The organism is Pseudomonas sp. GW821-FHT07G10, from assembly GCF_059418545.1.
Window position 1 is genome coordinate 1 of sequence record NZ_JBWKQB010000014.1, and the last position, 57,671, is coordinate 57,671.

Genomic DNA, 57,671 nt, shown 5'->3' on the forward strand with positions numbered 1-57,671 from the left:
CCAATGCCCGTAATCCAAAGAGCTACAAGGGCAAGCACTACGGTTTTTTGAAGACTTTCCATGTGCGCGTCATCATGCTGACCTGACGCATCCCCCTTCAGGAGTTGCTTGACCATTGCAATATCGCTGGTCAAAACCAGCCCGATTGCCACACAGCAGGCAATAAGGTGGACATATACAACGCCCAAACGCAGAAACTCCACGGTCGACGAAGAAAGCATACTAAGTTCCATGGTTACCTCTTTGTTATAGCGGTGGATCAACCTGGCTCTCAGCACGGCATAATTGGAGTTTGCCGTTGATGATTGCAGTTAAGATCCAGCAATTAATATTAATTAATCTTGCGGTATTACGCTGCCAGGACAATAGCGATTTTCGCGAATGAACTTTTAATCATTCGATCATGTCCATTTTCAGGTAACAAAAAACATCATCCGCACTTAGTGAATATGAGATTTAACTTCCGCTTCTGGGGGGGCAGGCGAGGCCCAGAACCCTATCGGTGAGCGGATCAGGCAATGCTGGTGGGGTCGGCGGGGCTTGCACCCCATTCGAGGAAACGGATCTTGTGAACCTCGCCCTCGCTGTCTTCGTAGACCAGGGTCACCGGTACCACGCCGGTCTTGTCGGATGTATCGGTGCGCTGCAGTACCCGTTTCACATCGATGTCCATCCCGTAATGGTATTCGACGGCTGAGACATGCGCGCCGGGTTCTTGCAGGCTGTTCTGGTCGAAGACACTTGGTGCGAGACTGGAAATCACGGCACTGACAATTGTGGTCATGCTCATAAGGTTGTACCTCCACTTAAGTTCGCTTGACAAGGACCTAATGTGACACGTGGTGAAAGGGAAGTTCACTTCACCGCGACGAACGCACCGATCTGAGTCGCCTGTAGTGGCTTCAGGCTCCCGGCAATTCCCCGTGCTTGACGCCTCTCGACCATTCGTCCATTAAACGCCGTATTTGTTGGGCCAAACGCCTTTTTGGATGAGGTCATAACATGTCATGACAGATTTTCGCGCAAGGTTTCACGCGGTGGCTGTGACGGTACATGGACCGAAAACGCCTGCTATCGGGCCAGGGGAGAAATATCGGGTATTGGCCGATTTGCAGCCTCTCGCGAAGGGCTGCAGCCGTGTGGTTGCAGGCTTGTTCACCTACAGTCTGGCAGGCCACGTTTTCAGTCTGGGTTATCAACATCTGAGTGGCTCAAGCGACTTTCCGTTTGGCAATCAGGGGGACGGAGCAAGTCACGGACCGGCAAACTGGAGCACGTTTCCAGAAGGCGGGAGAGCGAGCCTGGGTGGCTCGGCATGTCTTCGATTTCGCCGCATTGGGTGTACCGGGCTTGACGACTCAACTGGCCTGTCAGCGCGCTGCCCATATCAAAACGGCACAGGGTGAGCAGCATGAAAGGGAACGCGATTTTCGCTCTGATGCTGACTGTCAAACTTGCTCTAAAGCGTTTTCACACAGCCTGGACCCATAGCCGACATTCGCGCGACCGTCCGTACTCACCTGGCTTACGGGGTTGCTGCATGGTGAATCCACTGCCCATACAGCAACTTTTCCAGGAAGAGGCATTACGCCGACCAGTTTCCGGTTACCAGGGCGATGTTCAGGTTTGCACTGCGCTGACTTCGCCGGTGGTCGTGGAGTTATTCCGGACCGCCTGATACAGCAGGCTGGACACCATGAACCCGAGAATGGCCAACAGACTCATCAAGCTGAAGACGTAGTTGTAGCCTTGCTGGCCGGGGAAATGGTCGAGGATTGCGCCATAGATGACGTAAGCGAACATGCCCGGTGCGTAGCCGATCAGGCAACCGATACCGAAGGCTGAACCGGTGATGTGCTGGGGGATGCCGACTTCACCCATGGGCGCCCAGAACACGCCGCGCATGGAGAACACGATGAGTGCAAAGGACAGGGTGGCGGCCATGCCCGCGTAGATGAAACTCGGGTTTTTCGGGATGAGCATGACGATGCCCATGAGTGGCAGCAAGGCCAGGAATGCCCATTTCAGATAGCGGCTGGTGCTCTTGAACTGCTTGTCGGCAATGAAGCCACCGGCAGGGCCGCCCAGAATCTTGAGGAAGTACTGGTTGATGATGCCGTAAGCGCCCACCAGTGCCACGGGCAGTTCGTACATGTCCTTGAGGTAGGGAATGAAGTAGGTCAGGCCGCAGTACACGATGTAGACCATGAACACGTTGAGGCTGACCAGCCAGATACCCGGCACCTTGATGGCCTCGAGCAGGTTCGACAAACCGTTCTTCGGCTTGGCAGTCGACTGCGCGGTGCCGCCCTTGAGCAGAAACCAGGTCAGGGTTCCGGCAAGAATGTCGATGACCGAATAAAACAGGATCGCCGATTTCAGGCCGGCCTCACCGGAGCCCATGGCGACGAAGACACCCAAAGCAGAAAAGGCGACCAGCGTATCAATAACACCACGCCCGCCTTCCAGAAGACCGAACAACCGCCCCTGTTCCTGGTCGTCACCCAGATTGCGGATGGCCTTGAGCAGCGAGGGCCAGAAGATGCAATCGGCACAGACGGCCAACAGGCTGAACACGATCAGTAGATTGCTGAAGGGCGGGAAGGTCGCCAGGTAGAGCCCGAGACTGCCGGTGCCGAGCAGACCGATGGGAATCAGCTTGCGTGTGTCGAAGCGGTCTGCGAGCAGACCGCCTACGACAAACAGCGCGGTGGCGATAATGGCGTTGGCGCTCAGCAGCAGGCCGATTTCAGTATGGGTCAATCCCATGAATTCTTGCATGGGCACATAGAAGGCGTCCTTGAGGCTCGACAGTTTGTAAATGGTGCCCCCACCGAGGATGAGAATCAGGAATCTGAGCCATTTGGCCTTGTCACGAGTTGTCATTATTGTTCTCCAGGCGTAATCGGGTAAGCAGTACCGGTTGTCACGTCACGTCACGTTCAGGCGTTTGCGCGGTTGTCCAGGGTCAACTCGGCCAGGGTTCGGAGCTCGGCCAGCAGGCTTCGTACATAGGCGACCTGGTTGTTTGCCCAACGGTGTTCATCGGCCAACATTCGCTCAAGCGAATAGCCGCCAGGCAGCGCCGTTGCACTCATTTCCCGGTACGCAATGAACGGGTCGGCGGCCTCAAGGGTCTGGCGGAACGCCGGGGCGACGTAGTGGTTTTCCTGCTCAAGGATGAACGCGATCACTTGCGGGGTTGATTCGCCGAGCATCAACAGTTCGAACACCATGCGTGCGTTGGGCAGATCGTCTTCGTCACAGCCCTGCAGCACGCCGTAATGGCCGAATCCGTTTTGCTCGGGGACGATACGCACACCCTTGAGGTGGGTCTGGCGTATGTGCGGCGCCAGGGTACGGAGCGCCTGCAGGGGCTGTTCGCAGGCATTGATCATGTTGCCAAAGTCGAACAAGGCATGCAGTCGGGGGTGGTTGAGCCGATTCAGCAGTTGCGCGATCTCGGTGCTCTTGAGTTCCTCATGCTGCTCGAAGTCGAAGAACAGGTCATGTTCGTCTGCCTGCTGCGCGAGGTAATGCAGGTCTGACTCGATCACCTCCATGACCTGCGACAGCGTCCCCTCGTAGCGTGAGTAAACGCGGATGTTGCGGGTTCCCAGGACCCTGGCAATGGCGATCACCTGATCGACATCTTTTTTCAGCGTGCTGCTGATTTCCAGGTGCACATCCAGTCCGAGCGCATTGGCCTTGTCAGCAAACGCCTGTAGTTGCGTAGGTGTCATTTGACTCAGGCTGTTTTCCTCGCCGTCGAGCAAGTGCAGGCTCAGACCCTGCAGCTCGTGGCGATAGGCGAAGTCCAGCAGGTCGCCAGGTGTGACACGGCCATGGGTGAGGTTGGTCAGCAAGGGGTAGGCATGAGCAAACAAGCGCAGTTGCCCAAGTCGGTCGAGCAGCCGGCGGGCCAGTGCTTGAGTCAGTGCGGGAGGAGCTCCGGCCTCGACAGCCTTGTGGCTGAGCAAGGCATTGAATCGTTCCTGGATCTTATTGTTCATTCGAGTTATTCCTGGTTCAGACGCCGGGTCTACCGGCGCAGCCTTTATCGCGCCAGTCAGGAACTCTCGATAGATCCATTATCAGTTAAATCATAAGACCACTTGCCTTGCTTCAAGTGGCCTGCTGCAGGTACCCCATTTTGCTCAAGGCCTGGGCAAGTGCTTCGACGCGCTCCTCGGCCTGGTCCTCAGGTGTGCCGGCAAAACCGATCAGTAGAGCAGGTGGCAGGACATGCTCAAGGCAGTAGTCGCTCAGGGCATAGGTGTGAATATTATGCCTGGCCAGTTCCTTGGCGATGGCGTCGTCATCAAGCTTGGGTGGCAGCCAGGCGATCAGGTGCATGCCGGCTTCCACCGGGGTGATCTTGAAGAAACCGCCCAGCCGTTCCTGCAGTTGTTCGACCAGTGCTTGCTGGCGAGTCTGGTACAGCGCACGCATGCGACGAATATGGCCCGGAAAGTGGCCTTCGCCCATGAAGTCTGCTGTCACGGCCTGCAGCAGTGTGGGCGGGCTGCGATCCATGACCGCCCGCAGGGTGCAGAAGGGTTCGATCAAGGCGTGCGGCAGTATCACGTAACCCAGTCGTAGCGAGGGGAAGAGCACTTTGCTGAACGTTCCGACGTGGATCACCCGGGCCCATTGGTCCATGGCATAGAGTGCAGGCAGGGGGCGGCCGTTGTAGCGAAATTCACTGTCGCAGTCGTCCTCGATGATCCAGCTTTGGTTACGCGCGGCCCAGTCGATGAGTTCCTGGCGCCGCGCATAACTCATGGTGACGCCCAAGGGGTGCTGACGAGCAGGCGTGGTAAACACCAGGCGGGCGTCAGGGCACTGAGCCAGGCCTTGCTGGATATCGATCCCCTGTTCGTCGATACGCAACGGGACCACCAGACCACCCTGGGCCTGGAGCGCGATTCGCGCCGCGATATGCCCCGGATCCTCCATCCACACGCTGTCCTGTGGATTGAGCAACAGCATGCCCAGCAGGTTAAAGGCTTGCTGGGCGCCGGAAACGATGACCACCTGCTCGGCACTGCAGTCGATGCCACGGGCATCAAAGACGTATTCGGCAATCGCCTTGCGCAGGGCCAGCAATCCTTGCAGTTCGCCATAGCCGAGCATGGCCTTGGTCGGCTTGTGCAGATGGCGGTTCATCAGGCGCTTCCAGATATGCTGCGGGAACGCGTCGTAAGTGCTGTGGCTGGGCAGGAACGAGGTAGGGCTTGCGGGGTCCCAGTCGGCATAGCAAACCCCTCGGAAATGATTGCTGCGCAGCGACAGCATGGATTGGCTCAGATTGGACAGGCGAGGTGGCTGGCGCTGCCGCTCATCGTCGGCAATACCACGGCTTTCCCACTCATTGCCGACATAGGTACCGGCCCCGGTTCGCGAGGCCAGAAAGCCTTCGGCAATCAGCTGATCAAAGGCATTGAGAATAGTGATCCGCGACAGCGCAAGCTCTTTGCTCAAGGTCCGGGTCGACGGCAGGCGCACGCCCCCTTGAATTCTTCCACTGAGAATCTGTTTGCGAATCTGCAAATAGAGTTGGCGGTACAGGGGAATGGAGCTGGCACGGTCCAGCTCAATACCCGACAGCAGCAAACCTGCGGGGGATTTCATTACATGCTCGTCTGGATGGAGTGTGGTTTGACCTGGAACACCGTCAGGTACCGAGGTGCGCAAGGGTATCGAGCGGTACTGGATAAGTCATCCACCTCAGGCGTTGATACAGCGCACGCCACCCGGGTAGCTGTCACGAAATGAAAAGCCATTGTCGTCTGATGAGAAGCGGCTTGCCGGACTGCGTCCTACAGTCCAATCAGCGCAAATCGACGCTGCACGCCAATCTTGCAGACTGGAGAATAAGAAAACATGGCCAAAGCCATACGCTTCTACGAAACAGGTGGTCCCGAAGTCCTCCGTTATGAGGAGGTCGAAGTTGGCGAACCCGGTCCAGGCCAGGCTCGTCTTCGTCATGTGGCGGTCGGCCTGAACTATGCCGACACCTACTTTCGCAATGGCACCTACCCGATCCCGATGCCCAACGGCATGGGGGTTGAAGCCTGCGGTGTGGTCCAGGCCATCGGCGAGGGGGTTACCAGCGTACGCGTGGGTGATCGCGTTACCTACACCGGTTTTCTCAATACATTAGGTGCCTACAGCACCGAGCGTCTGATCCCGGCCGCGCCGTTGATCAAGCTTCCGGAAACCATCAGTTTCGAGACCGCCGCGGCCATGACCATGCGCGGCCTGACGTCGGCGTACCTGATGCGGCGCATTTACGATTTCAAGGCTGGCGACAGCATTCTGCTGCACGCCGCCGCCGGTGGTGTGGGCCTGATCGTTTCGCAGTGGGCCAGGCTGCTCGGCCTGACCGTCATCGGCACCGTGTCCACCGAGGTCAAGGGCGAAATCGCCCGGGCCCATGGCTGCGACCATGTCATCAACTACAGCCATGAAGACGTCGCCCAGCGCGTTCGCGAATTGACTGACGGCGTCGGTGTCAACGTGGTGTTCGACAGCGTCGGCAAGAATACCTTCACAGGCTCCCTGGACTCGCTCAAGCGCCGCGGCCTGATGGTTTGCGTCGGCACCGCATCCGGCCCGATCCCGGCCTTCGATCCGGTACAGCTGGCGATCAAGGGCTCGTTGTTCATGACCCGCCCGGCCCTGGCCGACTACATCGCCGACCCGGCGGAAAAAGCCGCCCTGGCGGGCGAGTTGTTCGACCACGTCGGCAGCGGTCGAATCAAGATCGAGATTAACCAGCACTATGCGTTGCAGGATGCCGCGCAGGCTCATCGCGACCTGGAGTCACGCAAGACCACGGGCTCATCGATTTTCGTCATTTAAGGGAGCCGCCTGCCATGAAAGTCGAACAATTGACCTGCAGCATTGGCGCGGAACTGGTCGGCGTCAACCTTGCCGATGCGGTCCATGACGACGGTCTTTTTGCCGAGATTCGTGCTCAGCTGCTCAAGCATCGGGTGGTGTTCCTGCGTAACCAGGACATCAGTCGCGCCGAGCACGTGGCGTTCGCCCGTCGTTTTGGCGAGCTGGAGGATCATCCGGTGGCCGGCAGCGACCCGGATCATCCGGGGCTGGTGCGCATCTACAAGAGCCCGGACCAGTCGATGGACCGCTACGAGAACGCCTGGCACACCGATGCTACCTGGCGGGAGGCCCCGCCGATGGGCTGCGTGCTGCGCTGCGTTGAATGTCCACCAGTGGGGGGCGACACCATGTGGGCAAACATGGTGGAAGCCTATGCGCGCTTGCCTGATGAGGTGAAGGCGAAGATCTCCGATCTGCGAGCCCGCCACAGCATCGAGTCGAGCTTCGGTGCCGCCATGCCGATCGATAAGCGTCTGGCGCTTAAGGCGATGTACCCGGATGCCGAGCACCCGGTAGTGCGCACCCACCCGGAAACCTTGGAAAAGGTGCTGTTCGTCAATGCCTTTACCACCCACTTCAGCAACTACCACACCCCCGGGCGGGTACGCTTCGGCCAGGACGCCAACCCTGGTGCGGGTGAGCTGCTGCGCTACCTGATCAGCCAGGCGTACATCCCGGAATATCAGGTGCGTTGGCGCTGGACGCCCAACAGTATCGCGATCTGGGACAACCGCAGTACCCAGCATTACGCCGTGATGGATTACCCGCCGTGCCATCGCAAGATGGAACGTGCCGGCATCATCGGCGACAAGACTTACTGATCAGTCGTTTCTGCATTCGCACTCGTACACACGTCCCCCGGCAACGTCCGGAGTGGGCGGACAATGATAATAAAAGGAGTAACTCATGCAATTTTTTGACGATTCCCTGCACCCGGAAAACATGGAAAAGGTGGTGATCACCGTCGCTCCGTACGGGCCTGAGTGGATGCCGGAAGACTTCCCCGAAGACATCCCCCTGACCATGGATGAGCAGGTGCAGAAGGCGGTCGATTGTTATGAGGCAGGTGCCACCGTATTGCACCTGCACGTGCGCGAGCTGGACGGCAAGGGCTCCAAGCGCCTGTCCAAGTTCAACGAATTGATCGCCGGTGTGCGCGAAGCCGTGCCGGACATGATCATCCAGGTCGGTGGTTCGATTTCCTTCGCGCCCGAAAGCGATGGCGAAGCCGCCAAGTGGCTGTCTGACGATACTCGCCACATGCTGGCTGAACTGACGCCAAAACCGGATCAGGTCACGGTGGCCATCAACACCACCCAGATGAACATCATGGAGCTGCTCTATCCGGAATACCTGGAGGGCACGTCCCTGGCTAACCCGGCCTATCAGGCCGCCTACAGCGAGATGACCGTGCCGGCAGGTCCTGCCTGGGTCGCGGAGCACCTGCGTCGCCTGATGGCTGCCGGCGTCCAGCCGCATTTCCAGCTGACCGGGATGCATGCCCTGGAGACACTTGAGCGCCTGGTGCGCAAGGGCGTCTACATGGGGCCGTTGAACCTGACCTGGATTGGCATCGGCGGTGGTTTCGATGGCCCTAATCCGTTCAACTTCTTCAACTTCGTCCACCGCGCGCCGGATGGCTGCACCGTGACCGCCGAATCGCTGTTGAAGAACGTGCTGCCGTTCAATGTCATGGCGCTGTCCATGGGGATGCATCCACGGGTGGGCATTGAAGACACGATTATCAATCACAAAGGCGAGCGTTTCAGCTCTGTGCAGCAGATCGAGCAAACCGTGCGCGTAGCCCATGAGCTGGGTCGCGCAATCGCCACCGGCAAAGAAGCGCGTGAGATCTACCGCATCGGTGTGCAGTACCAGAGTATCGAAGAAACCCTGTTGGCCAACGGTATGGCCCCCAACCGCAAGGCTGGCCAGAAGGGTGTGCCGCAACGCGGCTAACGGCAGCGGAGCGAGAGGTCGACGGCCTCTCGCTCGCTGCATTGCAACAAGCTCGATAACAACAAATAAAACAAAGTTTCGAGGAGGCTGCATGGCCTATCACCCAAGCGTCGCAGACGATGACGACTCAAGTACTGTCGGTGTTGCGCGCAAATATGCCTGGATCGTCTTTGCACTGACGTTCGGCTTGTTGATTTCCGATTACATGTCGCGCCAGGTGCTGAACGCGGTGTTCCCGATGCTCAAGGGCGAGTGGGCCCTGAGCGACGGCCAGCTCGGCCTGCTCAGTGGCATTGTCGCCTTGATGGTCGGCTTGCTGACATTTCCCCTGTCGTTGATGGCTGATCGCTTCGGTCGGGTAAAGAGCCTGGCGCTGATGGCTCTACTGTGGAGTCTGGCCACTCTAGGCTGCGCGTTGGCGCAGGACTACCAGCAGATGTTCATTGCCCGCTTCATGGTGGGTGTCGGCGAGGCGGCCTATGGCAGCGTCGGCATCGCGGTGGTGATTTCGGTCTTTCCCAAACACCTGCGCGCAACGCTTGCCAGTGCCTTCATGGCGGGCGGCATGTTCGGATCGGTATTAGGCATGGCCTTGGGCGGTGTATTAGCTGCCAGGTTGGGCTGGCGCTGGTCGTTCGCCGGCATGGCGCTGTTTGGCCTGCTGCTGGCTGTGCTTTACCCGATCATCGTCAAGGAAGCGCGCATCGCCCCGCAACGCGCTGCCCAAGTCGCGAACAAGGCAGCAGCAGCGGTCAAGCGTCCGCTAAGCACGCTGTGTTCCAGCCGTTCGGTGATCGCGGCCTATATCGGCAGCGGCTTGCAACTGTTTGTCGGTGGCACCGTGATTGTGTGGATGCCCAGTTACCTCAATCGTTATTACGACATGGGAACGGACAAGGCGGGCGGTGTCGCGGCAATCATCGTGCTGTGCAGCGGGGCAGGGATGATTCTGTGCGGCATGCTCAGCGACCGACTGTGTCGCCACTCGCCGGAGCGAAAGGTCGCCCTGGCCATCGCGTTTTGCCTGGGCAGTTGCCTGCTGCTGTCGGCGGCGTTCGCCTTGCCGGCGGGGCCTGCGCAACTGCTGCTGATCTGCCTGGGAATGCTGATTGCCGCCGGCACCACCGGACCTGCCGGGGCGATGGTTGCCAACCTGACCCATTATTCTGTCCACGGCACGGCCTTTGCCACGCTGACCCTGGCCAACAACATGCTCGGATTGGCCCCGGGGCCGTTCATCACCGGCAAGGTGTCCGATGTAATCGGCTTGCAGGCCACCTTCCAATTGGTGCCATTGATCAGCATCGCGGCAGCGGCCGTGTTCTTTTATGCCAAGTGTCATTACCACAAGGATGTTGCCCGGCTTAAGGGCGAGCGTGTCAACGATTCAGTTAGCCAAGCGGTGTTAGAGGTGAAGTTGTGAGTGGTCGTTTACGTATTGATGTGTTCTTCGATTTCATCTGCCCCTGGTGCCTGATCGGCAAGCGCCAACTGGAGCGCGCGCAGGATCTTTTGCGCATCCAGCAACCGGGTGTGGACATCACCACGGTGTGGCACGGGGTGCAGCTGTTGCCACAACTGCCGGTACAGGGTGAGCCCTTTGTCGAGTTTTATCGCAAACGCCTGGGCAGTGCCGAAGCGGTAAGCATGCGCCAGGCCCAGGTGCAGCAGGCCGCGATGGCGGTGGGGGTGCCCATCGACCTGAGCCGCATCGCCACCATGCCCAATACCGCTGATGCCCATCGTTTGCTGGAACGTGCCACTGTGCTGGGCAGTACGGCACAGCGTGATGTCTTGCTTGAACGTCTGTTCGCCGCCTACTTCCAGTACGGCGAGGACTTGGGCTGCCGTGAGACCTTGATCGCCATCGCCCAGGCGTGCGGTTTCGACGCGGGCGACCTGGCTGACTGCCTGCAAGGCGATGCCGCTCGCTTTGTCGGCGATGGCCATGAGGCAGGGGCGGCCAGCGGTGTGCCCTGTTTTCAGTTCGACCGTCGTCTGACGGTGGTAGGCGCGCAGCCTGCCGAGGCGCTGCTTGGCGCCATGTGCGAAGCCTTGCTCGATAATAATCGCGTGCGGCTACCGGCATGAGTCGGCGTGTCCCCGTGCCTGCCGGAAAACTCCCGCAGGCGGATGGCCGCGCGCTGGTTGAATTCGAGGGAAAAAGCCTGGTGTTGTTCAACGTCGAGGGTGAACTGTTTGCCATCGACGACAGTTGCCCGCATCAGGGCGCCTCGCTGTGTGGCGGGCGCCTTGAGGGGAGGGTGATCCAGTGCTGCGCCCATGGCCTGCGCTTCGATCTGCGCAGCGGCTACTTGCTCAATTCAACCCAGCTCAAAGTCGCCAACTACCCAGTCGAGATCATCGACGGCCAGGCATTCATCGTCATCGTTTCTGAGGAGTCCGCGTCATGAGCGCCATCGCTCTCACCCATATCCATAGCCGAACGCGCGAACTGGCGCCGGGTTTTGTCGTCAGTCTGATCGTGGCGGCGGCCGCGTCCTTTTTGTCCGAGCATTACGGTGCGCCGGTGATGCTGTTCGCCCTGCTGCTTGGCATGGCGCTGAACTTCCTTGCCGGTGATGGCGCGTGCAAGGCTGGCATCGAGTTCACGGCACGCAGCGTGCTGCGCATCGGCGTGGCCCTGCTGGGCATGCGCATCACCCTCGAACAGATTGCCGCGCTGGGCTGGAAGCCTGTGGCCCTGGTGGTGATTCTGGTGGTGGTGACGATTGGCGTCTCGGTGGTTGCGGCCAAGGCGCTGGGTTTTCAGCGCTTGTTTGGCATGCTTACCGGTGGGGCAACCGCGATTTGTGGTGCGTCGGCGGCGTTGGCGCTGGCGGCGGCGTTGCCCAATCATCCGCAGAAAGAGCGTGCCACGCTGTTCACGGTCATCGGGGTGTCGGCACTGTCCACCACGGCGATGATCCTGTATCCGATGATTGCCAATTGGCTGTCGTTGTCCCCGCAAGTGGCCGGCGTGTTCCTGGGCGCCACCATTCACGATGTCGCCCAGGTGGTCGGTGCCGGTTACAGCATGTCGACCGAGACCGGTGATACGGCCACGGTGGTCAAGTTGATGCGGGTTGCCATGCTGCTGCCGGTGATCGTTTGTGCGGCGATGGTCACGCGTATGCAGGGTGCCGATCCGACCGGCAAGCGACCACCGCTGCTACCGTGGTTCGCCGTCGGTTTTCTGCTGCTGGCCTGTATCAACAGCACTGGCTGGGTAGCCCCGGTGGTGCAGGGTTCGGTCAACGAGCTATCGCGCTGGTGCCTGGTAGTTTCCATCAGCGCCCTGGGTATGAAGACCCAGCTCAAGGAGCTGGCCGCTGTCGGCATCAAGCCCATCCTGCTGATGGTGGGGGAGACGGTGTTCCTTGTCGTGCTGGTGCTGCTGTTGCTGCACTGGGGGTTCTAAGCGCGTTAAGCAATTTCAGGTCCAGCCTATTCCCCGTAGCAGCTGGCGTAGCCTGCGTTCGGCCGCGCAGCGGTCGTGAATTCAAACGATAGGGTGCTTCAGGAAAACCGCGCACTCAGTTTTTACGACTGCTACGCAGCCGAACGCAGGCTACGCCAGCTGCTACGGAGGGCTGCACTGCATTGGTTCCTCGGTGCAGTGAGGCTCTGGGCCGGTATCACAAACACGGGTTTTTTCGCGGCGACTGTACCAGCAGTCGCCGTTTTTTTTGTTGAAGTCCCAGCCTCCATCTCCGTCGGTTCAGGAGTCAGGGTGCTGTGGGGCCGGGAAGGGTGGTCGGGTCAATCTGTGCTCTGGCAGCGGCGTGTTTTTGCGCGCTGCGCCAGGCTGCTGGCGGCATGCCGAACTGGGTGATGAACCAGCGTGTGAAGGAACTCGCCATGGAGTAGCCGAGCATGTCGGCAATGCGCCCTAGCGAGTAATTCGGGTTTTCCAGGTAGCGCAGCACCAGATCGCGACGCACGTCGTTGATCAGGTCGTTGAAGGCGCAGCCGTCGCCTTTGAGGCGGCGCTGCAGGGTCCGAACGTTCATGCCCTGGGTCTGGGCGATTTGCTCGATGGTGGCGCGCCCCATCGGCAACAGCAGGTAGATGGCTTTGCGCACCTCGAACAGCATCGATGGTCCTTCGTGGCTGAGCAGCGAGTCGAGGTAACTCTGGGCGTAGCGCGCCATGGCCGGATCGGCGTGGGGATTGGTCATGTCGAGGCTGGCGTCGGAGCAGACAATGCCATTGAACTCGCTGCCGAATTCCAGGTTACAGCCGAACAGGCGGCGATGCAGGTGCAGGTTGTCCGGGGGCTGGTGCGTGAAGTTGACGCTGTAGGGGTGCCAGTGTGTACCGAGCAAGGCGGCGCACAGGCGGAACATCACCCCGATTGCCAGCTCAGTGGCTTGTCGGCAGGGCATCGGTGATTCGGTGACCACCTCCTCGCGAATGATCACCATCTTGCCGGCCTCTTCAATGAAGATGGCCAGCGAATCGTTCATCAGATGACGGTAATGCACCACGACCTGCAAGGCATCACGCAGCGTGCGCTGGTGGCTGAGCAGCAGGCTGACGACACCGAAGTCCGAGAGCTGGCGCGATTCGGCCATGCTCAGGCCGAAACTCTGGCATCCGCTGGCGGCGGCCGAATCCTCCAGCAGGCGAACGGCTGCATCGATCGGAATACGTTGTTCGGGGGCTTGTAGCTGGGACCTGCTCAGGCCGACGCTCGCCAGCAAATCGTGCGGATTGAACCCAAGGTACTGGGTGACTTCCAGGTAGTTGGTCAAGACGGCGGCGCGAACAAGCTTAGTCATGCAGAGGTCTTTCCTGGAGTAGTTCCGGTGGAAATGAGCGTGGCTGACTATATCCAGCAAGTCATGAAATGAAAAGTTATGCCCTGAGCGATTTGGTTCACCCATTCCTGTATCGGCTCATGACTGCCTCATGGGGTCAATCCACCCTCAAGCATTGAATACCGTGACCTGGAGCAACCTCGAGGGTTTTTTCGACCCGCGCAAGAGTCACTTCAACGCCTCGAAATCTGTCATCAAAAGAAAAGCGACTGACGTCAAATGAAAAGCGCGTCGAGTGAGGGCTCTTTAATGTCAGCACTACAAAAAGCTTCTGGCGAATGAGCCAGTCGAGTCATCGAGAAAGCGAAGGTGTTGACGTGGACAAACTGCAAACTGCCGCAACCGTTCTGATCGTACCGGGCTTGCGCGAGCACGTTGCCGAGCATTGGCAAACGTTGCTTGAGGCCAGATTGAGCAAGGTGCGCAGTGTTCCGCCACTTGAAGCCGACAAGCTGGACTGCGCGGCCCGGGTCCGGGCGATCCAGCATGAGCTGGAGCAGATCGAAGGGCCGGTGATTCTGGTGGCCCACAGTGCCGGCGTGTTGATGGTCGCGCACTGGGCTGCGCGGCACAGTCGTCCGATCAAGGGCGCTCTGCTGGCCGCTCCACCGGATCTCGATGCCAGCTGGCCGCAAGGCTACCCATCCGCTGAAACTCTTCGTACCAATGGTTGGGATCCTCTACCCCAAGGCCCGCTGCCGTTCCGCAGCCTGGTGGCCGGCAGCACCAACGATCACCTTGCCAGCCTGGAGGCCGTGACCCGAATGGCCCGCAACTGGGGCAGTGAACTGGTCAACCTCGGCGCTGTAGGCCATCTCAACCCGGCCGCCGGCTACGGCGAATGGCCGCAGGCTGAAGCCTTTATCCGCACATTGGATCGCTAGGCGCGACGAGCCTGGCTCACCTCACCCTGGAGGAAAGGAAGTAAGCACCTGAGTAACGGTGCCTGAAAGACACTCGCATCGCCGCCTTACCCGGATGTGAGCCGTTGTTAGAACAAAAAAAACAAAAAAAACGGAGACAACGTAATGCACAACCCAACAAGTCACAGCTACTTTCAGCGCAGCCTGCTCGCCACGGCTATGCTGCTGGCCTGCATGCCGGCCGCCCATGCCTTTGAGTTCAACACTGGCAGTGAAGACTGGGCCGTGCGCTTCGATAACACCCTCAAGACCAGTTATGGCCAACGGGTGGAAGGTCAGAACTCGAAGATCGCCAACACCTCCAACCTCAACGACGGCGACAAGAACTTTCGTGTCGGTCGAGCGGTGACTGAGCGGGTCGATCTGCTGACCGAGCTGGATGTTGTCTACCAAAGGACAATGGGCTTTCGTGTCAGCGGCGCGAGTTGGTATGACCATGCCTATGACAACGCAGGTTCCAATTCCAACGCTTTTCCAGGACAAGCGGGCAACGCGGGTAACCTGGTTTCAGCGAATCCTGCTGGCAATTCGCTGAACGGCCACGTTGCACAGACTCATGGGCTGAGCGGTTATACCGATCGTTATTACAACGGCCCCTCCGGCGAAATCCTCGATGCCTTTGTGTTCTACAGCACCGAGATCGGCGAGGAGTCGATGTTCAGCGTCAAGCTCGGCAAGCACAACGTGTACTGGGGCGAGACCCTGTTCAACGCGGCCAACGGTATCAACTACGGTCAGGCAGGCCTGGACCTTGCCAAGCTGTATAACGTGCCGGGCACCGAAACCAAGGAACTGTTCCTGCCGCGCAACCAGATTTCCATGTCGTTCACGGTCAATCCAGAGCTGACGCTGGGCGCTCAGTACTTCCTGGAGTATCAGAACTCCCGTCTGCCCGAGGGGGGGACCTACATGGGGGCCTATGACATGCTGAACGATGGAGGGAAAGTCTTCTGGTTGCCACTGCCGACGGTTGGGAATGGTGCCTTTTTCGGCGCGCCGCGTGGCCATGATATCAAACCGCGCAATTCCGGCGACTTCGGGCTGATGGCCAAGTGGAGTCCGGAATGGCTGGATGGCACCCTGGGCTTCTACTACCGCAACACCTCGGACACCTTGCCGGCAGTGCTGATCAATGCGCCCAACCTGAATAAGCCTGGCCTGGCGGGTCTCCAGGGCACTGAATACTTCAGCGCCTACGCCGATGACATCGATATCTATGGCATCAGTCTGTCGAAGAGTGTGGGTCCGGTCAGCGTCGGTCTCGATCTGAACTATCGCGAGAACATGCCGCTGGTGAGCAATTTCAGCACCATCAACGGGCCATTGAATGCTGAGGCTGGTCAGGGCCAGATCAACGGCGCCAACCTGATCGGTGCCGTGCCGGGCAAAGGTGATACCGGGCTGGCCCGTGGCAAGACTTTCCACGTGGTACTCAATGGCCTGGTGACTTTTGGCAGGACTCCGTTGTGGGATGCTTCCTCCTTGGCCGTGGAAGGTGCCATGACCCATCTGGTCAGCGTCAATCAGGCCGGCAAACAGACCTTCAAGGGCGATTCCAGCTACAGGGGCGTCGACAAGGTCGACACCAATGCGTACACCATCGCTGCCAACTTCACTCCGACCTGGTTCCAGGTGTTCCCGGGTGTCGATCTGTCCATGCCAGTGGCCTACAACGTCGGCCTCAAGGGCAACTCTGCCATCCAGCTGGGTGGCAACGAGGGCGCCGGTAGCTACTCCGTAGGCATCGCTGCCGACGTCTATCAGAAGTACAAGTTCGACCTGAAGTACGTGGACGCTTTTGGTCCCTTCGATACCTGCAATAGCGGTACTGACAACAACACCCCCGGTGCTAATGGCCTGTACCAGTGCATCCCCGGTCAGATCACTTCGCAGGCAGGCCTGGCGCCGCTGCTGAAGGACCGCGGGATGGTCACGGCCTCGTTCAAAACCACCTTCTGATTGACGCTCGGATTACAAAAACAAGTGGAGAGAATTCAGATGAGATTCCCAAGTAGCGTGCTGGCAGCCTCCCTGGTGGCCGTCATTGCCGGTCAGGCCCAGGCGGGTGTATCGGTTCAGGAAGCGGCCAGGCTGGGCACCAGCCTTACCGGTGTAGGCGCCGAGATGGCGGGCAATGCCGATGGTTCAATCCCGGCCTACAAAGGCGGGCTGACCACCCCGCCAGCCAGTTTCAAACCCGGCGACAGCATGCGTCCGAACCCCTTTGTCGACGAGAAGCCGGTACTGGTTATCGATGGCAAGAACGTCGACCAGTACAAGGGTCTGTTGACGGCCACCACGGTGGAGCTGGCCAAGCGCTTCCCCAGTTACCGCATCGATGTTTATCCGACCCACCGTACTGTGGCTCTGCCCCAGGCGGTGCTGGACAACAGCCTGAAAAACGCCACCGGTGCCAAGTCCCTCGACGGCGGCCTGTCCATCGATAACGTACTGCCCGGCGTGCCGTTCCCGATTCCGCAGTCGGGCAGTGAGGCCATGTGGAACCACCTGCTGCGTTACCTGGGGGTCAATCTGAGCACCAAGTATGACTCCTGGAACGTTGATGCTTCGGGTGTGCCGACACTGTCCACCACTGCTCTGGCGTTCATGAACTATCCGATCTACGAAAACATGTCGAAGCCGATCAGCAGCACTGACATCTTCTACCAGATGAAGCTGTATTACACCGGTCCCGCGCGTCGTGCGGGAGAGGCGATCATGCTCAAGGATTCTGCCAACCCGTTGGCCCAGCCACGCAAGGCCTGGCAATACCTGCCTGGCCAGCGTCGGGTGAAGCTGGCGCCGGACCTGGCCTATGACACGCCTAACCCTGGTACTGCCGGTACCAATACCTACGACGATACATTCGTCTTCAATGGCGCGTTGGACCGCTTCGACTGGAAGCTGGTGGGCAAGCAGGAAATGATCGTGCCCTACAACACCTACAAGCTGACCTACGCTCAGGACTCAAAAGTGCTGACGACCCCCAACCATATCGCTCCCGACTATGTGCGCTGGGAGAAGCACCGTGTCTGGGTGGTGGAGGGCACTGTCAAGGCCGGTGCGCGACACATTTACCACAAGCGCCGTTTCTACCTGGATGAAGACAGCTGGATCGCTTTGGCCTCTGACCAGTATGACTCGAGCGGCAAGCTCTACCGTGGCGGCTTCGCCTTCCTCAGTCAGAGTTACGACAAACAGGTCCCCGATACCTCGGCTTTCATGATCTACGACCTGGTGGGCGGCACCTACAACATCAACGGCATCGCGGGCCCGTACGGCGGCATCAAGTACATCGACCCACTGTCGAAGGCGCAGTGGTCGCCGGAGGCCCTGGCGGGGTCCGGTATCCGCTAAGCGGCAGGTGACAAAAGTCCGGGGCGACCGGTTGTCGTCCCCCGGCAGAGTGACTGGAAGATCGACGGCGTGAGTGCCGTTCATCCTGGGTTACCGACTCCGACGCCGGGTTGCACCTCATGTGCTTCGCGGTGTCGTTTTACTGGAAGGTGCGGTATGGGTTCCTTGAAAAAGTTTGAGCTGGCGCTGCTGTGCTCGATGCTGGCGCTGTTGCAGGGTGTCGCTCACGCGGCCAGTTATGTGGATGTGCTGGATCTGCCGGCCAAGCCAAGTGCTTTGGCCGTGCGTAGCCCCTTGATCGGCATCGCTCGCGCCGGTGAGCGCCTGGTCACCGTTGGCCAGCGTGGCCATATTCTTTATTCCGATGACGCAGGCAAGCACTGGCTGCAGGCCAGCGTCCCGCTCAGCAGTGATCTCAATGCGGTGTTTTTCCCCTCCGCCGAGCAGGGCTGGGCGGTCGGCAACGATGGCGTGGTGCTGCACAGCAGCGATGCCGGCGTCACCTGGCGCAAGCAGCTCGACGGGCGCCAGATTGGTGCCTTGCTGGTCAGGCATTATGCGGCGCTGGCCAGTGCCGAGCCGGCCAACGAGCAATGGTCTTTGCTGCTCGCTGAAGGTCAGCGTCTGGTCGAGCAGGGCGCCGACAAGCCGTTCCTCGATGTGTGGTTCGCCAACGACAAGCTTGGCTATGTGGTCGGTGTGTTCAACCTGATCCTGCGTACCGAGGATGGTGGCCAGAGCTGGACACCTTTTCAGGATCGCACTGACAACCCGCAGGGCTTTCACCTCAACGCCATCGCCTCGACCGGCGATGCGCTGTACATCGCCGGCGAACAGGGCCTGTTGCTCAAGTGGGATGAGGCCCGGCAGCGTTTCGCGGCCTTGCATACGCCCTATCAGGGCAGCTACTTCGGCGTCGTCGGCAAGCCTGGTGAAGTGATCGCCTACGGCCTGCGCGGCAATGTGTTGCGCAGCACCGATGGCGGCGAGCACTGGAGTCAACTGACTAGCGGCCTGCAGGTCAGCATCACTGCAGCCATCGTGAATGCCCAGGGCCAGTACGAGCTATTCACCCAGGCCGGACACACGCTGATTAGCCAGGCCGGCGGTACACGGCTGCAGTTGCTGGCGCAGCCGGACCTGTCGCCCGTGGCCGGTGCCACCCTGGCCGCCGATGGTTCGCTGGTGGTGGTGGGTAGCCGTGGCGCACAGGCATTGTCCGTCAAATAAGACCTCGAAAATTTAGAGCGAGAACCCAGACATGGGCAATATCAAGCAAGACAGCATGCCGGTGATCCGCGATCTGCGTGACTTCGATCGGTGTTCCGGCAACCGGCTGGAGCGGCTGGTGTTCAACTACCGCCCGCTGTTCATGCTGCTCATGACACTGGCCACCCTGGTGCTGGGCTACATGGCGGTGACCCGTCTGGAGCTGCGCCCCAGCTTCGAGAAGATGATTCCCCAGAGCCAGCCATACATCCAGAATTTCCTGGAGAATCGGCAGTCGTTGCGCGGCCTGGGCAACTCGGTGCGGGTGGTGGTGGAGAACACCCAGGGCGATATTTTCGATCCCGGCTACCTGGAGGTACTCAAGCAGGTCAACGACCAGCTATTCCTCACCGAAGGCGTCGACCGCGCCTGGATGAAGTCGCTGTGGAGTCCTGGAGTGCGCTGGACCGAAGTCACCGAGGAGGGCTTCCAGGGCGGCCCGGTGATGCCCGGTACCTATCAGGGTTTGCCCGCGGACATCGAGCAGCTGCGCCAGAACATCAGCCGCGCCGGAATCGTGGGCAGCCTGGTGGCCAGTGACTTCAAGTCGAGCATGCTCATCGTACCGCTGCTGGACAAGGCCGGGGCCGGTGGTCAGCGCATCAACTACCACGAATTCTCGCAGATGCTTGAAGAGCAGCTGCGCGACAAGATCGAGTTCGCCGGTGACAGCGCCGCCCGCAAAGCCGGGGCAGAGGGCAAGGGCCAGTACAAGGTGCGGGTGATCGGTTTCGCCAAACTGATGGGCGACCTGATTGACGGTTTGATTCAGGTGATGATGTTCTTCGGCCTGGCCGTGGTCACCTCGCTGGTCATCATTTTTTTCTACACTCGCTGTGTGCGCAGCACGCTGCTGGTGGTGGGCTGTTCGCTGATCGCGGTGATCTGGCAACTGGGCATCGTCGCCTGGTTGGGCTATGCCATCGATCCCTATTCCGTCCTGGTACCTTTCCTGATCTTCGCCATCGGTGTGTCCCATGCGGCGCAGAAGATGAACGGCATCATGCAGGATATCGCCCGTGGCACCCACAAGCTGATCGCTGCACGCTACACCTTTCGCCGTCTGTTCATTGCCGGCGTCACCGCGCTGCTGGCCGACGCAGTCGGGTTCGCCGTGCTGATGCTGATCGACATACCGGTGATCCAGGACCTGGCCATCACCGCCAGTATCGGTGTTGCGGTACTGATCTTCACCTCGCTGTTGCTGATGCCGGTAGCACTGTCTTATGCAGGCGTCGGTTCCAGGGCTGCCGAGCGCTCACTGAAAATCGACACACGTGCGGACGGGCACAAGGGCTTTGGCAAACTGTGGGACTTGCTCGACCGCTTCACCACGGCCAAGTGGGCCACAGGTGCGGTATTGGTCGCGGTACTGATGGGTATCTGCGGCTTTGCGATCAGCCTGCAACTGAAGATTGGTGATCTTGAAAGTGGTGCTCCCGAGTTGCGTGCCGACTCTCGTTACAACCGCGACAACGCCTACATCACCAGTCACTACGCGTTATCCAGCGACCTGTTCGCGGTGATGATCAAGACGCCGCCCGAAGGCTGTCTGAACTACCAGACGCTGATCCTCGCCGACCGCCTGGCCTGGGAACTGCAGCAGTCTGCGGGGGTGCAGGCGACGGCCTCGCTGGTCAATGCCGTGCGCCAGATTACAGCTGGGTCTTATGAGGGCAATCCCAAGCTCAACAGTATCCAGCGCAACCAGGACGTCTTGAACTATGCCGCGCAGCAAGCCTCGGTCAACTCCCCGGAGTTGTTCAATACCGACTGCTCGTTGATGCCGGTGATTGCCTTTCTCAAGGACCACAAGGCCGAGACCCTGGATGCCGTGGTGGGGATTGCCGACACCTTTGCCCGGGAAAACAGCAGTGATGATCGCCAGATCCTGTTGGCCGCCGGGACCGCCGGCATCGAAGCGGCAACCAACATCGTGGTGCGCGAGGCCAATCGCACCATGCTGCTCTACGTCTATGCAGCGGTGACACTGTTCTGCCTGATGACCTTCCGCAGCTGGCGCGCCACGTTGGTTGCGCTGTTGCCGTTGGTGCTGACCTCGATCCTCTGCGAGGCATTGATGGTGGTCATGGGCATTGGCGTGAAAGTGGCGACCCTGCCGGTGATCGCGCTGGGCGTAGGGATCGGTGTGGACTACGCGTTGTACCTGCTCAGCGTGCAGTTGCATTACCAGCGCCAGGGTCTGCCGCTGGCTCAGGCCTACCGCAACGCCGTGTCGTTTACCGGCCGGGTAGTGGGCCTGGTGGGCATCACCCTGGCGGCCGGCGTGGTGTGCTGGGTCTGGTCGCCGATCAAATTCCAGGCGGACATGGGCATCCTGCTGACCTTCATGTTCCTGTGGAACATGCTCGGCGCCCTGATTCTGATTCCTGCCCTGTCGTATTTCCTGCTGCGGGGGGCGTCGCTGGAGCGTCGTCCTGTTCCGGATGCCCCCCAGGGGCACGCCGGTGAAACCGCCCCAATCCAACGTCCGGGCATGCGTCACGCCCAGACCATTGCGGAGTAAGCCAACGATGTCCGATTACAAAGCCCCCTTGCGCGACATGCGCTTCGTACTCAATGAGGTCTTTGAGGTGTCCAGGCTATGGGCCCAACTACCTGGCCTGGCCGAGGTGATCGATGAAGAGACGGCCGCCGCGATCCTTGAAGAGGCCGGCAAGATCAGTGCCGAAGTGGTCGCGCCGCTGAACCGCAGCAGCGACGAACAAGGTTGCACATGGAGCAACGGCACAGTCAAAGCCCCGGAAGGTTTTGTCACGGCTTACCAATCGTTCGCCGAAGGCGGTTGGGTGGGTGTCGGCGGCGACCCGCAGTTCGGTGGCATGGGTATGCCCAAGGCCATTTCGGCCCAGGTTGAGGAAATGGTCAACTCTGCCAGCCTGTCGTTCGGTCTGTACCCGATGCTGACCGCCGGGGCCTGCCTGTCGATCAATGCCCATGCCAGCCAGGCGCTCAAGGAACGTTATCTGCCGAACATGTACGCCGGTGTCTGGACCGGTTCGATGTGCCTGACCGAGGCTCATGCGGGTACCGATCTGGGCCTGATTCGCACCAGGGCCGAGCCTTCGGCCGACGGTAGCTACACGATCAGCGGCAGCAAGATTTTCATTACCGGTGGTGAGCACGACCTGACCGAAAACATCATTCACCTGGTGCTGGCCAGACTGCCGGATGCGCCAGCCGGCCCCAAGGGCATTTCACTGTTTCTGGTGCCCAAGGTGCTGGTCAATGCCGATGGCTCGCTGGGTGAGCGCAACGCGCTGTCCTGCGGTTCAATCGAGCACAAGATGGGCATCAAGGCATCCGCCACCTGCGTGATGAACTTTGACGGGGCGACCGGCTGGATCGTAGATGCGCCGAACAAGGGCCTGGCTGCGATGTTTACCATGATGAATTACGAACGTCTGGGCGTGGGTATCCAGGGGTTGGCGTTGGGTGAGCGTTCGTACCAGAACGCGGTCGAATACGCCCGTGACCGTCTGCAAAGCCGTTCGCCGACGGGCGAGCAGAACAAGGACAAGGCTGCCGATCCGATTATCGTGCACCCGGATGTCCGGCGGATGCTGTTGACCATGAAGGCCTTGAACGAAGGCGGGCGAGCGTTCTCCAGCTATGTGGCCCTGCAACTGGATACCGCCAGGTACAGCGATGACGCGGCAACCCGCACCCGCGCCCAGGAGCTGGTGTCGCTGCTGACCCCAGTGGCCAAGGCGTTCCTCACCGACATGGGGCTGGAAACCACGGTGCACGGCCAGCAGATCTTCGGCGGCCACGGTTACATCCGCGAATGGGGCCAGGAGCAATTGGTTCGCGATGTGCGCATCACCCAGATCTACGAAGGCACCAACGGTATCCAGTCACTGGACCTGGCCGGGCGCAAAATAGTCGGAAGTGGCGGGGCGCTCCAGCGTTTGTTCGCCGCCGAAATTCGCAATTTCACCGCCAACGCCCGCGCTGACCTCGGCGAATTCTGCAAGCCATTGAACGCCGCCGTGGACACCCTCGACGATCTGACCGCATGGTTGCTGGATCGGGCCACGAACAATCCCAACGAAATTGGCGCTGCCTCGGTCGAGTACCTGCAGGTATTCGGCTACACCGCCTATGCCTACATGTGGGCACTGATGGCCAAGGCGGCCATGGGCAAACAGGCCGAGGATGACTTCTACGCCAGCAAGCTGGGCACCGCGCGCTTCTACTTCGCCCGCCTGCTGCCGCGCATCCACTCGTTGAGTGCTTCGGCCAAGGCCGGCAGCGAATGCCTCTACGAGCTGGAAGCAGCGCAGTTCTGATCGAAAGGACAAGGAACCCTGACCATGATGGCGACAAAAATAATTCCTCCCGCCCACGGCGCGTATACCTATCCCTTGCTGATCAAGCAATTGTTGCTGTCAGGGGTGCGCTACGAGCCGGGCCGGGAGATCGTGTATGCCGACAAGCTGCGCTACAGCTACCAGACGCTCAACCAGCGGATACGCAGACTGGCCAACGCCTTGACGGCGGCCGGCGTCAAGGCCGGGGATACCGTGGCACTGCTCGACTGGGACAGTCATCGCTACCTGGAATGTTTCTTTGCCGTACCGATGATCGGCGCGGTGCTGCATACCGTGAATATTCGTCTCTCTGCGGATCAGGTGCTCTACACCATGAACCACGCCGAGGATGATCTGGTGCTGGTGCATGATGATTTCCTGACCTTGATCGAGCAGATTCAGGGGCAGTTCAGTACCGTCAAAGGCTACCTGCAGCTCACTGACGACAAGGCCGCCGACACGTCTTTGCCGGTGTTGGGGGAGTATGAGCAGTTGCTGGCCCAGGCGGCAGACCAGTACGAGTTTCCTGACTTTGATGAAAACTCGGTGGCGACCCTTTTCTACACCACAGGGACTACCGGCGACCCTAAAGGGGTGTATTTCACTCACCGCCAGTTGGTGCTGCACACACTGAATGCCGTGGGCACGCTGGGTGTCTATCAAGGTCTGCCGCTGCTGCGCTCCGACGATGTATACATGCCCATCACACCGATGTTTCACGTGCATGCCTGGGGGGTGCCCTATGTTGCCACCCTGATGGGGCTCAAGCAGGTGTACCCCGGTCGTTATGAGCCCAACCGTCTGGTCAGGCTGTACCGAGAGGAGAACGTTACGTTCTCCCATTGCGTGCCGACCATATTGCAAATGATCCTGGGTTGCGAGGAGGCGGCGCAGATCCGTTTCGATGGCTGGAAAATGCTCCTGGGGGGCAGCGCCCTGACGCTGGGTATTGCCAGCGAAGCGAGCGCCAAAGGTATTCAGGTACACAGTGGTTACGGCATGTCGGAAACCTGTCCGTTGCTTTGCACGACGTACCTGCGTGATGAGGAGCTGGAATTATCCACACAAACCCAGTTGGCCATTCGCATCAAGACCGGGATGCCCGTGCCGATGGTCGATCTGAAAATCATTGATGCCAGTGGCAATGACGTTCCTCATGACGGTGAGTCCCTGGGCGAGATCGTGGTACGTGCACCCTGGCTGACTCAAGGTTATTTGAAGGAGCCCGAAAAGGGCGCCGAGTTGTGGCATAACGGCTGGATGCACACCGGTGACATGGCCTCTATCGACGCCTTGGGAGGGGTGGAAATCAAAGACCGGATCAAGGATGTCATCAAGACCGGAGGGGAGTGGATCAGCTCCCTGGAACTGGAGAGCCTGATCAGCGAGCACTCGGCCGTCATGTCGGTCGCGGTCGTGGGCATTGCCGATGAGCAATGGGGCGAACGGCCCATGGCGCTTGTGGTGTGCGAGCCTGGGCAGTATCTCGACCGCAAGATGCTGGAGGCTCACCTGCAACAGTTTGTCGAGCGTGGCCGCATCAACAAATGGGCGATCCCCAAGCAGTTCAAGTTCGTCGCCGAGATCCCTAAAACCAGCGTCGGGAAGATCAATAAGAAGCTCATCCGGGAACGCGAATTGAGCTGAAGGGCGCGGCGGATATTTTCAGGCAGGGGCTGGTGACCAACTCATCGTGACCCGGATTAAGGTGCTGGCGACCAGGCTCAGAAGCCGGATCACGGGCAATTTGCGGGTAGCCAGGCGCCTTGATCAATTGCTGGGTGTGGTTTTCCTGGGGTTGGCCTGTCGCCTGGCATTAGTCACTGGAAGGTAAAAGGTTCAACGCCTGAGCTGGCAACGCCCCGCCGGTCTTGATGGTCTTGGTCACGATGTAGGTGAAGTAGCGCTCGATGCCCAGGTCTTCCAGCAGCAACTGATCGATAAAGCGCTGGTACTGATCAATGTCCGGCGCCCGGATCATTGCGATGTAATCCACGCCGCCGCCGGTGGCATAACAGAACTCCACTTCGGCAGCGTCGGTCATGCGCTGTTCGAAGCGGCGCATGTCCTGTGCCGTGTGACGTGCCAGGGTGATTTCCACCAGTAACTGTTGGCTCTTGAACACCTGGTTCCAGTCGATCAAGGCGCGGTAACCCTTCACCAGGCCCGCGCTTTCCAACTTGCGCACACGTTCCCAGGCCGGCGTCACCGACAGGTTGATCGCCTCGGCCAGGTTCGACTTGGTGATGCGTCCGTCCTCGGAGAGGATGCGCAGGATTTTCAGGTCATAACGATCAAGCTTGTGCATCGTGAACGAACTCCGCAGGCGCATGGGTCATGTAGGAGCGAGCTTGCTCGCGATGGACGTTAACGATTACGCGTGCATTCTGACGAAACGCATCAGATTCACGACCATCGCGAGCAAGCTCGCTCCTACAGAAGCATCAGCCCAGCACCTCATTGGCCACTTGGTCAATCGCGCTTTTGGTGATGTCGACGATCAGGTCCGCTTCTTCCTCGGTCAGGATCAGCGGTGGCGCGAAGCCCAGGATGTCACCATGGGGCATGGCCCGGGCGATCATGCCGCGTTCGAGGCAGGCGGCCGAGACTTTCGGGCCGACTTTCAAGGCAGCGTCAAACGGCGTGCGTTGCTCACGGTCGGCCATGAACTCGACGGCGGCGAGCATGCCGTCGCCGCGCACTTCGCCCACCAGCGGGTGGCCTTCCAGGGTTTCGCGCAAGCGGCGGTTCAGGTAGCCACCGACCTGCTCGGCATTGGCCGTGAGGTTCTCCCGTTCCAGTATGTCGAGGTTGGCCAGGGCGGCCGCGGCGCAGATCGGGTGCCCGGAGTAGGTCCAGCCATGGCCCATGGCGCCTTCATTGGTTGAAGCCTTTTCAATCACGCTCCAGACCTTCTCGCCGATGATCACCGCCGACAGCGGTGCATAGGCGCTGGTCAGGCCCTTGGCGGTGGTGATCAGGTCCGGATGCATGCCATAGCGCTGGCTGCCCATCTTCGAGCCCAGGCGGCCGAAGGCGCAGACCACTTCGTCGGCGATCAACAACACGTCGTATTTGTTCAGCACCGCTTGAATCGCCGCCCAGTAACCGGCGGGAGGGACCACGATGCCGCCGGTACCCATGACCGGTTCGCCAATGAACGCGGCGACGGTATCGGGGCCTTCGGCGAGGATCATTTTCTCCAGCTCGTCGGCGCAATAGCGGACGAATGCAGACTCGTCCATACCGGCCGGGGCTTTGCGGTACCAATGGGGGCAAACGGTGTGTTTGACGCACGGTGAAGGCAGGTCGAAATGCTGATGGAACGCCGCCAGCCCGGTCAGGCTGCCGGTCATGATGCCCGAGCCGTGGTAGCCGCGATCACGGGAGATGATTTTCTTCTTCTGCGGCCGCCCCAGCACGTTGTTGTAGTAGCGCACCAGTTTGATCTGGGTTTCGTTGGCGTCGGAACCGGACAGGCCGTAATAGACCTTTTTCATCCCTTCAGGCGCCCAGTCCATGATGCGGCTCGACAGCTCGATGATCGCCTCGCTCGAATGGCCGACGTAGGTGTGGTAGTAGGCCAGTTCCTTGGCCTGCTGGTAGATGGCGTCGGCGACTTCGGTGCGGCCGTAGCCGATGTTCACGCAATACAGCCCGGCAAAGGCGTCGATGAACTCGCGCCCTTCATGGTCGCGAATGCGGATACCTGATGCACTCTTGATGATACGTCCCTTGAGCGCGCCGCTGGCGTGGTCATGGGCATGGGTCGAGGGGTGCATGAAATGCGCACGGTCTTGTTCGAACAACGATTCGAGTTCTTGATTCATAGCGGATCTCCTTGGAACTGGCCTTGATGGTGCAGACAAAAATATTTGCTTTCGACAAAGGCTTCGAAGCCCTCGGCGCCGCCTTCACGGCCCAGCCCCGAGGCTTTCATGCCACCGAACGGGATGGGATGGCCGGTGAATTTGACGCCGTTGACCGCGACCATGGCGTGGTCGAGTCGGCGGATCAGCGGGTAGATCAGGTCCAGGCGGTTGGAACAAATGTAGGCGGCCAGACCGTATTCGGTGTCGTTGGCCATTTCGATGGCCTGCTCAAGGGTGTCGAACGGCATCACCCCGGCGATTGGCGCAAAGTTTTCTTCGCGGTAGATACGCATCTGCGGCGTGACGTCGGCCAGTACCGTCGGCTGGTAGAACAATCCACCGAGGGCGTGAGCCTCGCCGCCCACCAGACGTTGCGCGCCCTGTTGCAGCGCGTCGGCCACCCGCTCGGCGGTCACATCGAAGGCGGCCTGGTGCATCAGCGGGCCGATGTCGATGTGTTGCTCTTGCTCGCCCATCAGCGCCGGGCCGACCCGCAGTTCACGCACGGCGGCAGCAAAGCGGCTGAGGAAAGCCGGGTAAATCGAGCGTTCAACCATGATCCGGTTGGCCGCGCAGCAATCCTGGCCGCAGCTCTGGAACTTGGCCTCTACCGCGACTTTTACCGCCAGTTCCAGATCGGCATCGGCGCAGACAATGAACGGCGCATTGCCGCCCAGTTCCAGCGACACCTTCTTCACATCCTGGGCCGCTGCTTGCAGGACCAACTTGCCAACCCGGGTCGAGCCGGTGAAGCTGACCGAGCGCACGCGACTGTCCTGAACCAGGGTTTGCATGGCCATTTGCGGCTCGCCCAGCACCACGTTGAACACACCCGCCGGGAAGCCCGCTTCTTCCGCCAACTGCGCCAGGGCAAAGGCCGAATACGGCGTTTCATGGGCCGGCTTGATCACCACCGTGCAACCGGCGGCGAGTGCGGCGGCCGCTTTGCGGGTGATCATTGCCGACGGGAAATTCCAGGGGGTCAGCAGTGCACACACGCCCACCGGTTCCTTGACGGTGCCCAGGTGCGCGCCGGGGATATGGCTGGGAATGTTATGCCCATAGAGGCGCCGGGCTTCTTCGGCGAACCAGGGAATGAAGCTTGCGGCGTAGGCGATTTCGCCGCGGGATTCGGCCAGGGGTTTGCCTTGCTCCTGGCTGAGAATGCGCGCGAGGTCCTCCTGGTGCTCAAGGATCAACGCGGCCCAGCGCCGCAGAATCGTGGCGCGAGCATCCAGGCTCAATTCGCGCCAGCCTGCAAACGCCCGGTGTGCCGCGTCGACCGCCGCGACAATCTGCGGTTGGTCGAGCAGGGGCACATGGCCAATCAACTTCTGGTTTGCCGGATCATGCACGGCGATGCTGCGGCCGCTGTCACTGTGGACCCAATGCCCGTCGACGTAGCACAGGGCTTTGAACAGTAGCGGATGTTTGTAGGTCATGGCGTTCACTCCAAATCGTCTGAGTGGGAACATGCTAGGGCAGGGCGGTAGTGGTGTTTGGAGGTTTGGCGGGGGGACGGCAGCGGTTTTTTTCTGATTGCAGGCCGTCAAACAGAGGTTTTTGTGGTGAGCGGGAACCCCCCCTCACCACAAGGTATCCGGGTCTATTTAGCGGCTTTGGCCATGGCAACCCACCCATCCATCGTCGCTTTGTTCTCTCTCATCCAGTCATCAGCCAACTTGCGAATATTGCGTTCGCTGGAGCCATCCTGGCTGATGGTTTTTTCCCAGTAGCTCCAGGTTGCCTGGGAGAATGTCATCTGATCCACCAGGGCCTTGACGGCCGGGTTGGCAGCGACAAATTGCTTGTTGCCGATCGCGTACCAGTTCCATGCGGCCATGGCCATGCGGCAAGGGTCGGCGCCGCCGGCGCAACCGGCCACCCCTGGGGTCAACGCCGAAACTGTGCTCGGTACATTGCCAGGCAAGGCATCGAACGGTGTCGGCAGCCATACCACGTCCTTGCCCGGCACCATGGTGTTGGTCATCCACGACGGCGCCCAGGCATAGAAAAATACCGGCTCGCCGCGCTTGAGACGGGCGACGTTTTCGAACATCAGCGCTTCATATTTGCCGCGCACCGGATTGACGGTGGCCTTGAGGCCGAACTTGTCGAGCTGATAGTCGACCACATCGCCGCAGCCCCAACCCGGATCGCAGCTGATCAGGTCAGCCTTGCCGTTCTTGCCGAACAGCCCGGCGATCTTCGGGTCTTTCAACTGTTCCAGACTGGTGATGTGGTAGGCGTCGGCGGTTTTCTTGTCGATCATGTAACCGTTGTAGCCGGCGCCGGTGATGGAGCCGCTGCCCACCACCTCGATACGGTCCTTGACCTTGTCAAAGCTGGGTTGCAGCTGAGGCAGGGTCACGTCCATCGAGAGGTCCAGGTCGCCCTGGGCCGCCGCCGGGAAAAACAGCGTGGTGTTGACGGTGCTCAACCTGGTCGCGTAACCGAGGCGCTTGCTGGCTTCGATGGCGATTTTGGTGATGACGTAGTTGCCGCCGGTGCTTTCCGACTGCACAAAGCGGATGGTCTTGCCGTTGCCCGGCAGGTCCTCGGCCAACACCTGCGTGCAGGCCAGGCCCACCAGGGACAACGTTGCTGCAAATCCAAGCAAGGCTTTGAATGGATGCATCATGATTTCCTCTTTCTTTTTCTCGTTATGGTTAAGGGTTGGCAGTCAATAACTGGCATTCATGATTTCTTTTTCTTATGCGTTGACCGGACGCGGATTGAGCAGTCGCTTGAACAGCGATTTGCGTTTGCGCGGAGTCGGTTGCGCCAGGTTTTGGGTGATGCGGTCGAGCATCATCGCCAGCAGCACAATGGCGATCCCGCCCACCGCCGCCCGGCCCACGTCCATGCGTCCAAGGCCTTGCAATACCACCAGGCCCAGGCCTTCGGCGCCGATCATCGCCACCACCACCGACATCACCATGGCCGTGAGGACCGTCTGGTTGAGGCCGCCGAGGATGGTCGGGATCGCCAGGGGCAACTGGATTTCCCAGAGCAACTGCTGGCGATCGGCACCAAAGGCCTGGCCCGCTTCAACGAGTTCCGTTTCCACCATGCGGATGCCCAGGTAGGTAAAGCGGATCAGCGGCGGGCAGGCGGAAATCACCACCGCCACTTCACCTGATACGGTGCCCACGCCAAACAGCATCACCACTGGCACCAGGTACACGAAGGTCGGCGTGGTCTGCATGATGTCGAGGATCGGCCGCATCACGCCCCAGACCCGTTCGCTGCGGGCGCACCAGACGCCCACCGGAATCCCGATGAGCATGCAGATCACAATCGCCGTGGTGATCAGCGACAAGGTAGTCATGGCCTCGTCCCACACACCCAGGGCGGCGATGATCACCAGGGCGACGGCACTGAACAGCGCCACCCCCAGGCTCGCGGCGCGGTAGGCCACGAGGAACATCAGCAGCACCATGATCGGGAAGGGAATGGCGTGGATCACGCTGTCGCTCAACGCCAGCAGATGTTCCACCGGCCAGCGAATCGCCTGGAACATCGGCCGCAAATGAATGCCCAGCCATTCGACGCCCTGGCTGATCCATTGGTCCACGGGGAAAACGGCAAGGTCTTCTGAACTAAGCATGGTGTGCAACCTCCGCAGCGGATGGGCGATGGGACGGGACGCTGGCGATACAATCGAGAATGTGGGCAGTGTTCAGGGTGCCGACAAACAGCCCCTCGCCATCGACCACGGCCACCGGCAGGCCTGGTTTGAGCTGGCGTGCCACTTCCACCAGCCTGGCGTTGGCCCGCACGCTGACAAACTGAGTCGACAGGCGTTGCAGGGCATCGGCACCGCCGCCGATGGCCAGCAGCGCACCTGAATCCAGCACGCCGACCGCTTTGCCGCTGGCATTGAGGACGAACGCGCCGGAACTCTCACTGCCGACAATGCGGGTGTCGCCCTGTACCAGCAGGGTGTCGGCGGTTTCCATGATCGAGCGGGCATCAAACAACCGGGAGCGATCCACCTCCCGAGTGAACGCGGCCACATAGTCGCTGCCGGGGTCCATGACGATTTCCTGGGGCGTGCCCTCGCGCACGACTTGGCCGTCGGCCATGATCGCAATGCGCGTGCCCAGCTTCAGGGCTTCCTGAAAGTCGTGGGTGATGAACAGGATGGTTTTCTTCAGGGTCCGTTGCAGGCGCAGCAACTCGTCCTGCATTTCCGTGCGAATCAGCGGATCGAGGGCGCTGAAGGCTTCATCCATGATCAACACATCGGCGTCGGTGGTGAGGGCACGGGCCAGGCCGACTCGCTGGCGCATCCCGCCGGAGAGTTCATGGGGATGGTGATCGGCCCACTTGGCCAGGCCGACGATTGCCAGGACTTCCTCGGCGCGTTTACGCCGCTGGGCCGCAGGAATGCCTCGCAGCTTGAGGCCGAACTCGGTGTTCTCGATCACGGTTTTGTTTGGCAGCAGCGCGAAGTGCTGGAACACCATGGAGATGCGCGTTCGTCGGACTTCCCGCAGCTCTTTTTCGTTCAAGGTCACCAGGTCTTCACCGTCGAGCAGGATCTTGCCCGCCGTCGGTTCGTTCAAGCGATTGATGCAGCGTGCCAGGGTGGATTTCCCCGAGCCGGACAGGCCCATGATCATGTAGATCGCGCCACTGGGAATGGACAGCGATACGTTATTGAGGCCGACCACGGTGGCGGTCTCGGCCAGGATTCGGTCTTTGCTGACCCCGTCCGTCAAGAGCTGCATGGCTCTGTCTGGCGAAGAGGAAAAGACTTTGTAGAGGTTCTCAATCTTCAGTCGTTCGCTCACCAATTGCCTCCAATTGTTATTTTGCAATCTGCGGAAAACTTCATTAATAGAAATTTTTGGGCTACTGGCAGTCAGGGTCATTCAGGTGTTAGTGACGCAAAGGTGCAGTCTCAAAAATTTCTTGTTGTTGTGCGATGGCACTTACAGCATGAGCGGCGTGGCGAGTGCAAGAGTGAGGCGTCAGTCGGTCGCAAAATCATGATTGCTCCTCCTGACTCATGGTTTCCCGCGCTTTGCGGGCGACACGAAAGGCTTCGACACCCGCCGGCACGCCGCAGTACACCGCGATCTGTACCAGCGCGGCGCGCAGCTCCTCGTCGCTGAGGCCGTTGCGTATGGCCCCACAGAAGTGGGTGCCGAACTCGTCCATCCGGCCCAGCGCCGCCAGCATGCCCAGGTTCAGCAGGCTGCGTTGCTTGAGGTCCAGGGCGTCGTCGGTCCAGACCATGCCCCAGCAGTACTCGTTGAGCACGGCCTGGAAGGGCCGGGAAAAATCGTCGGCCTTGCCCAAAGCCTGGTCGACGTAAGCGTTACCCAGGACCTGGCGGCGAACCGTTTCACCTTGGGCTTGCAATGACTTATCCATGATGTGTCTCCGAATCAACCAGGAAGTCGCGCATGATCAAAGCCACCTGTTCTGGCGCTTCGATCAGGATGCAGTGGCGCAACCCCGGCAGGATTTTCAGGTGTGAGCCTTTGATGCGTTCGTGCATGAACGCGGCCATTCTCGGGTTGGAACCCGCATCGTCGGCCCCCGTGGCAATCAGCGTCGGGCAGCGGATCTGCGATAGCTGTTCGCCGAAGTCCGACTCCGCCAGCACCCGATACGCCGCCGCGTAACAGCCCGGGTCGTTGTCGGCATTGTGTTGGCGCAAGCGGGTGACGGCTTCAGGGTTGCGCGCTTGAAAGTCCTCCGTCAGCCAGCGCGACAGTGACGCTTCGTAGTGCGCGACGGGCTCACCGGCTTGCAAGGCCGCCAGGCGGGCTTGCACCCGTTCGCGCTCTTGAGCGTTACGCCCGGCGACCGTCGACAGCAGCACCAGGCGCTGAACCCGTGCCGGATGGGTCAGGGCCAGGCGTTGGGCGATCAGCCCACCCAACGAGAAGCCGGCCAGGTCGAAGCGCTTGAAGCCGACATGCTCGGCCAGGGCCAGGGCTTCACCCACCAGGTGATCGATTTCATAACGACCCTGGGTGCGGGATGACTGGCCGTGGCCGCGCAGGTCGAAGGTCAGGATGGTGAAGTACTCTTTCAAGTGCTCCACCACATCGCGCCAGGCCTCAAGGCGTGAGCCGACACCGTGGATGCAGATCAGCTGGCGCGGTCCCTGGCCATCGAGGCGATAGTTGAGGGTGACGTTGGCCACGCTGAATCGTTGTGTATCGCTCATGGCGCTTACCCCGTGACCTGTTCGCGACGTTTGGCGCGCTCGCGCTCGGCGAATACCGGCATCACTTCATCGATAAACAGGCGCAGCGTCTGCTTCTGCAATTCGAACGGCAGGTTGAAGGTCAGGCCCAGGCAATACTGGTCGACACCGGCGGCTTCGTAATCGAGCAACTTCTCGATGATCTCATCCGGGGTACCGAACATCAGGTTGCGCCGCAGGTTTTCCGGGTTGTAATTCTCCTTGCCCCGCACGCTTTCAAAGGGCACGGCTTCAGGGAAACCGTTGTGCACGGTGCCGACGTTCTGCATCAGGTTTTCGAAGGCGCGGCCAAAGTCCATGCTGTGGCGCACTGGCAACTCCCAATCTTCTGGCTTGGCATACACGCAGGTACGGCGCTGCATCATGAAGCGCGGACGCGGTACATGGGGATTGTCGGCCACGGCCTTGTTGAACTTCTCCCCCAGCACCGCGATTTCAGCGGCCGGTGCCGAGAGTGGGGTAGAGAGGATGTTGGCGCCGATACCCACCGCCCAGTCGAAGGTGCCCGGATCCCGAGCGGCGACCCAGATGCGCGGGTGATCCTTTTGCAACGGTTTGGGCACAGCGGCCGTCTGCGGGAACTTCCAGTAGTGGCCGTCATGGGCGTAATCCCCGGCCCAGAGCTTTTGCACCGCTGGCACCAGTTCCTTCATATAGCCCACGCCTTCCTGCTGTTGCAGGCCGGGGGTCATGCGGTCGAATTCATACTGATAAGAACCGCGGGCAATGCCGAATTCCAGGCGTCCGTTGGTCAGGTGATCGCACAGCGCCGCTTCGCCCGCCAGGCGGATCGGGTGCCAATAGGCGGCTGCCAGGGTCGCGGTGCCCAGGCGAATGCGCTGGGTGTGCTGGCCCAGCCACACCAGGGTCTGGAACGGGTTGGGGGCGATGGTGCATTCGAGGGTGTGGTGCTCCGAAGTCCACAGGGTTTCGAAGCCGCCTTCATCGGCGATCGTGGCCAGTTCCAGCAGGTTGGCCATTACGGTCTGCATGGGCACGTCGGGGGAAAAACGTTCCATGCTCAACGACACGGCAAATTTCATGGGTAGCTCCTTGAATAACGAAGGCTTGATCAGCGCAGGCGAATGACGAAGGGGTCCTGCATCTCGCCGGAGTAATCGATGACCACATTCTTGGCCCGGGAAAACTCGCGCATCACGTCAAAGCCCCCGCGACGGCCGTAACCGCTCTGCTTGAAGCCGCCATTGGCAGACATGTAGGCGGCGCTGCGGTAGGTGTTGATCCACACCGTGCCGGCGTCGATCCGATTGGCGAAGCGCATGGCGCGATCGATGTTCTGGGTCCAGATCCCCGAGGCCAGGCCGTAGGAGGTGTCGTTGGCCAGGCTGATCATCTGTTCTTCCGAGGTGAACGGCATGACGCCCACCACGGGGCCGAACAGTTCGTCGCGCATGAAGGGCATGTCGTTGGTGGCGTTGGCCATGACGGTAGGTTCGAAGTACCAGCCTTCGGACAGGTGCGAGGCGGTGGGGCGTTTGCCACCGATGGCCGTCTGCGCGCCCTGTTTCACGCCGCTGGCGATGTAACCCTCCAGTTTTTGCAACTGGGCTTGCAGCGCCAGCGGGCCGATATCGGTGTGTTCTTCCATGGGGTGGCCGACGTTGATGCGCTGGGTACGGGCCACCAGGGCTTCAACGAACCTGTCATAGATCGGCGCTTCGACAAAGCAGCGCGAGCCGGCGACGCAACTTTGCCCGGCCGCGGCGAAGATGCCAGAGACCACGCCGTTGACCGCCTTGTCGATGTCGACATCGGCAAACACCACGTGGGGTGACTTGCCGCCCAGTTCCATCTGGCATGGCACCAGGTTGTTCGCCGCATTGCCGGCGATGCGCCGCCCGGTGTCCGTGCTGCCGGTGAACACATATTTGGCGATGCCTGGATGGCGGGTCAGGGCATCGCCGGTGACCACACCATTGCCAGTGACGACGTTGACCACGCCTGCCGGGAAGCCGGCTTCGATCACCAGTTCGGCCAGGGCCAGGGTGGAGGCGCTGGCATGCTCGGACGGTTTGATCACCACGGTGTTGCCGATGGCCAGGCATGGCGCGAGGGTGCCGGTGAGCAGCATCAGCGGCGAGTTCCATGGGGTGATCATGCCGATCACGCCCAAGGGTTCACGGGTGCTGTAGTTGAGCTGGTTGAGCTTGTTGACCGGGATGGTTTCGCCTTGCAGCTTGTCAGCCATGCCGGCGAAGTAGGTATAGGCGTCCGGCAGGGCGCTCATCTGGGCGCGCATTTCCCGCAGCAGCTTGCCGTTGTCGCGGGTTTCCAGCAGGGCCAGGGCTTCGGCGTTTTCCGCCACCAGTTGGGCCAGGCGATAGAGCAATTTGCCCCGCGCGGTGGGCGTCAGGTTGCGCCATTGCGGGTCGTTGAAAGTGCGCTGGGCCGACGCGACGGCATGGTCCACGTCGCTGGCATCTGCCTGGGCGAATTGATACCAGGCCTGGCCGGTCGTAGGGTCGAAGCTATCGACATAAGTCGCGCTGTTGGGGGCGACGAAGCGGCCGTCGATAAACAGGTTAAGGCGATTGCCCTCAAGGGCGCTGACCGTGGTTTTCATGCAAGAGTCCTGTGGGTGCGTGTCAAAGGGATTCGTGGGCCAGTGCTGCGTGTGGCAGCGGGGTGTTTTCGATCATTGCCACCCGGCCGCTGGCGGCGGAGCCGGTGTAAATGCCGAACTGCTGGTTCTGGCGCTCGCGGGCGTAGCGGCGCACCACTGAACGCAATTCGTTGACCGGCATCAGCTCGATGGGCAAGTCGTCCAGGGAGAAGAAACGCAGGGTGTCGGGCAACTCGGCGTCGAGCTGCCCGAGTTGGGCGCGGTAGATCAGGTAGCCGGGGTCGGTGTCGTCGACATCGAACACCGAGTACAGAAAGGTCGATTCCAGTTCGATCGGCAGGGTGCTCTGGCCCGCGTCAATGAAGCCCTTGCGCTTGCCCGCCACGGGCAGGGTCCAGCCACCTTTGCCATCGGCGCGGAACAGAATCGCGTCGCCGGCTTCGATCAGGTAGCCGATGATCATCTTGTGAGAGTCCAGCCAACTGGCCGGCAGCGGGTCCTGGATGTTGGCGTAGCGACCCCGGCAAAAACACAGCGGCAGCTTGGGGCTGGTGCCGAAGGCGCGGACCTGGCCGATCAGCACCAGGTGGTCGCCGGCTTCGATGCGCTGGTCCACGGTGCAATCGAACCAGGTCAGGCTGTCGGTGAGAATTGGCGCGCCGGTGTGGACCTTGTCGTGGTTGACGGTGTGAAACTTGTCCGGTGACTTGGAGGCAAACGTGCCCGAGACGTCCACTTGCCCTTCATGCAGCAAGTTGACGGCGAAGTGTTCGGTGCTGGCGAACGAGGCGTAGCTGGCCGCCGACTTGCCGACGCACACCAGGAGCAGCGGCGGGTCAAGGGAGACTGAGGTAAACGAATTGGCCGTCATGCCCCGTGGGTTGCCCTCGGTGTCATGGGTGGTGATGACGGTAACCCCGGTAACGAAGGTGCCGAAGGCCTGACGCAAGGCGCCAGGATCGACGGCTGCAACGTTGGCGCTGACCATGGTGCTCGGCATCGGAGTACTCCTGTTTTTAAGGGCGTGTTTCTTATGGTTTGCAGCAAGCCTACGGGGAAGAAAACCGCTGGGCTTGCGTCGATCAAGAGCAACCGCAGCAGAAGTTTTGCTGCGGTCCGAAGGGGGGTGTTTCAGTCCTTTGGACTTTCCGCTTCCATCTCCGCCATGTCCTGATAGCGGTCGGCAATACGCGGGTGCGGGCGCGAGCCGTCGGCGGCACCGATGGCGATCAGGACTTCGTCCGGCCCCGGTGCATCGGCGATCTGGAAATTGGCGGTGAGAAAATGCGAGCGCTTGCCGGTTTCGCTTTTGTGCACCATTGGCAGGGAGAGCAGGGCACCGGGTGCGTTGCGAGTGTTGGTAAAGCTCAGGTAGGCCGTGCCTTGCACCGCCTCGCGGAACAGGTTGCCAAAGCGCAGGGTGTGGATCAGCCCGGAGGCATGCTCGATTTCCCCGTTGACCCCGACGCAGGCGGCCTTGCCAAAGGCTTCGACCTGGTCGCCCGGCATCAGCGCTATCAGGCGGCGGGTCAGCTCATGGCCCAGGCCCGGGGCCAGGCGCAGGATCTCCGGGCGCAGGTTTTCCACGAAACCCTGGCCGGCCCAGGGGTTTTTCAGCACGGCGGCCACGACGATCAGGGTGATTGGCTTGCCGGCGTCCTTGCCGCCTTCGATAAAGGTTTGCTCGATAAAGGTGGAATACTTCCTGACGCCCAGATTCTCTAGATTCATGATGACTCGTCGCCCTTGTGGCTGTTGGTTATGGCCTTAGGCTAGGAGCAAAGGGAAACAGAGTCTTCCGTGGTTCAGCAGTGCAAATGAGCTGGACATTGCTCGGAACCGGAGCAAGTATCAGGCCGGCCTGGCGGGCTAGTTTCCTGCCGTGACCTTCATGTTCAGGTGAGCGCCTTGAATCGAGAAATGCAGATACTGTCGTTGCGCGATGTGGCCAGCCAGATCAACTCCGGCGGCGATCTGCAATCGATGCTGCACCAGTTGGTCTACGCCAGTTGTCGTCACACCCACTGGACCATGAGCTCAATCATGGCCATTGATATGGAGGCCGGTTTTGGCCACGTCATTGCCCGCCATGACCCGACCCTGGTGCAGCGGCCCCTGGTGGATTGCTGGGAGCTGTCATCCAGCCCGGTGATGACCGCCTTGCAGCGCAATGAGCCGGTGTTTATCCGCGACGTACGTGAATGCGAGTACCCCGGGTATCGCAGCGAATCCCTGGAGCGCGATTACCGTACGGTGATGGTGATGCCGATGAACTGCACCGACTTCGATGGTCGGCCCATGGTACTCAGCGTGATTTCCCGCACGATCATGGACGTGTCAGAGGAAGACCGGGTGTTCCTCGGCATGATCATCCATCTGGGCGCCATCGCGGTGGAGCGTCAGCGTCAATTGGAAGCCGAGCGCCGCGCCGCCGAACGCATGCAGCAGGCGTTGCATGTGCATACCACCTTGTTGGAGCACGTGCTGGGCGGCGGTTCCGTGACGTCGCTGTCGCTGATGGTCGGCAACCAGTTACCCAACCCGGTGATTGCGGTGGACTTTACCGCTAATCAGGTGGTGGCCGGTCGCTCACCGGATACGGCGTTGTTCGATGACATTGCCTGGCAGGCGGCGGTCGCCGGCGTGCTGAGTGTGCAGATCTCCAGGGCCGCGCATGAAAGCTTGAGAAGTGCGCTCAGGAGTACGGTCAATCTGTTCCTCGACGACGGCCAGCGTCAGTTCACCCTGCGGGCGCAGATCGAGCCGCTGATGGTCGATCACGAGCTGGTGGGGGCACTGGTGCTGTTCCCTGTGGCACAGCGGGTCAATGAGCTGGATCTGTTGATGCTGGAAAGCGCCAGGTTCGCCTTGAGCGTGCAGATGATGCGCAGCTTTATCCGCTTTCGCTTCGAAACCCGAACCCAGACCGAACTGCTGTTCGAGGTGCTCGAAGGTCGCTGGCGCGACGCCGATGATATCCAGCAGCGGGCGCAGCGCCTGGGCATCAGCTTCAGTACCGCGCAGCAAATGATCATTATCGATTACGGCGGCAAGGCCCAAGAGTCGAAGAACCTGCATCACAACGTGGCACGAATCCTGGCGCGGGCGGCGATCCACTCAACGGTGATCATCGTCGACAATGGCCTGGTGTGCCTGGTGCCCTCGGAAGGCGAGAAGGGCCGGGAGCGGCTGGCCAAGGTCCAGCGCCAGATTGCCGATGACCTGGCGCACTACCTGGGGGCCGAGCCGATTCTGCTGGCCAGCGGCGTCTGCAGGATGCTGACCGATTACCCCGCCGCCTGGGAACGCTGCAGGCGGCTGATCGATATTGCTCGTTCGTTCGGCCGCAATGGCCCGATCTCCGATCAGGACTTTGGACCGATACCCATCTTCATGGCGGCGGTAGGCGGTGAAGATATTCGTACCTTCGTCAATGAAAGCGTCGGTGCCATGCTGGCTCATGACCGCAAACACCAGACGCCTTACCTCGAAACACTGACCGTCTATCTGAGGGAAAGCTGCCGCAGTCAGGCCTGTGCTGATGCAATGGGAGTGCACGTGACGACGCTCAGGTATCGCCTGTCGCGGATTCAGGATCTGTTCGGCATTGATGTCGAGACGCCGGAGCGGCGGTTTGCCACGGAGTTGGCGATTCATTTGCAACGGGTGATTGATAACTAGGATGACGTTTTCGAAATAAATGAACCCTTCAGTGCACCGGCCCACAGCCGGGTGGTGTGGCAGGGGAGCGACCGATGAAGGCCGTCCCCTTATCGAATGGCTGAAACCAGGTTCACTGATCCTTTTCGCAATTGATCATCCACGACACACCGAAGCGATCAACCAGCATTCCGAAGCGGGCCGCCCAGAAGGTGGCTTCCAGCGGCATTTGAATCGTCCCTTTGTCCGCCAGCGCAGCAAAGATCCGCTCTGCTTCGGCAACGCTGTCGACATTCAACGAGATCGAACAACCGCTCATACCGTTAGTGGGGCGATCGGGTGTGGTGTCCGAGCCCATGATTGCCTGATCGCCGACCAGCAGGCGGGTATGCATGATCAGGTTGTGACAGTTCGCTGGAATTTGCTCGCGAGCCGGGCTTTCGCCGAAGGTCATCATGACTTCGATCTTGCCTGGCAGGCATTGGGCGTAGAAAGTGAAGGCGGCTTGGCAGTCGCCGTTGAAGATCAGGTAGGGATTGATTTTCATGTTCTGCTCCCGGCAATGGTGGGTGCATCGGCTGGAGGTTGGGTTTGTCCTCGAATTCCGATGGGCGTTGACCCCCAGTAGCAAAGCGCTAAATCGCGGTGGGCGGTTGTGTTTTTTTAGATGTTTTTTCTATGGATCAGCTGAGGCTTATCGCCTCACCTGCAGACACCCGCGTTAGCTGGAGCGCCCCGTTGTCGAGCTGAAGTACCATGGTGCATTGTCATGATCAACGAACCCGACACACCCATCTCCCATCCGCCGCCGAGTCCATCGCCCTATGCCTGTTCTTGACCGTTTCGCCTCGTTGCTCGACCAGGCGAGACGTGCCTTGTTGCTGGTCTGGGGAACGTCCCGCGGGCTGTTTCTGGGGCTGGTGCTGGCGACGCTGATTGCCGGTGTGCTGCCGGCGTTGGCGGCCTGGCTGGGGCAGCGCATCGTCGATGCGGTGGTGACCGCCATGCAGTTGCACGCCCGGCAGGGCAGCGCGCCGTTGTGGCCCGCTGTGCGTTATGTGCTGTTTGAAGCCGGTGTGCTCGCGTTACTGTCCGGGACCCAGCGTGCACTCTCGGTCCAGCAGTCGTTGTTGCGGGTGCAGTTGGGGCAGAAGGTCAACACCATGATTCTGGAGAAGGCTCAGACCTTGTCCCTGGTGCAGTTCGAGAACTCCGAGTTTTACGACAAGTTGGTCCGGGTGCGGCGCGAAGCCTCGACCCGGCCGTTGGCGCTGGTGATCAAGTCGCTGGGGCTGATCCAGAACCTGATTGTGCTGATCAGCTTCGGCTTGTTGCTGGTGCATTTTTCACCTTGGGCGCTGGTGCTGCTGGTGGTCGGTGCGTTGCCGGTGTTTTTCGCCGAAGCACATTTCTCCGGCGATGCTTTTCGTCTGTTCACCCGGCGCGCGCCGGAGAGTCGGCAGCAGAATTACATCGAGACGCTGCTCTCCCACGAGGGCTACATCAAAGAGGTCAAGTTGTTTGGTTTTGCCCCGCTGCTGTTGCAGCGATACAGAGACACGTTCACCCGTCTCTACGCCGAAGACCGGCGCCTGACCCTGCGCCGGGATGGCTGGGGATTTGTGCTCGGTCTGCTGGGGACGGGGGCGTTTTATCTGGCCTATGCCTGGGTGGTGGTCGATACCGTCCACGGCAACATCAGCCTGGGGCAGATGACCATGTACCTGGTGCTGTTCAAGCAGGGGCAGGCTGCCGTAAGCAGCAGTCTGAGCGCCATCAGCGGTCTCTATGAAGACGGGCTTTACCTCTCGAGCCTCTATGAGTACCTCGCCGAACCCGTGGTGGTGGACACCGGTGGCCTGAGCGTGGGCGTCGTGCCCGGTGACGGAGTGCGTTTCGAGAATGTAGGTTTTCGCTATCCGGGGGCGAGTCGGGCCGCTCTGGAGGGCATCAACCTGCACCTTGTACCGGGTCGCAGTGTGGCACTGGTGGGTGAGAACGGTTCGGGCAAGACCACGCTCATCAAATTGCTGACCCGTTTGTATCGCCCCGATCAGGGGCGCATTCTGCTGGACGGCAGCGATTTGCAGGGCTGGGAAGAGGATGCGCTGCGTCGGCGCATCGGCGTCATCTTCCAGGATTACATTCGCTACCAATTCTCCGTGGGCGAGAACATCGGTGTGGGCGACACCCTGGCCTTTGACGATGAAAAACGCTGGCATGAAGCCGCCGCCGAGGGCATGGCCGCACCCTTCATCGAGCATCTGGATCGAGGGTATGCCACGCAATTGGGACGATGGTTTGCCGGTGGGCAGGAACTGTCCGGCGGGCAATGGCAGAAGATCGCCTTGTCCCGCGCCTATATGCGCCGCAACGCCGATATCCTGATTCTGGATGAGCCGACCTCGGCACTTGACCCGGCAGCGGAAGCGGCGGTGTTCGAGCATTTCAGCCGGCACACCCAGGGCCGCATGACCTTGCTGATTTCTCACCGTTTCTCCAGTGTGCGCAATGCGGACCACATCATCGTGCTGGACCAGGGAACGATCCTGGAGCGGGGCGATCACGACAGCCTGGTCGCGGCTGGCGGGCGCTATGCGCAGTTGTTTGACTTGCAGGCACGGGGTTATCGATAGACCGGGAGCTTCATGAGGCCCCCGGGCCAATCACGGTCAAGGCATTGGCGGCAGTTCATGGGGCTGCAGATCGAACACCTGCACTCTGACACCACCACATCATGGCTGGACTTATGCCGTTACCTTGGGTAGCCAATCATGGCTGCGATACCAGGCGACCGTATCGGCAACCGTTTGCTCAAACGGTCTGAACTTCAGGGCGAGTTCGTTTTCGCTCTTGGTATGGTTGAAGTGGCTGCGCCCGGTTTCCTTAACCATCAGCCGTACAGTCGCCAGGCTGAGCAGGACAGGTTTGCCGCTGATGCGCGCGTAGAGTTCCTGGAGTGTGGCCAAGGTGTACAGCAGGGGCAAAGGCAAATCGCGCGTCGGCGTCTTGACGCCTGCGATTTTGCCCAGCAGGGGCACCAGTTCCCGCATGGTCATGTGGCGGCCTGCTGCCAGGTAACGCTCTCCGCTTCGTCCGCGCTCTGCCGCCGCGATATGCGCCAGTGCTACATCCCGGGCATCGACAACGGAAAAACTGCCCGGCACCAGACCTGGCAATTTGCCAAGAACCACGTCGTTGACAAACTGCCCCGATGAGGTGGGCCCGATGTCCGCGGGGCCCCACATCCAGCCAGGTAGCACCATGCTGGCATGCATGTCAGGATGGTGCTCCAGAAACGACAGCACGGCCTGGTCGGCCAGTATCTTGCTGCGGTAGTAGTCGTCGGCATCGGCCAGTTCACGCAGGCAGGTCTCGTCGATAGGTCGGCCCGGTTCCCCATTCAGCACCGCAATGGATGAAGTCTGGATGAAGTGCCGGATGCCGGCACGGTAAGCCTGCTCGATGAGCCGCTGTGTCCCGTTCACATTGATGCGTTTGAGTTCTTTCCAGTGGCTGCCCCCCTTGTAGTTGTCTCGAAAAAAGGCGGCGGTGTGAAACACCACATCGCACCTTTGCAACGTCCTGGAGAAGGCAGACACGTCCGCCATATCGCCCACCACCAACTCAACCCCCGCCAGCCCGGCGAACTGTTGCCGGCCTTTGGCCTGTGAGCGGACCAGTGCCTTGACGGAGAAGCCGCGCGCAACCAGCTCGCGCACAAGGTTGTTGCCGAGCAGTCCGGTAGCGCCTGTAACGAAAGCGGATTTCAATTTTTTGGTATTTTGCATGTCGAGTGATTTTCAAAGTCCATTTGAGTTTTAAATGTAGCGAAGAGTAATGACAGATATCAAGTGATATCTGAATTTCCCGGGGAGGCTGTCAACGGGTTGCCGGAGTCGACCCCGGGTTGGCGTGTCGCCCGTCTGACGGGCGATACCAATATCCGGCTATGCCCCCTGCGCAAAAGCATCGTTTGATACCCAAAGTTCATGTGATATCTTTTTGCGCATGAACCCACAGACCGCAAGAAAACGCCTGACCCGCGAGGAAAGCCGGGCCCAGACACGTGAACGCCTGATCGAAACTGCGCAGCACCTGTTTGTATCGAACGGGTATGGCGGCACATCGATCCGCGATCTCGCAGACAGGGCCGGCTATTCGCAAGGCGCCTTCTACTCAAACTTTTCCAGCAAAGAGGATGTCCTGCTGGAGCTTTTGCGCCGGCATATGGAAGCCGAAGCGATGCAACTTTCCACGGTCATGGAAAGTGACGGACGAACGCCGGAACAGCTGCTCGCGGGATTGGAGACCTGGGCTTCCACGCTCAACCACGATGCCGATTGGTGCATGCTGTCCATCGAGCTGCAGTTGCATGCCAACCGCAGTTCGACGTTCGCTGTTGAATACCAGAAGGTCTGGGATCAGCATCGGGCCGAGATTGGTCGCGTTGTCAGCCAGCTGTTCAGCCAGCTCGGGCGCATTCCCCCTGCCGCGCCGGACGAACTGGCCGCAGCGTTCATGGCGCTGACCCATGGACTGGCCCTGCAAAGAGTGAGCACTCAGCCTGATCCGTCAGGGCGGCTGATTCTGGTGTTCCTGCGCGGGCTGATCGAAAGTGCCGTGGTTGTCGAGGCAGCATCGACCGGAAGCGTTCGTCCTCGCCATTGAAATCCGAGCGGTGCGAGTTGACCGCGATCTCACCCGTGTTGGCTGGTGCGTCAGGAGGAAGCTGTAAGTACCCGCTTGGTGGTTCCAGAGTCGGTGTAACCAGGCCATCTTTGAAGTGTTTATAGTTTGGTTGTATTTTCTGGTAACTCCCTGTGCGGGTGCCAAAACTTCTAAACAGTTCCGTAATATCGCCTACATACTTCATGTGTTGCACCAGTTGTGAAGTAACTCGGGAATTCAACACGCCGTTAAGTTAAAAAGTTGATGCGTCGTCTTGGCGTTGGCAGCGGTGCGGCCATTTTTTGATGTCTGCGTTTTGGGGTTGATTGTTATAAAAGGTCGGAAATATTTGTTTGTGTTCGCCTGAATGCTTCCAGGCGTCATGCTGTTTAAGGAAGGCGGGGCTGTTAGAAAACGTCGAGTAACGCATATCGAATAAAGCGTAATGTAATGATGGCAGGTACGTGTACTTAGCGAAATATGACTTCACGAAGCGAAGGGGTATACGTTTTTGGAAGCCTTCGATGATTTGATTCTTGGCTATGTATTAAAGAAGCTGACCGATGTATTTGAAGAGATAGTGGCGGTTTCAAAAAACACCCCTTCGGATAAGACGACGGGCGTCGTGGGTACCAGGCAAGGTAAAGCTGCAAAGAAAATTCCCGTCTGGCTGGGGCGCTTGAGAGTCAGCACTCCTTATCAAGTGACCCATGCGCTGCTTGATCAGATGCACGCTTCACGAAAGCTTAATCACGACCTGCGCTACGAGGCACAAGCCGCCTTGCTGGAGGCACTGGTGGAGGAAGAGCTGGCGATGGACACCGCGAGTTATTCGGTGGCTGTTGTCGAGGGTCGATTGAGGTGATTTCCGGATCGCTGAACGTGTTATCTATTGGGCTCGCTCTGCGTGTGAGAAACACTTGGGGAATGGCTAATAGGCCGCCGGGTGCTGCTGAATGGGGTAGAGGTTGATTACGCGATCTATACCGACAATCAGATTGGCCTGGTGGTCACACCGCCCAGATGAACGACTTCCACGTCACGGTTATTGAACTGGACTTCATACTTGATACCGGTTGGACGTTGGAGCCGCCGCATATTCTGTTCGGCCCGACGGGCAAGTAGGTCTACTCTGTGCGAGCGAGCAGCTCCAACCCATTGAAGGGCAATGTGGCGATGAAGGGCATGCCCTACGCCGCTCGCGTGTATACCTACGACGACCGGTACCCACTCGCCTGAATCCATCAGAAAGCTTCGCCGATATAATCGTGACCAATCCCATATAGAAGGCTGAATCACAATGATTAGTCGCCGCCAATTGATAAAAATCAGCGCACTCGGTACCGCTTCATTTGCGGCGCCGGCGGCTTATCCTGTGAGCGAGATAACCATGAGCTACAACACTCGCAACCCGATCGGCAGTACCGACCCGCGCGATTTGTCCGATAACGCCAAGAGCATCGACAACTTCGCTAATGGGCCCGCCTCAAGGTATACAGATCGGTTCAGCGTGGATCGTAAAAGCATTCCAGGGATGATTGCTGAGTTCGATTCGGATCAGACGCAGCGCAATAGCGAGTTTCAAAGTGCGCAGGGTGATCGCGAATCCACATTCATAACATTTCGGTCCGAAAGCAAATCAGCGTTCGAAGCGGCACAGGCCAGTCGTGCCTCGCAGTTCGAGCATTTCCTTCAGTCCAGCGGCTACGCCTTGCTCGGCGACTACGCGGACAGCCCACTGCAAATCACCGCACACAACCAGTATTTCATGAAGGGTGGGCGGCCGTATCGTCTGTCGTCATTCGTTGCAGTGCCGTATTCAACGACCGGTGACTGGACGACCGAGAGCGATGCGTTTGTGCTGCTAGGGGACGATGTGTTGCGGCAGGAAATGGCCGGCCCTGGAGGTGCGGCCCTCTCCAATTATCAGAATCCCGTGTATGGATCAATTAAGTCGGATCTATATAAGAGAGCGCTGGAAGAGGTGAGCGCGGTCAATGATTTTGGGGCCGACCCTTCAGGGTTGGCAAATTCGACCGCAGCGCTTCTGGCGTTCTATACACACTGTCTATCAACCGGGCATCCAGGGGTTATTACGGCTGGAACGTATTTGGTAACTCCGGGCCAGCTGGACTTTTCCTCCGGGTGGATTGATCGGCCTTTTCCTCACATTAAAACCGCAGGGCACGGTTCGGTTTTCTTCGTCGCCGCCTCTGATGTTAACGCGCCGATGCTACGCATCAATAATGGCACTTCTACATCGGCACTTTACCGGCTGTGGCGTGGTGGCAGTCATGGCGGTGTCACCTTTGTGGATCCGTTCCCGACATCAACCGCCACCGCTAGGCACGGTCTTTCAATTTACGGGTTTAGTGGAACTCATTTCGGGTATATCCGTGGGCAGGGTTTACGCGGCGATTTGCTCCACTTTGAGCGCAAGCTTTATGCAGGGAATAACCCGGATCCGCATAATGTCAGCTTTTGCGAGTTCGATGGTGTTGAGTCCAATGCCTCACTCGGTTACGGAATGAACAATGACAACTCCGTTGGCGTTACCCACTGCAAATTCAAATTCACACGTATTATAGATGGTATTTCGGGTGGGATTCGTGGAGTTGGTGTTGCCAGTGAATACGCCCACATCTCTATGGGCAATCAGCGTGGATGGGCTATAGATATTCCGTTTGATCTCCTTAACGGAGGGCGGACCGCTATCAAGTTCGTGGAGCTTGATAATTGCGAAAAAGGTTACAATATAGAAGCGCTAAACATACTAACGATTGAAGAGTCGCGTATCGTTCATAGATGCCAATTGTGGCCCAACACCTCGGCCGTTTATTGGCCGACTATTAGCTATAATGTGTCACCCCTCGCTAAAAATGTTATTAACTTGACTATAAACGGCATCCATAGAATAGACGCGGGGGGGAGTCTTTCCGTAATTGGTAAATTTGTAGAGTGCAATAACAGCGCTAATATTGCCGGCATGACAGTTAATTTGGATATTGTCGATGGTGCTGGGCTGGGTATATTGGACAGTCAGATTGCAGCTGGTCTATCTCGTAGCGCTCCGGATGTTCAGGTTTTTAGGCGAGGAAAGAAGATAGCTAGCACGTCTAGTATTGTTGGATGTGCTTTAACAGCAACCACTTCACAGCAGGTGGCTAATTCCGGCTATCCAGGAGTAGGCGCTAAAATAAATTTTCCAACCAAGAGTTATGATCATGGGGGTAACTATAATCCTGCAACTGGCTGTTTTACAGTTCCTTACGAGGCTGTTTACAGGTTTAGAGCGTGTATAACTTTAGCCGTCCCTGTAGGGACTCGTGTCAGGCTTGGAATTGGGAGAACATCTTCATCATTAATAGCCTCTAGGGTCTATTATGCAGATACGGCAAATGCTAGGACTTATACTCTTGAGGGGGCTTCCCTTATACATGCTGGGGAGGAAATTTATGTGCAGGCGGATCAGAACAGTGCAGCAGCCGTAAATCTTGTGGGTGTGGATGCGGTGTCAGTTGAAAATGCATGGTCAATTGAAGCTATGCAATAACCAATGCTGGCTTTCACTTTGGATTCGTCCGCCTTGGTTTGCGTCTGGTCAGCGCGGCAGAAAAGCCCCGTTGCCTAACGCATTTTGTGCGGTGACCTGCGGATGGGGTTTCTCCAGCCAGTGAAGCAATTGGACAAGAATCGGCAGGCTCTTCTGTTAACGAGCATCGTAACGTTGCTCGTCGCCGATTTCTTTGATGTCGCGTTCTATGCCCGCAGCTTCCTTCTTTTGATAGCTAACCTCCCACCGAATGCCATCTGGCTCCCTCCTGCCTTGCGGGCCGGGCTTCGACCTGTTTTCCATGAGTTGGTCATTTTTGTGGCTATTCTGTGATCTTGCGCGGATGACGTCGTGCCGGTTTTTTAGAACGAGCTAAGCCGCGATTTCCAAATTTAGGCGGCCCCATCAATTCAACGGTGGGCGTGCCCCTGCGCTGGCTACGGCTCGCTAAACTTGTAGAAGGCGGTGCATGTTTCACCCGCCGTTGTCGCCTTCAGGAAAGAACCGAGTCATGCAACAGCACAGCTATCAATTACTGGAAGTCGCCCACGGCAAGCCGATCAAGCTCTGGACCCAAGGCGTTCCCGTTGAGGCAGAAGCCAGGCAGCAATTGATGAACACCGCAAAGATGCCGTTCATCTTCAAGCACCTGGCGGTTATGCCAGACGTTCACCTGGGTAAGGGATCGACCATCGGCAGCGTGATTCCCACCGTGGGCGCGATCATTCCGGCAGCGGTCGGGGTCGACATCGGCTGCGGCATGATCGCCGCCTGCACCTCGTTGACCGCCGCCGACCTGCCGAACAACCTGCATGGCCTGCGCTGTGCGATCGAGAAGGCCGTGCCCCATGGCCGTACCTGCGGGCGTGCCGAGAGGGACAAGGGCGCCTGGGATAACGTGCCGCGCCCGGTCGATAAAGCGTGGTCGGCACTGGATGCCCGGTTCAAGGCCATTACCGACAAATACCCCAGGCTTGCCACTACCAACAACCGCAAGCACCTGGGAACGCTGGGAACCGGCAATCACTTCATCGAAGTTTGCCTGGACGAAGCAAATCGGGTCTGGTTCATGCTGCACAGCGGCTCGCGTGGCGTGGGTAATGCCATTGGCAATCTGTTCATCGAACTGGCCAAGGCCGATATGCGTCAGCACATCGTCAACTTGCCGGACCGTGACCTGGCCTACTTTGAAGAAGGTAGTCGACACTTCGCGGACTACGTCGAAGCGGTCGGCTGGGCCCAGGACTTTGCCCGGCAGAACCGTGCACTGATGATGCAGTCGGTGATTCTTGCGGTGCGTCAGGTGCTTGGAAAACCCTTCGAGACGGCACTGCAGGTGGTGAACTGTCATCACAACTATGTGCAGAAAGAGCGACATTTCGGCGAAGACATCCTGGTGACCCGCAAGGGCGCGGTGTCAGCGAGGAAGGGCGAGTTGGGCATCATCCCCGGCTCCATGGGCGCCAAGAGCTTCATCGTCCGAGGGCTGGGGAATGAGGAATCGTTCTGCTCCTGCAGTCATGGCGCCGGCCGTACCATGAGCCGTACCCAGGCGAAAAAAAGCTTCACCGTCGAAGATCAGATCCGTGCCACCGCCCATGTCGAGTGCCGCAAGGACGCAGCGGTCATCGACGAAATCCCGATGGCCTACAAGGACATCGATCAGGTCATGCACGCCCAGCGCGATTTGGTGGAGGTGCTCCATACGCTGCGCCAGGTGGTGTGCGTCAAGGGATAGAAAGCGATAAGGAAGAACATGAAACCCGGTTTGAATAGCAGCTGATTTTAAAGGGGGGTTGGGCGTTATTTGAGGTGGGTGGCAGAAATCTTTGCGTACGTTTCGCTATCGGTTGTGGCGAGAAGGCGTTGGCCATTCTTGAATTGAACGTAGAAGGTGATGTGCTTTACTTTTCCGCACAGCAGCAGGCCGGTGACCAGCCCGACAGGACCAAGAACCAGAGAACCGGCAAGGCCCCAACGGATGGCGCTGCCTTTGTCGGTGACGATCTCTTCGCTCGAGCACTCGAGGATTTTCAGTTTTGAAATTGGAATATTCAGTTCGCGAGACGGATTAACTGAGGATCTTAAAATGAAAATGCCGTCACGAAATTCGGCATCACCTGCCAGGAAATCGCCAGATATCACCATTATTCGCGACATGAGTTTTCTTCTTTTGATTTTGCTTGAAATTAGCTGTGCTACTGGGCTCCAAGACCCTTTCAGAGTCAATCGACTTGCGACAAAAGGTGAGCGACTTCGTCCCATTGTGCGTCGAGCTTGCTGCTGATCTGTTCGCGCCGGTTTCAGGCGGTGGGGAAGGTGTCCGGTGCCGTAAATGTTCGTGATCGTTGCGGACAGTCACACCAGAGCGGCTGCAGCACTCTGACGCACCAGTCGCTCAACGAAGAACTCCAGATGCCCCCGCGGGGCGGTCTGCAACGGCCAGCGGTTAACTTTCTGCGCCAGGGTCTTGAATGCAAGGGCGCCCCTGGAGCGTGGAAAAGCCTCATACAACGCACGCTGGTTCTTCAGTGCCTTGACCATGCTTTCTTCATAAGGCAAAGCGCCGGCATAGTGTAAGGAGACGTCAAGGAAGTTATCGGTAATTTTCGTGAGCTTGCTGAACAGACTGCGACCTTGCTGCTGGTTGCGCACCATGTTGGCCAATACACGGAAGCGGTTCATGCCGTAGTCGCGATTAAGTACTCTGATGAGTGCATAGGCGTTGGCGATCGAGGTCGGCTCATCGCACACCACCACCAGCACCTCCTGCGCCGCTCGGACGAAGTTGACGACTAAATCGCCTATTCCAGCCGCGGTGTCGATTACCAGGACATCCAGATCATCCTCAATATCGCTGAAGGCATGGATCAGTCCGGCGTACTGCGCGCTGGTCAGATTGAGAATGTTCTGACTGCCGGGGGAGGCCGGGACGATACGGATTCCGCCGGGCCCTCGAAGTAGCACGTCGCGCAGCTCGCAGCGCCCTTCGAGCACGTCGATGAGAGTCTGATTGGGGGGCAGGCCGAGTGAGACGTTGACATTTGCCAGGCCTAGATCGCCATCCAGCAATATGACGCGTCGGCCAAGTTTAGCCAGAGCCAGCGACAAGTTGACGGCCACACTCGTCTTTCCTACACCACCTTTGCCACTGGTTACCGCGATAACCTGTACGGGATGCATGCTGTCCATGTCATTCTCACTCTATTTGATTTGACAGCTGTTTAACTGGATTAAGCCCCGACGTTCCGCTATAGCGCTGTAGAGTGTTTGCCCATGCAGTAAGCGTTAGAACAATCAAGCGGGTTTTTATAAGCGATCAGCAACTGCCCGGCGGTTCGACAAGAATGATCAAGCGTATTAATAGACATCCTTTGACAGGAGCGTGAACGGGGTCTTGATCAAGATTTTTATATCAAGCCACAGTGACCAGTTATTAATGTAGGCAAGGTCCATTTCGACGCGCTTTTGCATCTTGTCGATGGTTTCGGTTTCGCCCCGGCAGCCGCTGATCTGGGCAAGTCCGGTGATCCCCGGTTTAATCCGGTGGCGAGCCATGTAGGCGCTGATTTTTCCGGTGTAGTAGTCGTTATGGGCAACGGCATGAGGGCGCGGCCCTACGAGTGCCATATGGCCTTGCAGCACATTGAAAAACTGTGGCAATTCATCGATGGAAGTACGGCGTATGAAACGCCCCACAGCGGTAATCCGCGAATCTTGACGGCTAGCCTGCTGTACATGCCGGTCATCATGTACACGCATGGAACGGAATTTCCAGACGTTGATGATCTTGCCGTTCCAGCCATGACGCGCCTGCTTGAAAATAATGGGGCCCGGGGACGACAGTTTGACCGCGACGGCAATGAGCAACAGCAGTGGGCTGAAGCCGATAAGGGCCATGAGCGCCAGGCCACGATCCAGTAACGCCTTGCTAAACGCCGCGGTGGGGTAGCTGGTCAGTGGACTTTCATTCAGATGTATGGCGGGTAAGCCATCCACCTCACTCACCGAGTGATTAAGAAGTGTCATGCTGTTCAGGTCAGGAACCCAGACGACATCGACATTCATATCAAGAAGGTCGATATACAACGCTTCGATGTGTTGTGCTTCACTTAATGAAAGGGCGATGTACAGGCGCCGAATATCATGAGCGGTAATCAGTGTACGCAATTCATCTAACTGACCCACGATTCTGGATGAGCTGGCGCCAATAAGTTCGTTGGTCGGTTCGTCAGGTGTGGCACTGACAAGGCCGACCAACGGCACAGATTCCAGTCGGGACAGTGAGTCTGCCAGTTTCAGTGCCAGTCCATTGGTGCCTATGATCAACGTGTTGTGCTGACGGTTCAGCTGGCGATGATAGAACTTTGAAAAGCTGTGCATTGGAATATAAAGCAGGGCCTGTAACCCATACCCCAGCAATGCCCAGGTTATTATGATTTCACGGGAGAACAACTCACCGGTTTTGCTGAGGAAGCCGATACTTGTCAAACCGGCCAAGGTGATCAACCAGCCGATAAGAAGCCGTGCCAGGCCGCTCAGGTAACCATGCTGTTTATGATAGACCTGCATCAGTGAGTAGGAGGGAACCGACCCCAGAAGAAACAGGACGGAAAGCACGCGGTAATGAGAGCCGACTTCTCCTGTTTGGTAATAGGCGAGCGCGAACAGTAGTGCAATGACGAAACCCATTGCAACGGCCCATTGGCCCCAAAAGGTAAGCCCTTTATAGACTGATTTCCGGTTTATACGAGTATGTAACAAAGCGCAAACCCTGTGGTATTTTTTTGCCTGATTATGGACGGCTCAAAATAGCGAGCTGCACACGCTCGTCCATGCCTTACTTCTGTTGTCTTCCTGGAGCAGATAGGTGTTTGTGTTCTGTACACATCATCAAGTTCGGCCGGAGCGACAACCTTGAATTGTTGGTTTGGTATGTTTAATAGTAAGCAGCAGGCGCAGAAGCGTCTGTATGATGCTTTGATATTAATGGGTTGCTTTCTGCAGCGTCTGACGTTTTATAACGGCGACAATGATGTGTAGTGCTGCCGAGTGTTATAAAAAGTCAGTCTGCTGGAGTGGATAAAAGGTTAATCGCGCGAGCGTAATAACCTTGGTGGTGGGGGAATGGAAGGCATGCTCGAGTAGAGAAGGGATAATAAAAAAGGTCAGGGTTTTATGTTTTACTTGAGGGGTAACCGCATTTATTATTGTTGGAGTCTGCGGTCTTGTTTGATCAGCAGGTAATTTTTACTTTTTGAACCAGGCAATAGCCGCGGTTTCGCACAGAGCGGAACAGGCGCTCCCCATTAGCGGTATCGCTGAATTTTTCTTGCAACCTGCTCAGGCACATTTCAAGGCCGCGGTAACGCTCGGGATCCCTATTGATGCCCTGGATCAGTTCTGTCTTGCTGGATACTCGCTGCTCATTGAATAGCAGTTGTTTGAGTAAGAGTGTTTCAATGCCAGTGAGCGAAATTCTTTTCGCCATATTGGACAGTGTCCGCTCCTCGGCATTGAACGACCATGTCTCGGGATTTTTGTACAGCTTTTTAAGGAAATCTCCCTCCTCGGCCAGTACGCTCTCGGCGGGGCTGAGCTCGGAGGAGGGCGGCGTGTGCCCTGGTCCCGGTGACTTAAGTTTTTTTCTCACCAGGAAGTCACGGGTAAAAATTAAAAGTTGTTTATTTACCGGGATGTTATCAAGCATCATTCTAGTCATGGCAAATTCAATCCTTTATTTGCGAATGTCTTGGGGGGAGTAGTAGTCTCCCTGAAAGAAATCAAACGGCAGGCTTCTTGCCAGTACCTGATGGTGTTCAAGCTCTATTCGCTCGGCAATGAATCTGACTTTCTTTGTATGAGTCATGATGTTCATTTGATCGTAGAGTCTGTTGAGTAGTTCTGGTGTGGCGTTGAGCTTTTCACTCAGCTCGTTTTTTTGCAGATCAACTATCAGGTAGTTGAATATGTTGGGGGTGCTCTGGGTTTTGGTGCTGCCTTCGAGTAGGTTGTAGCTCGAAAAGGCGATGTCTATGCCGCTATCTTTTAGCAGGTAGATGTGGCTGATGAGGGTTCTCTTCTCTTCAGTCGTGCTGAGGGGGAATGAGAATTCAGCAATACTGATTGTTAATATTTTGTCATGTATTTTCAGTGCGTCACTGACGCGGGTAATATACTCTATCAGTACGGTATCTAATAAGTTGCGTGACCCTATGGTAATAAAAATTCTGCCAAAGGTATCAGGTATCAAAGGAGCGGGCTGCACCATTGATGAAGTTGCTGTCAAGTGAGTCTGAGTGAGTTTTTCGCTGCGAGTGACATCCAGTAGGGCAGCTGAAAGTGTTCGACACACCTTTAGGGCGTCGAAATTTTCACCTGCGCCGTGTACCTGTATCCCACAGCCGAACAACGTGTCGTCACGCTTGAATATTGATTGTCGAAATAACTCTGTGTTGGAACTGTCCATAGTGGCGAATTTCTCGTTAACGTCCATTTGTCTGTTATTTAGTCATGGGTAGGTTATATTTTTACGATATAACGCCCCGGCACAATCGATAGCCATAGCCACGCACGTTGTGAATGGCATTAATGTCATAGACCTTTTTTATCTTGCCACGCAGTCTGCTGATTGTTTTTTCCAGCGCGCGCGGGTCGTAAAATCTTACATTCCAGTCTAGAGCTTTTGCGATATCGTCATGACTCAAAATATGTTCTTGCGCATTGATCAATGCGTCCAGAATTTTCATTTCTGAATAAGAGACTTCCAGTTTTTTTGCATGCCCGCATAGGCAGAGGCGTGCCTGGTCCAAAACCAGTTTTATTTCAGACTTCCACTCGGGGTTCTGAAACAGTTCCGGGAAAAAGTTTGTTTTTTCATGAGGGTCGACAGGCAATTTAATGCAGTGATCGGCGCCGGCGAGATAGCACTTGACTTTAGTGAGCGACTTGGTGTGTGTGAACACTATAAAAATTCGTGCCAAAAAATTTTTGAGCCGAATTTTTTTAACAAGTTCAATGCCTTCATTAAAAACGGACGGGGCGTCGATTTCAATGATTATTGCATTGGCGGAACTTATGTTGGGGGCCTGCTCCAGGGGGGTGCAGTAGCTTAATGCGTCAACGTGTAAAGTGTCCGATACAATAAGCAGCTTTAAGTTCTCTGCCAAAGCTGCGGTGCGACCAAAGGCTAAAATGGCTGTCCTTTGCTCTTTGAATGTGCGTCCTGCATCAATCATGTGATCTAACTCAAGTACTTAGCGGTAGCGGCACAATAATATTGCCACACAAGCTTAATGGTGCATCTGACAATTTATAACATTTTTGCCTGTCAAACCCTTTGCCAGGCGGTGTAACTCAATGCTCCTCAAGGTCTTGAAAATAGCGGTTTTAAGGCGCTAGCCGAAATTTTTCAGGCACATACCCTACAGATATTTTTGCTTATTTAACAGTTCGACTTTCAGCTAAGGGCCTGGGTATCAATCGCCAAGGTGCAGCGGCCATGCAGCGGTGGCTCGTCTTAAGCCTCTGAAACGACAGGCAATTTTCCCGTCAAAGTAACCGCGGTGGTATGGCTCCCATGCTCAGGCATGACCGGGAAACCCACAGCGTGCCCCAGTGATTACTGACTGTTTTACAGCGTCAGGATACTGTCGATTTTATTGACGGAATACCCAGCCTACTATTTTAAACAATGCCATATAGCCATCATTGTTGCCAGGCGCATTTTCCAATCGATATCAGGTTTCAGAAGCGCGCGCTCGTTATGCCAGGTCAGCATGAAAACTGATCGATCCTGCATGATGCTTATCTTGGAGATCATCGGTGCGTCTGGTTAACGTATCAATTTAACCACACAATTGTATTCGCCTGACATGACGGAACGACAATGCTATCGGACTGTTAGATAGAAAGTTGCAAGGTAAGCCTGGATGAGTCTCGATTGTAGGACGATTGATCCAGAGCTGTTTTCACTGTCGTGCTGAAACCCATCTCAGGACCAGGCGGGTGTCGATGCTGAAAATGCAAGGCAGGCTGAGCAAGACAAGGGCAATGCGTGCATCTCGCTGCTACTAGCGCGTCCAGCGCCACGCAATCAGCAAACCGAGCAACACGCCAACGCCATTCGCCAGGGCGTCGTAAGCTGATGCCGTGCGTAATGGCATCAGTTCTTGTGCATATTCGATCAGGATCCCCGTGAGTAGGCAACCCAGTGCGATCCAGCGCAGCTTGACCTGTAAAAAGGCCAGCCGGCAACTGAAGGCCAGAGCGAAAAAGCCAACCAAATGGTGCAGCTTGTCCTGCTGGGAAAAGGCTTCGGGGATCGGTTGCGCGCGCAAGCCGGCTGTCAGCAAGACCACACTAATGCCGACGAAAAACAGCCCCCGTACCCAGAAGGGCAGTTGTGTGGCGCGCGCAATCGACAGGCTCACTCGGTGATCTTCTCAAAGTTTTTATAGAAGGCATCGCCGTTGCGGCCATCGGTCATGGTGTGCAGCGAATACTGGCGGTTGAGGCGCGCGCCACCATCGCGGGTCAGTGGTGCCCAGACCAAATTGGCGCGACGCATCGTGGAAACGCTCATCAACTCGTCGAAGGGGACCGAGATATAGATACCTTTGTCGAAGCTACCCTCACCGAATTCTGCTGCTGACGCGGTGGTGCGAGTGACCCAGCCACCGAACTTCACGCCGTTACTGAACTCATGGGACAGATCGATCGTGGTGCCCCAATCGCGCGCCAGGTAACGCCCGACACTGACCGCCGCCTGCAAATCGAACGGCAGCTCTGTATAAGCAGTGACGTGACCGGTCACGGTCCTGTATCCGCGCAGGCCAAAGCCCTGGTCAAACGCACGCTGGCGTACATAGTTCAAATCAGCACCCAGGGCCCAGCGCTCGCCCATGGGGCGGTACAGCAATTCACCGCCGACCCCGGCGAACATTGACTCCAGATAACCGGCATACACCATGCCATACAGGTCTTGATCCAGTTGCCTGGCGTGGTTGAGCTGAAATGTCGGCATCGTTACATCAGAAGTCGTGACGTACTTGCGCAAATCGGTTCGCACTCGGGGCAGCTTGCTCGGTGCGTCGTACTTGAAGTTATCGAAGTTGTTTATGAGATTGGCGCTTACGACGCCGCTTGTCCACGTGTTGCGGGTAAAGCGGTATTCTGCGTCCACATCGGCGGTCAGCTGGTACAACATGCCATCAGGACCACCAACGTTTTGCTTGTAACCCAAGCCGAAACCATAGGTAAACCGTTCTGGTGCCTGGGTGTACAGAGTGTTTTCAATGTGTGGGGTGGCCCGGTTCACTTCTGTGGTGCGGTGCAGGTCTGTAAGGTCTTGTTGATTGTTCACCACGGCCCGGAAGGTTTCGCGCGGCACACTGGTTTCTTCCACGGGCATGTCGTAACGCTTGTTCACCAGGGTGAACCAGTCGATTTCGTCATTCGCGCTGTTGTCCAGGATCCGGCTGGCCCGGCCCACGCCTTTGGCCGAGTAGAAATAGCGCGATTGCTCGC

48 protein-coding genes and 2 pseudogenes (1 of these 50 running past the window's edge) are annotated in these 57,671 nt (G+C 58.4%); 22 read left to right on the plus strand and 28 right to left on the minus strand.

The features are described from left to right. Nucleotides 1-233, minus strand: a pseudogene (locus tag AC07O1_RS16515) (hypothetical protein); the annotation flags it as partial. A gap of 278 nt (nucleotides 234-511) precedes the next feature. Next, a complete protein-coding gene (locus AC07O1_RS16520) occupies nucleotides 512-790 on the minus strand; it encodes a DUF2790 domain-containing protein (protein ID WP_495089380.1) in 279 nt (92 codons plus the stop codon). Nucleotides 791-1,007: 217 nt separating this feature from the next. On the opposite strand from AC07O1_RS16520, the pseudogene AC07O1_RS16525 reads away from it, so the two are divergent. Together AC07O1_RS16525 and AC07O1_RS16530 are read left to right on the plus strand one after the other, a co-directional pair. Then, nucleotides 1,008-1,241, plus strand: a pseudogene (locus tag AC07O1_RS16525) (hypothetical protein); the annotation flags it as partial. Further along, complete coding sequence (locus AC07O1_RS16530) at nucleotides 1,207-1,491, plus strand: OprD family outer membrane porin (RefSeq protein ID WP_495089478.1); 285 nt, start codon at nucleotides 1,207-1,209, stop codon at nucleotides 1,489-1,491. The pseudogene AC07O1_RS16525 and the gene AC07O1_RS16530, both read left to right, overlap by 35 nt. 129 nt (nucleotides 1,492-1,620) lie before the next feature. Here the strand turns inward: AC07O1_RS16530 and AC07O1_RS16535 are convergent, their stop codons facing one another. The 3 genes from AC07O1_RS16535 to pdxR all read right to left on the minus strand — a co-directional run bounded on the left by AC07O1_RS16535 (nucleotide 1,621) and on the right by pdxR (nucleotide 5,634). After that, the gene (locus tag AC07O1_RS16535; protein WP_495089381.1) at nucleotides 1,621-2,886 is read right to left on the minus strand and encodes an MFS transporter; all 1,266 of its coding nucleotides are present in this window, start codon (nucleotides 2,884-2,886) and stop codon (nucleotides 1,621-1,623) included. Nucleotides 2,887-2,942: 56 nt separating this feature from the next. After that, nucleotides 2,943-4,013 carry a sugar phosphate isomerase/epimerase family protein gene (locus AC07O1_RS16540; RefSeq protein WP_495089382.1) on the minus strand — a complete coding sequence of 357 codons (1,071 nt, stop codon included), beginning with the start codon at nucleotides 4,011-4,013 and terminating at the stop codon, nucleotides 2,943-2,945. A 112-nt stretch (nucleotides 4,014-4,125) separates the two neighbouring features. Beyond that, nucleotides 4,126-5,634 carry a MocR-like pyridoxine biosynthesis transcription factor PdxR gene (gene pdxR / locus AC07O1_RS16545; RefSeq protein ID WP_495089383.1) on the minus strand — a complete coding sequence of 503 codons (1,509 nt, stop codon included), beginning with the start codon at nucleotides 5,632-5,634 and terminating at the stop codon, nucleotides 4,126-4,128. A 252-nt stretch (nucleotides 5,635-5,886) separates the two neighbouring features. Here pdxR and AC07O1_RS16550 point away from each other — a divergent pair, with 252 nt between their 5' ends. The 7 genes from AC07O1_RS16550 (at nucleotide 5,887) to AC07O1_RS16580 (ending at nucleotide 12,289) form a co-directional block, all read left to right on the plus strand. Further along, nucleotides 5,887-6,867, plus strand: coding sequence for a quinone oxidoreductase family protein (locus tag AC07O1_RS16550; protein WP_495089384.1), 981 nt, complete (start codon nucleotides 5,887-5,889; stop codon nucleotides 6,865-6,867). A gap of 14 nt (nucleotides 6,868-6,881) precedes the next feature. Next, nucleotides 6,882-7,730 (plus strand): TauD/TfdA dioxygenase family protein, encoded by an 849-nt coding sequence (locus tag AC07O1_RS16555; protein ID WP_495089385.1) that lies wholly within the window; start codon nucleotides 6,882-6,884, stop codon nucleotides 7,728-7,730. A gap of 85 nt (nucleotides 7,731-7,815) precedes the next feature. After that, nucleotides 7,816-8,868 carry a beta-keto acid cleavage family enzyme gene (locus tag AC07O1_RS16560; protein ID WP_494994758.1) on the plus strand — a complete coding sequence of 351 codons (1,053 nt, stop codon included), beginning with the start codon at nucleotides 7,816-7,818 and terminating at the stop codon, nucleotides 8,866-8,868. Between the two features lie 91 nt (nucleotides 8,869-8,959). Then, on the plus strand, nucleotides 8,960-10,291 hold the full coding sequence (locus AC07O1_RS16565) for an MFS transporter (protein WP_495089386.1): 1,332 nt from the start codon (nucleotides 8,960-8,962) through the stop codon (nucleotides 10,289-10,291). Next, nucleotides 10,288-10,959, plus strand: a complete 672-nt coding sequence (locus tag AC07O1_RS16570; RefSeq protein WP_495089387.1) for a DsbA family oxidoreductase — start codon at nucleotides 10,288-10,290, stop codon at nucleotides 10,957-10,959. The genes AC07O1_RS16565 and AC07O1_RS16570 overlap by 4 nt, the downstream gene beginning before the upstream one ends. After that, a complete protein-coding gene (locus tag AC07O1_RS16575; RefSeq protein ID WP_495089388.1) occupies nucleotides 10,956-11,282 on the plus strand; it encodes a Rieske (2Fe-2S) protein in 327 nt (108 codons plus the stop codon). The genes AC07O1_RS16570 and AC07O1_RS16575 overlap by 4 nt, the downstream gene beginning before the upstream one ends. Further along, nucleotides 11,279-12,289 (plus strand): YeiH family protein, encoded by a 1,011-nt coding sequence (locus AC07O1_RS16580; protein ID WP_495089389.1) that lies wholly within the window; start codon nucleotides 11,279-11,281, stop codon nucleotides 12,287-12,289. Before AC07O1_RS16575 ends, AC07O1_RS16580 begins: the two co-directional genes overlap by 4 nt. 307 nt (nucleotides 12,290-12,596) lie before the next feature. Here AC07O1_RS16580 and AC07O1_RS16585 read toward each other — a convergent pair whose 3' ends face one another. Next, the gene (locus AC07O1_RS16585) at nucleotides 12,597-13,652 is read right to left on the minus strand and encodes an AraC family transcriptional regulator (protein WP_495089390.1); all 1,056 of its coding nucleotides are present in this window, start codon (nucleotides 13,650-13,652) and stop codon (nucleotides 12,597-12,599) included. Between the two features lie 356 nt (nucleotides 13,653-14,008). On the opposite strand from AC07O1_RS16585, the gene AC07O1_RS16590 reads away from it, so the two are divergent. The 7 genes from AC07O1_RS16590 to AC07O1_RS16620 all read left to right on the plus strand — a co-directional run bounded on the left by AC07O1_RS16590 (nucleotide 14,009) and on the right by AC07O1_RS16620 (nucleotide 25,221). Then, nucleotides 14,009-14,575 (plus strand): RBBP9/YdeN family alpha/beta hydrolase, encoded by a 567-nt coding sequence (locus tag AC07O1_RS16590; RefSeq protein WP_495089391.1) that lies wholly within the window; start codon nucleotides 14,009-14,011, stop codon nucleotides 14,573-14,575. Between the two features lie 144 nt (nucleotides 14,576-14,719). Beyond that, on the plus strand, nucleotides 14,720-16,573 hold the full coding sequence (locus AC07O1_RS16595; RefSeq protein ID WP_495089392.1) for a DUF1302 domain-containing protein: 1,854 nt from the start codon (nucleotides 14,720-14,722) through the stop codon (nucleotides 16,571-16,573). A gap of 39 nt (nucleotides 16,574-16,612) precedes the next feature. Next, nucleotides 16,613-17,971: a DUF1329 domain-containing protein gene (locus tag AC07O1_RS16600; protein ID WP_494994766.1), complete on the plus strand. Its 1,359-nt coding sequence runs from the start codon at nucleotides 16,613-16,615 to the stop codon at nucleotides 17,969-17,971. A gap of 156 nt (nucleotides 17,972-18,127) precedes the next feature. Further along, nucleotides 18,128-19,201: a WD40/YVTN/BNR-like repeat-containing protein gene (locus AC07O1_RS16605; protein WP_495089393.1), complete on the plus strand. Its 1,074-nt coding sequence runs from the start codon at nucleotides 18,128-18,130 to the stop codon at nucleotides 19,199-19,201. Nucleotides 19,202-19,232: 31 nt separating this feature from the next. Then, nucleotides 19,233-21,767 carry an efflux RND transporter permease subunit gene (locus AC07O1_RS16610; RefSeq protein ID WP_495089394.1) on the plus strand — a complete coding sequence of 845 codons (2,535 nt, stop codon included), beginning with the start codon at nucleotides 19,233-19,235 and terminating at the stop codon, nucleotides 21,765-21,767. 7 nt (nucleotides 21,768-21,774) lie between these two features. Continuing rightward, the gene (locus AC07O1_RS16615; protein WP_495089395.1) at nucleotides 21,775-23,553 is read left to right on the plus strand and encodes an acyl-CoA dehydrogenase C-terminal domain-containing protein; all 1,779 of its coding nucleotides are present in this window, start codon (nucleotides 21,775-21,777) and stop codon (nucleotides 23,551-23,553) included. A 24-nt stretch (nucleotides 23,554-23,577) separates the two neighbouring features. Further along, nucleotides 23,578-25,221, plus strand: a complete 1,644-nt coding sequence (locus tag AC07O1_RS16620; protein WP_495089396.1) for a fatty acid--CoA ligase — start codon at nucleotides 23,578-23,580, stop codon at nucleotides 25,219-25,221. A gap of 169 nt (nucleotides 25,222-25,390) precedes the next feature. Here AC07O1_RS16620 and AC07O1_RS16625 read toward each other — a convergent pair whose 3' ends face one another. The 12 genes from AC07O1_RS16625 to AC07O1_RS16680 form a co-directional block, all read right to left on the minus strand. Next, a complete protein-coding gene (locus AC07O1_RS16625; protein ID WP_494994772.1) occupies nucleotides 25,391-25,882 on the minus strand; it encodes an Lrp/AsnC family transcriptional regulator in 492 nt (163 codons plus the stop codon). A gap of 136 nt (nucleotides 25,883-26,018) precedes the next feature. Continuing rightward, a complete protein-coding gene (locus tag AC07O1_RS16630; RefSeq protein ID WP_495089397.1) occupies nucleotides 26,019-27,404 on the minus strand; it encodes an aspartate aminotransferase family protein in 1,386 nt (461 codons plus the stop codon). Then, nucleotides 27,401-28,888: an NAD-dependent succinate-semialdehyde dehydrogenase gene (locus tag AC07O1_RS16635; protein ID WP_495089398.1), complete on the minus strand. Its 1,488-nt coding sequence runs from the start codon at nucleotides 28,886-28,888 to the stop codon at nucleotides 27,401-27,403. Before AC07O1_RS16635 ends, AC07O1_RS16630 begins: the two co-directional genes overlap by 4 nt. A gap of 164 nt (nucleotides 28,889-29,052) precedes the next feature. After that, the gene (gene proX, locus AC07O1_RS16640; RefSeq protein ID WP_495089399.1) at nucleotides 29,053-30,087 is read right to left on the minus strand and encodes a glycine betaine/L-proline ABC transporter substrate-binding protein ProX; all 1,035 of its coding nucleotides are present in this window, start codon (nucleotides 30,085-30,087) and stop codon (nucleotides 29,053-29,055) included. 72 nt (nucleotides 30,088-30,159) lie between these two features. Then, nucleotides 30,160-31,056, minus strand: a complete 897-nt coding sequence (locus tag AC07O1_RS16645) for an ABC transporter permease (protein ID WP_494994776.1) — start codon at nucleotides 31,054-31,056, stop codon at nucleotides 30,160-30,162. Beyond that, a complete protein-coding gene (locus AC07O1_RS16650) occupies nucleotides 31,049-32,245 on the minus strand; it encodes a quaternary amine ABC transporter ATP-binding protein (RefSeq protein WP_495089400.1) in 1,197 nt (398 codons plus the stop codon). The genes AC07O1_RS16645 and AC07O1_RS16650 overlap by 8 nt, the downstream gene beginning before the upstream one ends. Nucleotides 32,246-32,441: 196 nt before the next feature. Next, nucleotides 32,442-32,831 carry a carboxymuconolactone decarboxylase family protein gene (locus tag AC07O1_RS16655; protein ID WP_494994778.1) on the minus strand — a complete coding sequence of 130 codons (390 nt, stop codon included), beginning with the start codon at nucleotides 32,829-32,831 and terminating at the stop codon, nucleotides 32,442-32,444. Continuing rightward, complete coding sequence (locus AC07O1_RS16660) at nucleotides 32,824-33,636, minus strand: alpha/beta fold hydrolase (protein WP_495089401.1); 813 nt, start codon at nucleotides 33,634-33,636, stop codon at nucleotides 32,824-32,826. The genes AC07O1_RS16655 and AC07O1_RS16660 overlap by 8 nt, the downstream gene beginning before the upstream one ends. 5 nt (nucleotides 33,637-33,641) lie before the next feature. Continuing rightward, nucleotides 33,642-34,718, minus strand: a complete 1,077-nt coding sequence (locus AC07O1_RS16665; RefSeq protein WP_494994780.1) for an LLM class flavin-dependent oxidoreductase — start codon at nucleotides 34,716-34,718, stop codon at nucleotides 33,642-33,644. 29 nt (nucleotides 34,719-34,747) lie between these two features. Beyond that, a complete protein-coding gene (locus tag AC07O1_RS16670) occupies nucleotides 34,748-36,259 on the minus strand; it encodes an aldehyde dehydrogenase (protein ID WP_495089402.1) in 1,512 nt (503 codons plus the stop codon). Between the two features lie 22 nt (nucleotides 36,260-36,281). Beyond that, entirely contained in the window at nucleotides 36,282-37,259 is a 978-nt protein-coding gene (locus AC07O1_RS16675) for a flavin reductase family protein (RefSeq protein ID WP_495089403.1), read from the minus strand. A 131-nt stretch (nucleotides 37,260-37,390) separates the two neighbouring features. Beyond that, nucleotides 37,391-37,990, minus strand: a complete 600-nt coding sequence (locus AC07O1_RS16680) for an amino acid synthesis family protein (protein ID WP_494994783.1) — start codon at nucleotides 37,988-37,990, stop codon at nucleotides 37,391-37,393. A 168-nt stretch (nucleotides 37,991-38,158) separates the two neighbouring features. On the opposite strand from AC07O1_RS16680, the gene AC07O1_RS16685 reads away from it, so the two are divergent. Next, nucleotides 38,159-39,940 (plus strand): helix-turn-helix domain-containing protein, encoded by a 1,782-nt coding sequence (locus AC07O1_RS16685; protein WP_495089404.1) that lies wholly within the window; start codon nucleotides 38,159-38,161, stop codon nucleotides 39,938-39,940. A gap of 112 nt (nucleotides 39,941-40,052) precedes the next feature. Here the strand turns inward: AC07O1_RS16685 and AC07O1_RS16690 are convergent, their stop codons facing one another. After that, nucleotides 40,053-40,466, minus strand: coding sequence for a VOC family protein (locus AC07O1_RS16690; RefSeq protein ID WP_494994785.1), 414 nt, complete (start codon nucleotides 40,464-40,466; stop codon nucleotides 40,053-40,055). 277 nt (nucleotides 40,467-40,743) lie between these two features. Here AC07O1_RS16690 and AC07O1_RS16695 point away from each other — a divergent pair, with 277 nt between their 5' ends. After that, nucleotides 40,744-42,555: an ABC transporter ATP-binding protein gene (locus tag AC07O1_RS16695; RefSeq protein ID WP_495089405.1), complete on the plus strand. Its 1,812-nt coding sequence runs from the start codon at nucleotides 40,744-40,746 to the stop codon at nucleotides 42,553-42,555. Between the two features lie 111 nt (nucleotides 42,556-42,666). Here the strand turns inward: AC07O1_RS16695 and AC07O1_RS16700 are convergent, their stop codons facing one another. Continuing rightward, nucleotides 42,667-43,692, minus strand: a complete 1,026-nt coding sequence (locus AC07O1_RS16700) for an SDR family oxidoreductase (RefSeq protein WP_495089479.1) — start codon at nucleotides 43,690-43,692, stop codon at nucleotides 42,667-42,669. A gap of 238 nt (nucleotides 43,693-43,930) precedes the next feature. On the opposite strand from AC07O1_RS16700, the gene AC07O1_RS16705 reads away from it, so the two are divergent. The 4 genes from AC07O1_RS16705 (at nucleotide 43,931) to AC07O1_RS16720 (ending at nucleotide 49,881) form a co-directional block, all read left to right on the plus strand. Then, nucleotides 43,931-44,590, plus strand: a complete 660-nt coding sequence (locus AC07O1_RS16705; protein ID WP_495089406.1) for a TetR/AcrR family transcriptional regulator — start codon at nucleotides 43,931-43,933, stop codon at nucleotides 44,588-44,590. Nucleotides 44,591-45,101: 511 nt separating this feature from the next. Beyond that, nucleotides 45,102-45,455 (plus strand): hypothetical protein, encoded by a 354-nt coding sequence (locus tag AC07O1_RS16710; RefSeq protein WP_495089407.1) that lies wholly within the window; start codon nucleotides 45,102-45,104, stop codon nucleotides 45,453-45,455. Between the two features lie 435 nt (nucleotides 45,456-45,890). Continuing rightward, entirely contained in the window at nucleotides 45,891-48,143 is a 2,253-nt protein-coding gene (locus tag AC07O1_RS16715) for a hypothetical protein (RefSeq protein WP_495089408.1), read from the plus strand. Nucleotides 48,144-48,654: 511 nt separating this feature from the next. Next, entirely contained in the window at nucleotides 48,655-49,881 is a 1,227-nt protein-coding gene (locus tag AC07O1_RS16720) for an RtcB family protein (protein ID WP_495089409.1), read from the plus strand. A gap of 65 nt (nucleotides 49,882-49,946) precedes the next feature. On the opposite strand, the gene AC07O1_RS16725 is transcribed toward AC07O1_RS16720, so the two are convergent. The 8 genes from AC07O1_RS16725 to AC07O1_RS16760 all read right to left on the minus strand — a co-directional run. After that, complete coding sequence (locus AC07O1_RS16725; protein ID WP_495089410.1) at nucleotides 49,947-50,303, minus strand: hypothetical protein; 357 nt, start codon at nucleotides 50,301-50,303, stop codon at nucleotides 49,947-49,949. Between the two features lie 198 nt (nucleotides 50,304-50,501). After that, on the minus strand, nucleotides 50,502-51,335 hold the full coding sequence (locus tag AC07O1_RS16730; RefSeq protein WP_495024810.1) for a MinD/ParA family protein: 834 nt from the start codon (nucleotides 51,333-51,335) through the stop codon (nucleotides 50,502-50,504). 168 nt (nucleotides 51,336-51,503) lie between these two features. Then, entirely contained in the window at nucleotides 51,504-52,907 is a 1,404-nt protein-coding gene (locus AC07O1_RS16735; protein ID WP_495089411.1) for an undecaprenyl-phosphate glucose phosphotransferase, read from the minus strand. Between the two features lie 472 nt (nucleotides 52,908-53,379). Continuing rightward, nucleotides 53,380-53,865, minus strand: a complete 486-nt coding sequence (locus AC07O1_RS16740) for a winged helix-turn-helix domain-containing protein (RefSeq protein WP_495089412.1) — start codon at nucleotides 53,863-53,865, stop codon at nucleotides 53,380-53,382. A gap of 15 nt (nucleotides 53,866-53,880) precedes the next feature. After that, a complete protein-coding gene (locus tag AC07O1_RS16745) occupies nucleotides 53,881-54,612 on the minus strand; it encodes an EAL domain-containing protein (RefSeq protein ID WP_495089413.1) in 732 nt (243 codons plus the stop codon). A 61-nt stretch (nucleotides 54,613-54,673) separates the two neighbouring features. Beyond that, the gene (locus AC07O1_RS16750; protein ID WP_495089414.1) at nucleotides 54,674-55,381 is read right to left on the minus strand and encodes a winged helix-turn-helix domain-containing protein; all 708 of its coding nucleotides are present in this window, start codon (nucleotides 55,379-55,381) and stop codon (nucleotides 54,674-54,676) included. Nucleotides 55,382-56,215: 834 nt separating this feature from the next. Beyond that, complete coding sequence (locus AC07O1_RS16755; RefSeq protein WP_495089415.1) at nucleotides 56,216-56,575, minus strand: VanZ family protein; 360 nt, start codon at nucleotides 56,573-56,575, stop codon at nucleotides 56,216-56,218. Continuing rightward, on the minus strand, nucleotides 56,572-57,671 hold the 3' portion of the coding sequence (locus tag AC07O1_RS16760) for a YjbH domain-containing protein (RefSeq protein ID WP_495089416.1). It continues 979 nt past the right edge of the window; 1,100 of the gene's 2,079 nt are visible here — the last part of the coding sequence; the start codon falls outside the window, past its right edge — the gene reads right to left on this strand; the stop codon is at nucleotides 56,572-56,574. Before AC07O1_RS16760 ends, AC07O1_RS16755 begins: the two co-directional genes overlap by 4 nt.

Excerpts from the sequence above, each read along its gene's own strand:
- AC07O1_RS16520 (WP_495089380.1), bottom strand. The coding sequence starts at position 790 with ATGAGCATGACCACAATTGTCAGTGCCGTGATTTCCAGTCTCGCACCA.
- AC07O1_RS16535 (WP_495089381.1), bottom strand. The coding sequence starts at position 2,886 with ATGACAACTCGTGACAAGGCCAAATGGCTCAGATTCCTGATTCTCATC.
- AC07O1_RS16540 (WP_495089382.1), bottom strand. The coding sequence starts at position 4,013 with ATGAACAATAAGATCCAGGAACGATTCAATGCCTTGCTCAGCCACAAG.
- pdxR (WP_495089383.1), bottom strand. The coding sequence starts at position 5,634 with ATGAAATCCCCCGCAGGTTTGCTGCTGTCGGGTATTGAGCTGGACCGT.
- AC07O1_RS16550 (WP_495089384.1), top strand. The coding sequence starts at position 5,887 with ATGGCCAAAGCCATACGCTTCTACGAAACAGGTGGTCCCGAAGTCCTC.
- AC07O1_RS16555 (WP_495089385.1), top strand. The coding sequence starts at position 6,882 with ATGAAAGTCGAACAATTGACCTGCAGCATTGGCGCGGAACTGGTCGGC.
- AC07O1_RS16560 (WP_494994758.1), top strand. The coding sequence starts at position 7,816 with ATGCAATTTTTTGACGATTCCCTGCACCCGGAAAACATGGAAAAGGTG.
- AC07O1_RS16565 (WP_495089386.1), top strand. The coding sequence starts at position 8,960 with ATGGCCTATCACCCAAGCGTCGCAGACGATGACGACTCAAGTACTGTC.
- AC07O1_RS16575 (WP_495089388.1), top strand. The coding sequence starts at position 10,956 with ATGAGTCGGCGTGTCCCCGTGCCTGCCGGAAAACTCCCGCAGGCGGAT.
- AC07O1_RS16580 (WP_495089389.1), top strand. The coding sequence starts at position 11,279 with ATGAGCGCCATCGCTCTCACCCATATCCATAGCCGAACGCGCGAACTG.
- AC07O1_RS16585 (WP_495089390.1), bottom strand. The coding sequence starts at position 13,652 with ATGACTAAGCTTGTTCGCGCCGCCGTCTTGACCAACTACCTGGAAGTC.
- AC07O1_RS16595 (WP_495089392.1), top strand. The coding sequence starts at position 14,720 with ATGCACAACCCAACAAGTCACAGCTACTTTCAGCGCAGCCTGCTCGCC.
- AC07O1_RS16600 (WP_494994766.1), top strand. The coding sequence starts at position 16,613 with ATGAGATTCCCAAGTAGCGTGCTGGCAGCCTCCCTGGTGGCCGTCATT.
- AC07O1_RS16605 (WP_495089393.1), top strand. The coding sequence starts at position 18,128 with ATGGGTTCCTTGAAAAAGTTTGAGCTGGCGCTGCTGTGCTCGATGCTG.
- AC07O1_RS16610 (WP_495089394.1), top strand. The coding sequence starts at position 19,233 with ATGGGCAATATCAAGCAAGACAGCATGCCGGTGATCCGCGATCTGCGT.
- AC07O1_RS16615 (WP_495089395.1), top strand. The coding sequence starts at position 21,775 with ATGTCCGATTACAAAGCCCCCTTGCGCGACATGCGCTTCGTACTCAAT.
- AC07O1_RS16620 (WP_495089396.1), top strand. The coding sequence starts at position 23,578 with ATGATGGCGACAAAAATAATTCCTCCCGCCCACGGCGCGTATACCTAT.
- AC07O1_RS16625 (WP_494994772.1), bottom strand. The coding sequence starts at position 25,882 with ATGCACAAGCTTGATCGTTATGACCTGAAAATCCTGCGCATCCTCTCC.
- AC07O1_RS16630 (WP_495089397.1), bottom strand. The coding sequence starts at position 27,404 with ATGAATCAAGAACTCGAATCGTTGTTCGAACAAGACCGTGCGCATTTC.
- AC07O1_RS16635 (WP_495089398.1), bottom strand. The coding sequence starts at position 28,888 with ATGACCTACAAACATCCGCTACTGTTCAAAGCCCTGTGCTACGTCGAC.
- proX (WP_495089399.1), bottom strand. The coding sequence starts at position 30,087 with ATGATGCATCCATTCAAAGCCTTGCTTGGATTTGCAGCAACGTTGTCC.
- AC07O1_RS16645 (WP_494994776.1), bottom strand. The coding sequence starts at position 31,056 with ATGCTTAGTTCAGAAGACCTTGCCGTTTTCCCCGTGGACCAATGGATC.
- AC07O1_RS16655 (WP_494994778.1), bottom strand. The coding sequence starts at position 32,831 with ATGGATAAGTCATTGCAAGCCCAAGGTGAAACGGTTCGCCGCCAGGTC.
- AC07O1_RS16660 (WP_495089401.1), bottom strand. The coding sequence starts at position 33,636 with ATGAGCGATACACAACGATTCAGCGTGGCCAACGTCACCCTCAACTAT.
- AC07O1_RS16665 (WP_494994780.1), bottom strand. The coding sequence starts at position 34,718 with ATGAAATTTGCCGTGTCGTTGAGCATGGAACGTTTTTCCCCCGACGTG.
- AC07O1_RS16670 (WP_495089402.1), bottom strand. The coding sequence starts at position 36,259 with ATGAAAACCACGGTCAGCGCCCTTGAGGGCAATCGCCTTAACCTGTTT.
- AC07O1_RS16675 (WP_495089403.1), bottom strand. The coding sequence starts at position 37,259 with ATGCCGAGCACCATGGTCAGCGCCAACGTTGCAGCCGTCGATCCTGGC.
- AC07O1_RS16680 (WP_494994783.1), bottom strand. The coding sequence starts at position 37,990 with ATGAATCTAGAGAATCTGGGCGTCAGGAAGTATTCCACCTTTATCGAG.
- AC07O1_RS16690 (WP_494994785.1), bottom strand. The coding sequence starts at position 40,466 with ATGAAAATCAATCCCTACCTGATCTTCAACGGCGACTGCCAAGCCGCC.
- AC07O1_RS16695 (WP_495089405.1), top strand. The coding sequence starts at position 40,744 with ATGCCTGTTCTTGACCGTTTCGCCTCGTTGCTCGACCAGGCGAGACGT.
- AC07O1_RS16705 (WP_495089406.1), top strand. The coding sequence starts at position 43,931 with ATGAACCCACAGACCGCAAGAAAACGCCTGACCCGCGAGGAAAGCCGG.
- AC07O1_RS16715 (WP_495089408.1), top strand. The coding sequence starts at position 45,891 with ATGATTAGTCGCCGCCAATTGATAAAAATCAGCGCACTCGGTACCGCT.
- AC07O1_RS16720 (WP_495089409.1), top strand. The coding sequence starts at position 48,655 with ATGCAACAGCACAGCTATCAATTACTGGAAGTCGCCCACGGCAAGCCG.
- AC07O1_RS16725 (WP_495089410.1), bottom strand. The coding sequence starts at position 50,303 with ATGTCGCGAATAATGGTGATATCTGGCGATTTCCTGGCAGGTGATGCC.
- AC07O1_RS16730 (WP_495024810.1), bottom strand. The coding sequence starts at position 51,335 with ATGGACAGCATGCATCCCGTACAGGTTATCGCGGTAACCAGTGGCAAA.
- AC07O1_RS16740 (WP_495089412.1), bottom strand. The coding sequence starts at position 53,865 with ATGACTAGAATGATGCTTGATAACATCCCGGTAAATAAACAACTTTTA.
- AC07O1_RS16745 (WP_495089413.1), bottom strand. The coding sequence starts at position 54,612 with ATGGACAGTTCCAACACAGAGTTATTTCGACAATCAATATTCAAGCGT.
- AC07O1_RS16750 (WP_495089414.1), bottom strand. The coding sequence starts at position 55,381 with ATGATTGATGCAGGACGCACATTCAAAGAGCAAAGGACAGCCATTTTA.